At 50.7% G+C, this 57,671-nt stretch carries 55 protein-coding genes and 1 riboswitch (1 of these 56 running past the window's edge); of the genes, 22 read left to right on the top strand and 33 right to left on the bottom strand.

Translation table 11 applies throughout. The features are described 5' to 3' along the window. Positions 1-55: the beginning of a hypothetical protein gene (locus tag AC3WQT_RS28210; protein WP_492709238.1), read on the bottom strand. 782 nt of this gene lie to the left of the window's left edge; 55 of the gene's 837 nt are visible here — the first part of the coding sequence; it begins with the start codon at positions 53-55; its stop codon lies beyond the left edge, outside the window. A 281-nt stretch (positions 56-336) separates the two neighbouring features. Further along, positions 337-1,686, bottom strand: a complete 1,350-nt coding sequence (locus AC3WQT_RS28205) for a tetratricopeptide repeat protein (protein ID WP_492709236.1) — start codon at positions 1,684-1,686, stop codon at positions 337-339. A gap of 281 nt (positions 1,687-1,967) precedes the next feature. Further along, a riboswitch (glycine riboswitch) is annotated at positions 1,968-2,059 on the top strand. 539 nt (positions 2,060-2,598) lie between these two features. On the opposite strand from AC3WQT_RS28205, the gene AC3WQT_RS28200 reads away from it, so the two are divergent. The 6 genes from AC3WQT_RS28200 (at position 2,599) to AC3WQT_RS28175 (ending at position 7,751) form a co-directional block, all read left to right on the top strand. Next, the gene (locus AC3WQT_RS28200; RefSeq protein ID WP_492709235.1) at positions 2,599-3,348 is read left to right on the top strand and encodes a hypothetical protein; all 750 of its coding nucleotides are present in this window, start codon (positions 2,599-2,601) and stop codon (positions 3,346-3,348) included. 36 nt (positions 3,349-3,384) lie between these two features. After that, positions 3,385-3,972, top strand: a complete 588-nt coding sequence (locus AC3WQT_RS28195; RefSeq protein ID WP_492709233.1) for a C39 family peptidase — start codon at positions 3,385-3,387, stop codon at positions 3,970-3,972. Positions 3,973-4,190: 218 nt separating this feature from the next. Further along, positions 4,191-4,571, top strand: coding sequence for a hypothetical protein (locus AC3WQT_RS28190; RefSeq protein ID WP_492709231.1), 381 nt, complete (start codon positions 4,191-4,193; stop codon positions 4,569-4,571). A 33-nt stretch (positions 4,572-4,604) separates the two neighbouring features. Next, the gene (locus AC3WQT_RS28185; protein WP_492709229.1) at positions 4,605-4,892 is read left to right on the top strand and encodes a YkgJ family cysteine cluster protein; all 288 of its coding nucleotides are present in this window, start codon (positions 4,605-4,607) and stop codon (positions 4,890-4,892) included. An 11-nt stretch (positions 4,893-4,903) separates the two neighbouring features. After that, positions 4,904-5,701: an ornithine carbamoyltransferase gene (locus AC3WQT_RS28180; protein ID WP_492709227.1), complete on the top strand. Its 798-nt coding sequence runs from the start codon at positions 4,904-4,906 to the stop codon at positions 5,699-5,701. A gap of 325 nt (positions 5,702-6,026) precedes the next feature. Next, positions 6,027-7,751, top strand: a complete 1,725-nt coding sequence (locus tag AC3WQT_RS28175; protein WP_492709225.1) for a methyl-accepting chemotaxis protein — start codon at positions 6,027-6,029, stop codon at positions 7,749-7,751. A 105-nt stretch (positions 7,752-7,856) separates the two neighbouring features. Here AC3WQT_RS28175 and AC3WQT_RS28170 read toward each other — a convergent pair whose 3' ends face one another. Continuing rightward, the gene (locus AC3WQT_RS28170; RefSeq protein ID WP_492709224.1) at positions 7,857-8,426 is read right to left on the bottom strand and encodes a hypothetical protein; all 570 of its coding nucleotides are present in this window, start codon (positions 8,424-8,426) and stop codon (positions 7,857-7,859) included. Positions 8,427-8,500: 74 nt separating this feature from the next. Next, positions 8,501-9,220 (bottom strand): hypothetical protein, encoded by a 720-nt coding sequence (locus AC3WQT_RS28165; RefSeq protein WP_492709222.1) that lies wholly within the window; start codon positions 9,218-9,220, stop codon positions 8,501-8,503. A gap of 247 nt (positions 9,221-9,467) precedes the next feature. Between AC3WQT_RS28165 and AC3WQT_RS28160 the strand changes: the two genes are divergently transcribed. Further along, complete coding sequence (locus tag AC3WQT_RS28160) at positions 9,468-10,313, top strand: undecaprenyl-diphosphate phosphatase (protein ID WP_492709220.1); 846 nt, start codon at positions 9,468-9,470, stop codon at positions 10,311-10,313. Positions 10,314-10,341: 28 nt separating this feature from the next. Further along, positions 10,342-12,198 (top strand): DNA helicase RecQ, encoded by a 1,857-nt coding sequence (gene recQ, locus AC3WQT_RS28155; protein ID WP_492709254.1) that lies wholly within the window; start codon positions 10,342-10,344, stop codon positions 12,196-12,198. Between the two features lie 120 nt (positions 12,199-12,318). On the opposite strand, the gene AC3WQT_RS28150 is transcribed toward recQ, so the two are convergent. The 4 genes from AC3WQT_RS28150 to AC3WQT_RS28135 form a co-directional block, all read right to left on the bottom strand. Beyond that, positions 12,319-12,579, bottom strand: coding sequence for a hypothetical protein (locus AC3WQT_RS28150; protein WP_492709219.1), 261 nt, complete (start codon positions 12,577-12,579; stop codon positions 12,319-12,321). Between the two features lie 185 nt (positions 12,580-12,764). Further along, complete coding sequence (locus tag AC3WQT_RS28145) at positions 12,765-13,298, bottom strand: hypothetical protein (RefSeq protein ID WP_492709217.1); 534 nt, start codon at positions 13,296-13,298, stop codon at positions 12,765-12,767. A gap of 111 nt (positions 13,299-13,409) precedes the next feature. Further along, complete coding sequence (locus tag AC3WQT_RS28140; RefSeq protein ID WP_492709216.1) at positions 13,410-13,604, bottom strand: hypothetical protein; 195 nt, start codon at positions 13,602-13,604, stop codon at positions 13,410-13,412. 178 nt (positions 13,605-13,782) lie between these two features. Next, positions 13,783-14,124, bottom strand: coding sequence for a plasmid stabilization protein (locus tag AC3WQT_RS28135; RefSeq protein WP_492709215.1), 342 nt, complete (start codon positions 14,122-14,124; stop codon positions 13,783-13,785). Between the two features lie 250 nt (positions 14,125-14,374). Between AC3WQT_RS28135 and AC3WQT_RS28130 the strand changes: the two genes are divergently transcribed. The 6 genes from AC3WQT_RS28130 (at position 14,375) to AC3WQT_RS28105 (ending at position 23,977) form a co-directional block, all read left to right on the top strand. Further along, entirely contained in the window at positions 14,375-15,067 is a 693-nt protein-coding gene (locus tag AC3WQT_RS28130) for a helix-turn-helix transcriptional regulator (RefSeq protein WP_492709213.1), read from the top strand. Between the two features lie 138 nt (positions 15,068-15,205). Beyond that, on the top strand, positions 15,206-16,273 hold the full coding sequence (locus tag AC3WQT_RS28125; protein ID WP_492709211.1) for a LacI family DNA-binding transcriptional regulator: 1,068 nt from the start codon (positions 15,206-15,208) through the stop codon (positions 16,271-16,273). Positions 16,274-17,019: 746 nt separating this feature from the next. After that, positions 17,020-19,332: a TonB-dependent receptor gene (locus AC3WQT_RS28120; RefSeq protein ID WP_492709209.1), complete on the top strand. Its 2,313-nt coding sequence runs from the start codon at positions 17,020-17,022 to the stop codon at positions 19,330-19,332. 240 nt (positions 19,333-19,572) lie between these two features. Further along, positions 19,573-21,525 (top strand): alpha-amylase family glycosyl hydrolase, encoded by a 1,953-nt coding sequence (locus tag AC3WQT_RS28115; RefSeq protein WP_492709207.1) that lies wholly within the window; start codon positions 19,573-19,575, stop codon positions 21,523-21,525. Between the two features lie 98 nt (positions 21,526-21,623). Next, the gene (locus tag AC3WQT_RS28110) at positions 21,624-22,628 is read left to right on the top strand and encodes a PfkB family carbohydrate kinase (RefSeq protein ID WP_492709205.1); all 1,005 of its coding nucleotides are present in this window, start codon (positions 21,624-21,626) and stop codon (positions 22,626-22,628) included. Beyond that, complete coding sequence (locus tag AC3WQT_RS28105; protein ID WP_492709203.1) at positions 22,625-23,977, top strand: MFS transporter; 1,353 nt, start codon at positions 22,625-22,627, stop codon at positions 23,975-23,977. The genes AC3WQT_RS28110 and AC3WQT_RS28105 overlap by 4 nt, the downstream gene beginning before the upstream one ends. 114 nt (positions 23,978-24,091) lie before the next feature. On the opposite strand, the gene AC3WQT_RS28100 is transcribed toward AC3WQT_RS28105, so the two are convergent. The 8 genes from AC3WQT_RS28100 to soxC form a co-directional block, all read right to left on the bottom strand. After that, positions 24,092-24,499: a hypothetical protein gene (locus AC3WQT_RS28100; protein ID WP_492709201.1), complete on the bottom strand. Its 408-nt coding sequence runs from the start codon at positions 24,497-24,499 to the stop codon at positions 24,092-24,094. Positions 24,500-24,569: 70 nt separating this feature from the next. After that, positions 24,570-26,282: a thiosulfohydrolase SoxB gene (gene soxB / locus AC3WQT_RS28095; RefSeq protein WP_492709252.1), complete on the bottom strand. Its 1,713-nt coding sequence runs from the start codon at positions 26,280-26,282 to the stop codon at positions 24,570-24,572. 461 nt (positions 26,283-26,743) lie between these two features. Further along, the gene (gene soxX, locus AC3WQT_RS28090; RefSeq protein WP_492709199.1) at positions 26,744-27,367 is read right to left on the bottom strand and encodes a sulfur oxidation c-type cytochrome SoxX; all 624 of its coding nucleotides are present in this window, start codon (positions 27,365-27,367) and stop codon (positions 26,744-26,746) included. A gap of 10 nt (positions 27,368-27,377) precedes the next feature. Further along, positions 27,378-28,211: a sulfur oxidation c-type cytochrome SoxA gene (gene soxA, locus AC3WQT_RS28085; protein ID WP_492709197.1), complete on the bottom strand. Its 834-nt coding sequence runs from the start codon at positions 28,209-28,211 to the stop codon at positions 27,378-27,380. An 11-nt stretch (positions 28,212-28,222) separates the two neighbouring features. After that, complete coding sequence (gene soxZ / locus AC3WQT_RS28080; protein ID WP_492709195.1) at positions 28,223-28,534, bottom strand: thiosulfate oxidation carrier complex protein SoxZ; 312 nt, start codon at positions 28,532-28,534, stop codon at positions 28,223-28,225. Between the two features lie 309 nt (positions 28,535-28,843). Next, positions 28,844-29,332: a thiosulfate oxidation carrier protein SoxY gene (gene soxY, locus AC3WQT_RS28075; protein WP_492709194.1), complete on the bottom strand. Its 489-nt coding sequence runs from the start codon at positions 29,330-29,332 to the stop codon at positions 28,844-28,846. Between the two features lie 262 nt (positions 29,333-29,594). Beyond that, entirely contained in the window at positions 29,595-30,629 is a 1,035-nt protein-coding gene (locus AC3WQT_RS28070) for a c-type cytochrome (protein ID WP_492709192.1), read from the bottom strand. Then, complete coding sequence (soxC, locus tag AC3WQT_RS28065; RefSeq protein WP_492709190.1) at positions 30,613-31,977, bottom strand: sulfite dehydrogenase; 1,365 nt, start codon at positions 31,975-31,977, stop codon at positions 30,613-30,615. The genes AC3WQT_RS28070 and soxC overlap by 17 nt, the downstream gene beginning before the upstream one ends. A 244-nt stretch (positions 31,978-32,221) precedes the next feature. On the opposite strand from soxC, the gene AC3WQT_RS28060 reads away from it, so the two are divergent. Further along, positions 32,222-32,857, top strand: a complete 636-nt coding sequence (locus AC3WQT_RS28060) for a rhomboid family intramembrane serine protease (RefSeq protein WP_492709189.1) — start codon at positions 32,222-32,224, stop codon at positions 32,855-32,857. On the opposite strand, the gene AC3WQT_RS28055 is transcribed toward AC3WQT_RS28060, so the two are convergent. Then, the gene (locus AC3WQT_RS28055) at positions 32,858-33,763 is read right to left on the bottom strand and encodes a LysR family transcriptional regulator (RefSeq protein ID WP_492709187.1); all 906 of its coding nucleotides are present in this window, start codon (positions 33,761-33,763) and stop codon (positions 32,858-32,860) included. A 175-nt stretch (positions 33,764-33,938) separates the two neighbouring features. Here AC3WQT_RS28055 and AC3WQT_RS28050 point away from each other — a divergent pair, with 175 nt between their 5' ends. From AC3WQT_RS28050 to AC3WQT_RS28040, 3 genes are all read left to right on the top strand, one after another. After that, positions 33,939-34,538, top strand: coding sequence for a short chain dehydrogenase (locus AC3WQT_RS28050; protein ID WP_492709185.1), 600 nt, complete (start codon positions 33,939-33,941; stop codon positions 34,536-34,538). A 215-nt stretch (positions 34,539-34,753) separates the two neighbouring features. Beyond that, positions 34,754-35,605 (top strand): hypothetical protein, encoded by an 852-nt coding sequence (locus AC3WQT_RS28045; protein ID WP_492709183.1) that lies wholly within the window; start codon positions 34,754-34,756, stop codon positions 35,603-35,605. A gap of 294 nt (positions 35,606-35,899) precedes the next feature. Next, positions 35,900-36,715 carry a substrate-binding periplasmic protein gene (locus tag AC3WQT_RS28040; protein WP_492709181.1) on the top strand — a complete coding sequence of 272 codons (816 nt, stop codon included), beginning with the start codon at positions 35,900-35,902 and terminating at the stop codon, positions 36,713-36,715. Between the two features lie 21 nt (positions 36,716-36,736). Here AC3WQT_RS28040 and AC3WQT_RS28035 read toward each other — a convergent pair whose 3' ends face one another. The 4 genes from AC3WQT_RS28035 to AC3WQT_RS28020 all read right to left on the bottom strand — a co-directional run bounded on the left by AC3WQT_RS28035 (position 36,737) and on the right by AC3WQT_RS28020 (position 42,234). Next, positions 36,737-37,315, bottom strand: coding sequence for a YdeI/OmpD-associated family protein (locus AC3WQT_RS28035; RefSeq protein ID WP_492709180.1), 579 nt, complete (start codon positions 37,313-37,315; stop codon positions 36,737-36,739). Positions 37,316-37,409: 94 nt separating this feature from the next. After that, positions 37,410-40,469 (bottom strand): hypothetical protein, encoded by a 3,060-nt coding sequence (locus AC3WQT_RS28030; protein WP_492709179.1) that lies wholly within the window; start codon positions 40,467-40,469, stop codon positions 37,410-37,412. 227 nt (positions 40,470-40,696) lie between these two features. After that, positions 40,697-41,338, bottom strand: coding sequence for a glutathione S-transferase family protein (locus AC3WQT_RS28025; protein WP_492709177.1), 642 nt, complete (start codon positions 41,336-41,338; stop codon positions 40,697-40,699). Between the two features lie 71 nt (positions 41,339-41,409). Then, on the bottom strand, positions 41,410-42,234 hold the full coding sequence (locus AC3WQT_RS28020) for a helix-turn-helix domain-containing protein (RefSeq protein WP_492709175.1): 825 nt from the start codon (positions 42,232-42,234) through the stop codon (positions 41,410-41,412). Between the two features lie 143 nt (positions 42,235-42,377). Here AC3WQT_RS28020 and AC3WQT_RS28015 point away from each other — a divergent pair, with 143 nt between their 5' ends. Both AC3WQT_RS28015 and AC3WQT_RS28010 read left to right on the top strand, forming a co-directional pair. Beyond that, complete coding sequence (locus AC3WQT_RS28015) at positions 42,378-42,788, top strand: hypothetical protein (RefSeq protein WP_492709173.1); 411 nt, start codon at positions 42,378-42,380, stop codon at positions 42,786-42,788. 165 nt (positions 42,789-42,953) lie between these two features. Next, positions 42,954-43,322: an MmcQ/YjbR family DNA-binding protein gene (locus AC3WQT_RS28010; protein ID WP_492709172.1), complete on the top strand. Its 369-nt coding sequence runs from the start codon at positions 42,954-42,956 to the stop codon at positions 43,320-43,322. Between the two features lie 594 nt (positions 43,323-43,916). Here the strand turns inward: AC3WQT_RS28010 and AC3WQT_RS28005 are convergent. From AC3WQT_RS28005 to AC3WQT_RS27985, 5 genes are all read right to left on the bottom strand, one after another. Further along, positions 43,917-44,354 (bottom strand): PilZ domain-containing protein, encoded by a 438-nt coding sequence (locus AC3WQT_RS28005; protein ID WP_492709170.1) that lies wholly within the window; start codon positions 44,352-44,354, stop codon positions 43,917-43,919. A gap of 117 nt (positions 44,355-44,471) precedes the next feature. Then, positions 44,472-45,389: an NAD(P)/FAD-dependent oxidoreductase gene (locus AC3WQT_RS28000; protein WP_492709168.1), complete on the bottom strand. Its 918-nt coding sequence runs from the start codon at positions 45,387-45,389 to the stop codon at positions 44,472-44,474. Beyond that, positions 45,358-45,834, bottom strand: coding sequence for an Rrf2 family transcriptional regulator (locus AC3WQT_RS27995; protein WP_492709166.1), 477 nt, complete (start codon positions 45,832-45,834; stop codon positions 45,358-45,360). Before AC3WQT_RS27995 ends, AC3WQT_RS28000 begins: the two co-directional genes overlap by 32 nt. A 157-nt stretch (positions 45,835-45,991) precedes the next feature. Beyond that, positions 45,992-46,402 carry a hypothetical protein gene (locus tag AC3WQT_RS27990; protein ID WP_492709164.1) on the bottom strand — a complete coding sequence of 137 codons (411 nt, stop codon included), beginning with the start codon at positions 46,400-46,402 and terminating at the stop codon, positions 45,992-45,994. Between the two features lie 192 nt (positions 46,403-46,594). Beyond that, positions 46,595-47,098 (bottom strand): hypothetical protein, encoded by a 504-nt coding sequence (locus AC3WQT_RS27985; protein ID WP_492709163.1) that lies wholly within the window; start codon positions 47,096-47,098, stop codon positions 46,595-46,597. A gap of 222 nt (positions 47,099-47,320) precedes the next feature. Between AC3WQT_RS27985 and AC3WQT_RS27980 the strand changes: the two genes are divergently transcribed. Beyond that, a complete protein-coding gene (locus tag AC3WQT_RS27980; protein ID WP_492709161.1) occupies positions 47,321-47,611 on the top strand; it encodes a YciI family protein in 291 nt (96 codons plus the stop codon). Positions 47,612-47,668: 57 nt separating this feature from the next. On the opposite strand, the gene sugE is transcribed toward AC3WQT_RS27980, so the two are convergent. Further along, positions 47,669-47,989, bottom strand: a complete 321-nt coding sequence (gene sugE / locus AC3WQT_RS27975; protein WP_492709159.1) for a quaternary ammonium compound efflux SMR transporter SugE — start codon at positions 47,987-47,989, stop codon at positions 47,669-47,671. A gap of 161 nt (positions 47,990-48,150) precedes the next feature. Further along, complete coding sequence (locus AC3WQT_RS27970) at positions 48,151-48,603, bottom strand: DsrE family protein (protein ID WP_492709157.1); 453 nt, start codon at positions 48,601-48,603, stop codon at positions 48,151-48,153. Positions 48,604-48,965: 362 nt separating this feature from the next. Here AC3WQT_RS27970 and AC3WQT_RS27965 point away from each other — a divergent pair, with 362 nt between their 5' ends. Then, positions 48,966-49,781: a phosphate/phosphite/phosphonate ABC transporter substrate-binding protein gene (locus AC3WQT_RS27965; RefSeq protein WP_492709155.1), complete on the top strand. Its 816-nt coding sequence runs from the start codon at positions 48,966-48,968 to the stop codon at positions 49,779-49,781. A gap of 27 nt (positions 49,782-49,808) precedes the next feature. Here AC3WQT_RS27965 and AC3WQT_RS27960 read toward each other — a convergent pair whose 3' ends face one another. From AC3WQT_RS27960 to AC3WQT_RS27940, 5 genes are all read right to left on the bottom strand, one after another. Further along, positions 49,809-50,381, bottom strand: coding sequence for a helix-turn-helix domain-containing protein (locus AC3WQT_RS27960; protein WP_492709153.1), 573 nt, complete (start codon positions 50,379-50,381; stop codon positions 49,809-49,811). Positions 50,382-50,660: 279 nt separating this feature from the next. Further along, positions 50,661-52,097 carry a hypothetical protein gene (locus AC3WQT_RS27955; protein WP_492709151.1) on the bottom strand — a complete coding sequence of 479 codons (1,437 nt, stop codon included), beginning with the start codon at positions 52,095-52,097 and terminating at the stop codon, positions 50,661-50,663. A 59-nt stretch (positions 52,098-52,156) separates the two neighbouring features. Beyond that, complete coding sequence (locus AC3WQT_RS27950; protein ID WP_492709149.1) at positions 52,157-53,032, bottom strand: ABC transporter ATP-binding protein; 876 nt, start codon at positions 53,030-53,032, stop codon at positions 52,157-52,159. A gap of 2 nt (positions 53,033-53,034) precedes the next feature. Continuing rightward, positions 53,035-53,445 (bottom strand): GntR family transcriptional regulator, encoded by a 411-nt coding sequence (locus tag AC3WQT_RS27945; RefSeq protein ID WP_492709147.1) that lies wholly within the window; start codon positions 53,443-53,445, stop codon positions 53,035-53,037. A gap of 329 nt (positions 53,446-53,774) precedes the next feature. Continuing rightward, a partial coding sequence (locus AC3WQT_RS27940) for a beta strand repeat-containing protein (RefSeq protein ID WP_492709145.1) occupies positions 53,775-57,671 on the bottom strand: 3,897 nt, incomplete at its 5' end.

Raw genomic sequence — 57,671 nt, 5'->3', positions numbered from 1 at the left:
TATCCCAACCCTTGAACACCAGGCGCATGAGGTCACGCTGCTCCAGCGTTTGCACAGACTCATTGCGAACGCAGGCAAGCAGCATGCACAGGCATAGCATGAGGGCTGTGTAAGCTGGGATGTGAGTCAAACGCCGGGTTAATTGCACTGGAGAAATTCTTCTTGACGGGGCAATATAGATTTTAACTGATAGCCGCGCGATGGCGGTTGTTTGGTGAGCGGGAAAATGTTTTTGCTGGGAGATTTGTGAGAGTTCATAAAGCGCAGCTTTGTGCCACAAATCTTCCCTTGAGCAGGAAGAAGTCTCCGTCCTCAGGCTCTATTTACAAAAGCGCTCTATTCCCCATTCTGAAACCGCCTTACAGCCTCATCCCGTTTGGCAATCAGCTTATCGCCCTTGGCCTGCATGCCCAGGGCAAAGTAAGACTGCGCCAGGGCTTCGAGAGTGTAGATGTCCCATTCATTGCCATTGGCCATGCTTTTTTCCAACAAGGCGATGGCTTGTTTGTGGTTGTTCTTTTTGGCATATAGCAGAGCCAGCTCATTGACCAATAACTGATACGGCTGGCTGGTCAGGCCGCGCTCAAACCAGGTACGGGCACCTTCCTGGTCTTCGCGGTAGATGGCTATGCCCTGGTAATAGCAAAGACGTGATTTCAGCTCATCCACCAGCACTTCGTCGCCAGTGGTTTTTCTGATATGACCGATAAAGGTTTCCATCTCTGAGAAAGAACCGCCCCATTGAGGCAGCAATTTGCTCAGATAGGCATACACCGGTGAATACAATTTGGGGTCATATTGCAGGGCACTTTTCAACGAGGCATCATCACCTTCCTTGATGCCGAGTGCCCTGTTATTAACGATCAATTCACCAGCGCAGATGGCGCAAGACTTGATTTTTTCATTGGCTTTGGTTAAGTCTGCTTTGGCAAGGCTGGATAATTTATGAAAATCAGCAAACTGTTTTTTACTGGTTTCTGCAGCCAGTTTATCGCCACGGGCATCCCATGCCTGTTGTTGCAAGAACATGCCGCGTGCCAGATAAGCATAGCCCTGCATGCTGGATTTTACCCAGGCGTCAAACTGCTTTTTAAAATCTTTATCCAGCCGCGACAAAGTGCCAAAGCGCTTATACAGGGTATTTGATTTCAACCTGCCAGCCTTGTTGAGAGCAAAGCCGCTATCAAGCGCAATATCGAGTTTTTTGAATTCGCCGCGCCACAGCATGCCCACCAGGATGTTTTGCTCATGTTCTTCGTCAGCATAATTGCTGCCCAGCTTTTGCAGTTCAGGGTTTTCTGTTGATCGCTTCATCCACACGGCCTGATGCAATTCGGTATTACCAGCATCGCGGAAGGAGTGGTGCCAGATTTCCTGATAGCCTTCTTGCGTCATGCTGTTCTTGCGGGCGACATACCATTCTGGCGTCATGCCCCAGTATGAATAAAATCTCTCCATATCCTTGGGGAAGGGATGAAAATAGGCTTTATAGCTGAGTATGTCCTTGTCATTCTTTTGCCCCATGACCTTATAGGGCATGAAGCGGCTTTCCACCATTTTTTGCAGCAACTGTGTCAGTGCAGGGTCTGACAGCCAGGCGCTCTCCTTCACTTTTTCATTGGCGACATCTTGTGCAACTGGCCTGGTTTGCGCATGGATGTGTGCGCTGGAGAAGCCCAATGCCATGGCACAGGCCAAGCTGAGTTTGCACAAAATTGAACATTCATTTAATTGGGATTTGCCAGGCAATTGCTGAGTCATAGACGATGAGTTTGATTGAGATATGCAGCAATCATAGCCTGACAGGCAAGTAAAAGCCAAACCCATATGCTCATGCAGGATACAAATCACAGATTCAATGAAAACAAAAAAATAATCCATTTGACATCAAAAATGATTTGCAAATGGGTAATGTGTGCACTATGCTCATTTCTACAACTTGTACAACAGGTTGAGCACATTACGAAAAAATGATATCGGGAGAGACTGTCGAATAAGGACAGCGCCGAAGGAGCAACCGCCCCGGAAACTCTCAGGCAAAAGGGACCGTTATCATTCTCAAACTCTGAAGAGCTGCTTGACTACGTCGCCAGGCACACCGAAGGAGCAAGCATTGCGGCCTTACCAGCGGGCGCAGGCGAAATCTCTCAGGTCCAGGACAGAGGGGGTATCCGTTGCGTAACTGCGCACGGACATCCCTTTGACGTCTGGAGTCTGCATACCATGAAATTCATTCATTTGAACGGTGACACTGTCACCGCGATGGCGGCCGCCTGCGCGCTGACCAAGCATGAAACTGAGTATAAAACTGAATGCAAAGCTGCTCACGACAGTCTTAGCTACAAAGACGATCTCAGCATAAACACCTCTCTATTGCACGCACCTGACACACGACCGCAGTGCAGTCACGCCCATTGTTGACGCGGCTTGCGTCATACAGCTTTTTATAGAGTGATTTATGTAGCTCTATAGGCTGATCCCCTATTCCCGCTTGCGCGGGAATGTTGTCCGGCATGCCCAGCCATGCCATGTTTCAAGCCGCCCAGTCCGCTTGAATGGGTGAGCTATTGTCTAAATTTAACCAAGGAGTAAACCATCATGCATTTGCACTCCGTTTCAAGATTCAAAAAATCCACCCTGGCCGCTTTGATACTCAGTATCAGTTGTGCTGTCGCCAGTTCCTCGCTATTTGCGCAAAATGTGGCCAGCGATATTGGCGGCACGACAGAACAGGCACGCCTGGTCAGCGCGGCAGCACAACGCGATTTTGCCGAGTTTGTGCAATTCAATGTGCAGCGTCGCGGCGGTACTTTGCCATCTGAATTTCCGCTGGAGGTCAATGATGTGCAAGATCTCAAGGATGCAAAAATAGGCTATGGCTTTCCGGTCTACAGCGTGCCGCCACAAGATGTCATGACAGGCCGTGGTGATTTGCGCAGCATGGCAAAAGCAACCGGAGAATGGCGCTTTGTCATCACCCTAAACGATGCGCCTATAGGCCTGGCAACACTACGGCAAAACAACGGGCGCTGGGGCATCACATCCTACGGCGCCTCTGTATTGGCCAAGGACGTAGATGCAGCGATTGCGGTACATGGCAACAGCACACGCTCTAATCTGCGTTTCATCCGCATCTATCAGGCGATGTCGGATTTTCTGGAAGTAGTGTCACCCACCGATGCCCGTGCCCGCTTTGCGCCCCTGCATTCGGCACGCCAGACTTTGCTGCTGCAACAGCGCAGTGAAAAACTTGGCACACAATCTGCCAATCATGGCTTGCTGGAGCAAAGCGACATCCTCGATCCTTTGCGCGTCAGCGTCAAGCGCAATATCGACAGCTTCCGCTAAACAAGAAACCATACCTACAATAAATACGGAGATATCATGAAAAAAAATCTGTTAAAGCTCATATTCGTCTTGGGAGCAATGCTGGGCATACCCAGCGCTTATGCGCAATGGCGTGCACTGAACATACCGCTGGTGACGCAAGAACATAGCCAGTGGTGCTGGGCGGGTAGCAGCAAGGCATTGCTGAGCTTCTACAATCAAAATCCCAGCCAATGCCAGATCGTGAATTGGGCTTACGGCCTGAACTACGCCTGTGGCAATACCAACTTTAACTGGAACAGCAACGCCAACCAGCCCAACTCCATGTATGGCAGCGGTGGCAGTGTACAAAATATCCTGGCACATTGGGGCGTGCCAAATACTGCCTATAGCTACGCATCTTCATGGAATACCGTGGTCAGCGACATCAATGCCAACCGCCCCTTCGTGATCCGCTATGGCTGGACCAACGGCGGCGGGCACATCATGGTCGGCACCGGCTATGAAGTATATAACGGCACTAACTACATCTACATCATGAACCCATGGCCGGGCGAAGGCAAAACCTACAGAACCTATGGTTCTGCCGTCTATGATTATGATCATCAGTGGACGCATACACAGCGTATGAATGTCAGTGGTTGATATTTGAAATAGTGATGCAGTGAATTGGCTGGAGGTGCAGCGAACGTCGCCTCCAGTCTCGTGATAACTCAAAGCTGCGCATTGCAAACCGGGGGATTATATTTTGACGCGGCTTCAGGTGACAACATATACTGGAGGCATAATCAAACCCTCGATTACCAATCGTTCACATCGGCGATCGGTTCCATATCGGACAATTTTTAACTTCAAAAGTCAATATGAGTATCAAAGCTTTGGTCGAATCTTCGACTAAACAAGAAGATAAACTGACAGCAGCGGAGATACTTTCATACTGCGACGCAGCGCAAGTTAGCCATGAAGTGTTTTTTAATCAATTTTCCCTGGAAGTAGCACGAGGCTTTCATGAGCAACGCTATACATATGATGACTGCGACGCAGTGATGAATCACCTGTTTGGTGTCATGGCAACAGCACCTTTTTTCGGTCCAGAAATAAATACTCCAGAACCTGCATTCTCTATTTTTCTCGCTTTTGATTCAGGCGAATATCACCGTCCACATGACCTTCCCGACGAAAATCCCATAGAAAAATACACCAGGCCGCTCGTGGCAGAAATACTGAAAGTACATACTTATTAGCGAGTAATTGCCCATATCCTTTAAAATGCGCGCATGAGCACTTCTTTTTCCTGCCGCCCCCATTGCGCCTCCTGCTGCACAGCCCCTTCCATCAGCAGTGCCATACCCGGCATGCCCGATGGCAAACCCGCTGGTGTGCCTTGCATACAACTGGATGAACAACTGGGTTGCAGAATTTTTGGTCATCCAGACCGGCCTGCCGTTTGCGCAGGCTTGCAACCTTCGTTTGATATGTGCGGTGAGAGTCGTGAGCAAGCCATGTTTTTTCTGACGCAGCTTGAACTTGCAACAGCGCCTGCAATAGCGTCTACTAGTGCATGAGGCCATGACGTATGAACCTGATACAAATTTCTGATCTGTCCGCAGACGATATCACCAGCATCTGGAACATGGCCGGACAGGCAGATATGCAAATCCAGGGAAGGGTTGCCTGGTCTTTTGAAGGGAATGGCATACGGACCCGCACCAGCTTCATACAGGCATTCCAGCAACTGGGTTTGAGCTTTGTTGAGTTACCCAATTTGCTCAAAACAGCAGAAAGAACAAGCGATCTTGCCGCTTATCTGGATGACTTTTACGATATCTATGTCATACGCGAACGTAATCATGAGCGTCTGGCGCAGTTTGCCAGCGACACCCGCCACCCGGTCATCAATGCGCTATCCAGCCAGGGCCATCCATGTGAAGTGTTAACAGATGCTTACTACGTGAATCTGGAAATCGCACCCATCAGGCAAGCCCGCATATGTCTATGGGGGCCACCCAGCAATGTCATGCTGTCCTGGCATGAACTGGCGTCAGTGATGGGGTTTCAGATTACCCAGATATGTGAGGCAGCTTTTCATGAAGCGAAGCCAAATGTCAGTTATGCCTCGTCGATTTCTTCCAGCTTCGACATTGTCATTACCGACGGCTGGCCTGGTACTTATGATAATGCAGAATGGTCATTGATGACCACGCATCTTGAGCAGATGGGTAACCCCAAACTATTGCCAACACCACCATTTTCCATAGGCAAAGAAATTGCCTTTGACCCTGTCAGCTATGCAGGTTTTACTGGGTATCAGCAAAAGAACTTACTCTTGCCTGTACAAAAAGCCATACTGGTCTATCTGCTGAAAAAAAACTGAGCAAAAAAAAGTAAGAATGACTCATAACCAGGAATCGGCATAGTTTTTTGTAAATTTTAGTCTAGACTACACTTAACATATATCCCCTCATTTCCAGGTTTATCGACTTCTTGACATAATATTTAGCTATAGAAGATGCAACAATTGTTATAGAAATTTGCATTAAAAGCATACAAACTTCATACAATTAGCTTATTACTTCAAAGTATAATTGCCGCATGGAAATTATATTTCCCATCTTTATGATGCAGGCCATCCAGCGCACTATGCGTCAGTATAGAGGTCTGCATTTTCAATTTGTCTTACGACAACAAATAGAAAATCTATGATCTCTCTCGTCAAACACCTTTCGGTGGGTAAGCGCTTAGGCCTGGGCTTTGTACTCATTCTTGTTCTCTTTTTTGTGACTACTTTAGTCGCTATTCTTAAACTCAATGCCGTTGCTGCGGCGGCAGATAATTTATTGAAAGACCCGCTGGCGACCGAACGGATGATCAGTGACTGGTATCGAAACATCCATACCGGCGTACGCAGGACCACCGCTATTGCAAAAAGCACAGATCCCTCACTTGCCAGTTTTTTTGCGGCAGACCAGGAGGAATCGACAAGAACGTCTGGTATTTTGCAAAAAGAAATCGCCGAACATATGAAGAGCCCGGAAGAGGCCACCCTCTTCAAGGAAATTGGCGTACAGCGCCAAGCCTATATCAGCGCCCGCAATAAAGTGGTTGATCTGAAAAAAGAAGGCAAGGTCGATGAAGCCAATGCAGCACTGGACAAAGAATTTATCCCTGCATCAGTCATTTACGTCAAAAAAATAGAAGAAATGCTGGCCATGCAGCGCAAGCAAATCGATGACACATCCGCTGAAATCCAGCAGACCTACCAATCCAGCCGCATACTCCTGATCGTACTTTCTTTGATCGCTGCCCTGCTGTCGGTAGTCTGCGCCTGGCTGATGACCATCTCGATTACCAGGCCGCTGGCGAGGGCCACGGCTGTTGCCGAAAAAATGGCACAAGGTGATTTGAGTGACACCATAGAGATAAAACTGCATGACGAAATCGGCAAGATGATGCATGCCATCAACGGTATCAACACTGGGCTCAGCAACGTCATTGGTGACGTACGTCATGGCACTGAGACCATCAATGTGGCAGCGGCTGAAATTGCCTCGGGCAATGCTGACTTGTCATCGCGCACAGAATCGCAAGCCAGCTCGCTGGAAGAAACCGCGTCGTCAATGGAAGAGTTGACCTCAACAGTCAGGCAAAATGCGGACAATGCACGTCAGGCCAACCAGTTGGTGATCTCGGCATCTGGCGTTGCTGTCAAAGGTGGTGAAGTGGTGGGTCAGGTGGTTGAAACCATGGGTTCTATCAAGGAAAGCTCACGCAAGATTGTCGATATTATCTCTGTCATTGACGGTATTGCCTTCCAGACCAATATCCTGGCCTTGAATGCAGCGGTTGAAGCCGCCCGCGCCGGTGAACAGGGCCGTGGCTTTGCCGTGGTAGCGACTGAGGTGCGCAACCTGGCGCAACGTAGCGCATCTGCCGCCAAAGAAATCAAGCACCTCATAGACGACTCGGTAGGCAAGGTCGAGCATGGCAGCCGCCTGGTAGATACTGCTGGTCAGACCATGACAGACATCGTCACCAGCGTGCAGCACGTGGCTGACATCATGAGTGAAATCACTGCCGCCAGCCAGGAACAAAGCGCCGGTATTGAGCAAGTGAACCTGGCCGTCACACAAATGGATGAGATGACCCAGCAAAACGCTGCCTTGGTAGAAGAAGCTGCTGCGGCGGCAGAAAGCATGCGCGAGCAGTCAGGCAAATTATCCGAGCTGGTTTCTCAGTTCAACATCATGGCGCAGGCGCAAAAGCCGACGGTGCAAATCAGTAGTTCTGCGAATACCAGACGCCAGCCAGTTATTGCCAGGGCAGCAGGTAGATCAGGCAACACAACAAATGCTGCCAAAGCACAGATCCGCCAGATCCCGCAAAGAAAGTCAAAAGCGGTTGAGCAGGATTGGGAAGAGTTTTAAGAATTGAAGGCCCAGACCATCAACTTTGCTACATCAGCAAAATTGATGGTCTGCATTAAAAACCTTCTTTACACAATCAGCAATCAAACATCGCAAGGACTGGTCTCAAATCTTGATGCGCATGGAATCACCGCTCAAAAAGAACAAGGAAATACCATCATCGTTTTGATTGACGCGCACAACAGATTGCTCAAGGCTGGCGGCATACAGCTTGCTGCCATCGTGACGGAAAATGCCAAACCACATGCGCTGGGTACTGGTGCGGGAATTTGCAGCCAGCAAAAGGTAGTCGCGCCCGCCTATCTGCACTTCGCTGGCTTGCAATTCACCCATGTAGAAAGCCGAAGGTATGCGTTCCAGCATGATGCGCAAACCATCATGATAGACCTGGATCAACACCCCATTGTCGGTGCCTGAACGCACAAAATTGAATTCAAATGAACCCATCCTGGTGGGCGTATTGCGGCGTACGTGGACATGGTCGGCAAAGTCAGCAAAATAATTATTGCGGTCAGTGCGGGTCTTGTTTACTGCTTGTTGGGTGATTTCGGTTTGCACATGCTTCTCCTTAAATTCAGGGTAATTCCAGGCTTCGTCTCTGACTGCATCACTGTCCCGTCCTGCGCCGGCAATGCCACCGCCGATGATGGGCAAAGGCACCGGCATTGGCACCAAGCAGCCACTCAAATTCATACATAAGCAAGCAATCAGAGCGAAGCGAAATGGCGTTACTCCTGACTTGCTTTTCATTAGTGTTCCGGCCTGATCAACAGACGCCGGCCAGAACCCGAGGTATCCACCATGGAGATACCATCGGCATGTTCAGTCAACTGCCAGTGACCATGCGGCAGGCCGATGCGGTAGACCGGGCTGCCATCAGCCGCAAATATTGCCAGCCACATGGGTCTGTGCAAGAAACCATTTGCCACGGTCAGCACATATGTTTCATCACCGACCTTGAGCTTGGCGGCTTCCAGACGACGATAACTTTGCTCACCGGTAAACACGGGCGATATGCTTTCCCTCAGCAGGAACTGACCGTTTTTGCTGATTTGCAGCTCATCGACCAGGCTTGCCCCCAGCACACCACTTTCTACAGGCATGCTGCGCTGCTGGCCTTGCGATTTGCGGTAAGTAACCACAAACTCTTGCAAGCGCGCTGGTACGCTGCCATCTACCTGGATGTGGTGGGCAAACTGTGCCAGATGCTGATTTGCGTCAGGCAAGCGCCAGACGTATTGCTGCCGCACCACGGTAACTTCGACCTGATTACTGCGGTATTCAGTCAAGATGGCTTCGCCGCCATCTGTCAACCCTGCCTGTGATGGCGGGGCAGGCACGGTGGTGCTGCAGGCGGTCAGACCCAATACCAGTCCCAAAGCCACTCCCGCAGGCAAGCCAGCGCCAAGGCCATGCTTGCAAAATGCGATAAATCGTTTGGGTTGGCTGGGCATCAGATATTGGGCCATATGTATAAACAGCCTGAAGTATCACCATGGATAAGTTTGACGACAATGAAATAAGATAAAGTACTGAAATATAGTACTTGAGGTGCAGGCTACTGCCATCTGGCAAATCTGAAACAACAATAAAATAGTGGCAATACTGCAAGCAATTACGCTTGTAAACTCATCGTTTCCAGCAAATTTCCAAGCAGGTTTGGTGGGCGACATGCTAAGCTTCGTCCCGACCAAAACTTCATTATTTTCGTGTTTTATGGATTTACTACTCGCTGTCAAAATCATCATCATGGGCATCGTCGAAGGTCTGACGGAATTCTTGCCAATTTCTTCTACCGGCCATCTGATATTGACAGGCAGTTTGCTCAACTTCACCGGCGAAAAGATGAAAGTCTTTGAGATCGTGATACAGGCAGGTGCGATTTTTGCGGTCTGCTGGGAATACCGCGCCAAGATCGCCAGCGTCGTGGGCGGCCTTGGCAGCGATCCCAAGGCACGCAAGTTTGCCCTGAACCTCATCGTTGCCTTCTTGCCAGCAGCCGTACTGGGCCTGCTGTTTTCCAAAAAGATCAAGGCTGTGCTGTTTGCCCCGGTGCCGGTTGCCCTGGCCTTTATCATAGGCGGCATCATCATCCTGCTGGTTGAACGCAAGCACGCAGGAACCGACACCCACGATAGCAGCCATGCGCGCATACAGACTGTCGATGACATGAGCCTGCTGGATGCCCTGAAGATAGGCCTGGCCCAGGCTTTTGCCCTGATCCCTGGCACCAGCCGTTCTGGTGCCACCATCATAGGCGGCATGCTGTTTGGCCTGTCCCGCAAGGCCGCGACTGAATTCTCATTCTTTCTGGCGATACCTACGCTGCTGGGTGCCACTGTGTATTCGCTGTACAAGGCGCGTGAAGATTTGTCGATGGCTGACTTGCCCATGTTCAGCCTGGGTACGGTTGCGGCCTTTATCTCGGCTTTCTTTTGTGTGCGCTGGTTGCTGCGTTATATCAGCTCGCATAATTTCAATGTGTTTGCCTGGTACCGCATTGCCTTCGGCATCATGATCCTGATTACCGCCTACACTGGCGTGATTACCTGGGCAGATTAAAAAGGTGACGACAGAGGTGATAACAGCGGTGACAGCGGCGGGCTATACTAATACCGGGACCAGCAACAATACGGTAGACCAGGCTTTGCATTTATTGCAGACTATCTTCGGCTATCCGGCATTCCGCTCCCAGCAAGGGCAAATCGTTGAGCATGTCGTCAATGGCGGCGATGCCCTGGTGCTGATGCCAACTGGCGGCGGTAAATCCCTGTGTTATCAAATACCTGCCCTGTTGCGCAATGGCGTAGGCATCGTCGTGTCACCACTGATCGCCCTCATGCAAGACCAGGTTGATGCCCTGGCCGAGGTAGGCGTACGTGCCGCCTTCTTGAATTCTACCCAGAGCTTTGATGAAATCCTGGCGGTGGAAAAGAAAATGCGCGAAGGCGATATTGACCTGGTGTATATCGCCCCTGAACGTCTGCTGACCCAACGTTGCCTGGAACTACTGCAAGTCGTCAACATCGCCCTGTTTGCGATTGATGAAGCACATTGCGTTTCGCAATGGGGCCATGATTTCCGCCCTGAATACATCAAGCTGTCGGCCCTGCATGAGCGTTTTCCTAACGTGCCGCGCATTGCCCTGACAGCCACGGCTGACCAGCAAACCCGCGACGAAATCATCCATCGCCTGCAGCTGGAAAACGCGATGCAGTTCGTGTCGTCTTTCGACCGCCCGAATATCCGTTACCAGATCGTCGAAAAAGCCAATGGCCGCAAGCAATTGCTGGACTTCATCACCGCCCAGCACAGCGGTGATGCTGGCATCGTGTATTGCCTGTCACGCAAAAAAGTAGAAGAAACTGCTGAGTTTTTGAATGAAAACGGCATCACTTCCCTGCCCTACCATGCAGGCATGGATTTGCAAGACCGCAGCCGCAACCAGGCGCGCTTCCTGCGCGAAGATGGCATCGTCATGTGTGCCACCATCGCCTTTGGCATGGGCATAGACAAACCCGATGTGCGCTTTGTCGCCCATCTGGATTTACCAAAAAGCATAGAAGGCTATTACCAGGAAACTGGCCGTGCCGGTCGCGATGGTGCCAGCGCCAATGCCTGGATGGCTTATGGCCTGCAGGATGTAGTGCAACAGCGCCGCATGATCGATGAGTCAGAAGCCAATGAGACTTACAAGCGAGTGCAAAGCGTCAAGCTGGACGCCATGCTCACGCTGTGCGAAACCCTGAATTGCCGCCGCGTCCACATCCTCGATTATTTTGGCCAGAAGGCTGAACCCTGCGGCAATTGCGATACCTGCATGAGCCCGCCTGTATCCTTTGATGGTAGTGTGGCTGCTCAAAAAATATTGTCCACGGTCTACCGTGTCGACCAGCGCTTTGCGGCTGGCCATGTTATCGACATCTTGCGCGGCATAGATACTGAGCGTGTACAGCAATGGCGGCATGAAAAACTGTCCACCTATGGCATAGGTTCAGATAAGAGCGAAGCCGAATGGCGCGCTCTGTTACGTCAGCTGATTGCCCTGGGCCTGGTCGCCGTCGATTATGAAAACTATAGCTCGCTGAAACTGACTGAAGCCTCACGTGCCGTATTGCGTGGTGAAATCAAGGTGCAGCTGCGCCAATACAAAAAAGCCGAAAAAGCCGTCAAGCACAAACGCCAGTCAGCCAAAGACTTTGCCGAGTCCGATCTCGACAGCAAAGCGCAAAGCGTCTTCGACAAGCTGCGCTGGTGGCGCGTGGAAACTGCACGCACCCACAACGTGCCAGCCTATGTCATCTTCCCCGATGCCACCTTGCGCGAAATCGCTCGCCAACAGCCAGCCACGCTGTCTGCCTTGCGTGCCATCTCAGGTGTCGGTGACAAGAAGCTGGAAAGTTACGGTAAAGACATCATTAGTCTGATTGAGGAATTGCAGGCTTAGGATTTAAGACAAAAACAATGCCTGTCAATACTGAGCACTGAGAAGTGAACTTCACAAAGAAGAACAAAAGCATATTCAGTTCCTGAACTGCAATTGAACCTATGAATTATATGCAACAAGCTAGTTCGGTTCGGCCAGGATGGCATCGATCTTCATTTTGGCATCACGGATGACGGCGAGTTTGGCTTCGGTTTCGCTGTTCGCCTTGAAGGGACCGCTGAATTGCTGACCGATTTCCAGGCCTTCAGCACCATATTTTTGCACTTCACCACTGGCAGACCAATGGCCATCGGGTCTTGGGAATGCAATCACAAAAATATCATAATTCTTGTAATGCATGGTTGGCGTTCGTTCGATTGTTGCTTGAAATCTGCTGTTCATGCTAGCTCCTTATCAGGTGTGTCAGTATCCGTAAAAACGGCATAAAAACAATGCATTAAGCCTGACCATGCCAGACGCTCAGAACTGGCGATGCAGGTAGATAATGGGTTTCACCGGTCTGTAAAAATTGCCGGGGACTACATGCATTGATTTATTAGTTCATGTCTCTGCCTGAATATTGAGTTTCAATATTCAAAAACCGCAAGAACTCTCACACCCCGGTGAGCTGCGCCGCGCAAGCGTATCGCGCCTTTGTCGCTGAAGCGGTATTCCAGCCAAATATGATCATTGCCGCTTTGAGAATAGCGTAGGCCAAACCTGGACAGAGTACCCGGTTTTTCCTGTTTACCAGGCGCGGTTGCAGATTGACTGTAATACTCCTTCGTGACGCGGGTATATAAGTCCTGCCCATTTCCAGCCTGAGTGCCGCCAGCTCTTCCAGTGAGCTGCGCATCAGAAATAGCGGGCACTGGCGGGCCATTCAATTCAGTCCTGTCAGCTCCCCGTGCTGGCGCTGTTTTCTCATCCACCGTGCTGGCATCACCTGGTTTGCTGGCTTTATTGTCGTCTGCAGTCAGTTCTCTGGATATGTCTTTGGACAGACCAGCCTGCTGCGCTGTAATGTCATTACCTGGGGGAGACTTTACTTCCTGTGCACAGCTATATTGCGCATACATCAACAGGCTACATACGACCAAGGCGAAATAATGAGCGCTCATGATCATCTCTTCAAGAAAAATGAAGCCAGCAAGATCATGGCCATTACCCCATACAAAACAAGTTGTGGCGTATGCATGATCTTCCCCTCTGCCAATGTGTATCTGTTGCTATTAATTTTCCACCAGGTTCATATGCCCTGGCAGCTTGGAATACGAACGACCTTGTGGTAGCTCTATCCTGATATGGGCATATTCCCATTCGACTTCATTTGCTTCCGCCGCTGCCTTCGCGGTCCGTAATGCAACGAGCAGCCATTGTTGTGCCGGTGCTTTATTGATGCCTATGATGATCATGATTTTACCCATGCAGAAGATTTATATATTTTTTTACATTTCTTTTTTTACTTCTATTTCGCTTACTTTTATTATCTGCCTGAACTCTTTTTTTTTACTGCTTACTACTTATTACTCACTGCCTCTTTGCTGTTTTTTCTTGCTGTTTTTTCTTGCTGTTTTTTCTTGCTGTTATTTCTTGCTGTTATTACTATTTACTACGCCTGCCATAATCAACTGCCTGCTCCAGTTCCGCTTTGTTCATGCCCGAACGCCCCCTGATATTTTTTTTGCGCGCTTCCTGATATAACTGCGCATAAGTGCGTCCCATTGGTCCGCTATGTGAATGAAGTCCGCCGCGTCTCCCTGCAGGCATATCCTGCAGGGAGGTTTTGCTCGCTTCCTTGCTTTCGCCATGCTGAGCCCTCTCTTTGTTAACGGTGCGTGCAGCAATTTCTGTAGCCAAACCGGGCTCACGACCACTTTTAATTAAACCATCCTTGATGTGTTTGAACTGGCGCTCTCTTTTGGCGCTCCAGGTGGCTTGTGGCATTGTTAACTCCCGTGTTTATTTTTCAATTTACTTCGTTTGTTCGCCCTGCATCCATGATCTGCATAGTAGTCTCCAGCCCTGAAGAACAAAATCGGACTAAGACGATAGTTACGTAAGACTATGCTGACGAAGTTGCTGTATTGCAGTGCAAGCTCCGCAAGGCGCAATATAGGTATGCAACAGGGTAAAATTGTGCAAATTACTACTGATAAATGAATTGTCATGACCCAGACAACAACTGAGCATATATATGTCGCGTACTGAACGCCTGTTACAGCTGATGCAAATCCTGCGCAGGCACCGCTATCCCGTCAGTGGTGCAGCCTTGTCGCAAGAACTGGGCATCAGCCTGCGCAGCCTATACCGCGATATCGCCACTTTGCAAAGCCAGGGCGCAAAGATCGCCGGCGAAGCTGGCATAGGCTATGTCTTGCAACCCGGCTTCACGCTGCCACCGCTGATGTTCACGGAAGAAGAAATTGCCGCTATCGCCCTGGGATCGCGCTGGGTGGCGAAACAGGCTGACCATAAACTAGCCCTGGCTGCGCGTGATGCCCTGGCAAAAATTGCTTCGGTCTTGCCAGCAGAAGCGAGACTGGAACTGGAAAACAGCGGCTTGCTGATAGGCCCCAGCAGCAGGAATGGCGGCAATGATGAACAGTTACGCCAGATACGTCTGGCCATACGCAAGCAGCACAAACTCGTGCTCGAATATCAGGATGAAACCGGCAAAGCCAGCGAACGTATCGTCTGGCCCTGCGCCCTGTCCTTCTTTGATAATCTGCGCATCATTGTCGCCTGGTGTGAATTACGCAATGACTTCCGCCATTTTCGTACTGACCGCATACAGGGTTTACAAGTGGCAGATCAAACCTATCCGCGCGCGCGTCAGGCTTTGTTGAAAGAGTGGCGTGAGCAACAGGGAATCAAGCCTGAGCGTTAAAAACCGAGCCTCAGTGCACGTCAAACTTCCAGCAAGATTGCATAATTTCCGCTCTGGCTGATTTCGGTTTTATAATGGGGCTGAAAAAATCACATTGGTCCTACACTTAGTCCACACATTCAAACCAAGAACAATAAGATGAAAGCCAAGACGGACACTACAGCAGACACACACAAGTCCGCCAGCAAGGAGCAGCGCCGTCTGCAAATGGCTGATATCGCGCGGCTGGCTGGCGTCTCTACCTCGACGGTGTCGCGTGCACTGAGTGGCAGCAGCCTGGTCAATGATGAAACCCGTCAGCGCGTTGCCGAACTGGCGCGCTCGCTCAAATATTCCATCAATATCGATGCCCGCAATCTGCGCCTGAAGCAGACACGCACGATTGCCGTAGTCGTGCCCTTTGATTCTGAAACCCGCCAGCATTTATCTGACCCCTTCTTCCTGGGCATATTAGGTAGTCTCGCCGATGCATTGACTGACCGTGGTTTTGACATGCTGTTGTCACGCATCGATGCAGAACATCTCGATAATGCAGCGCAGATTTTTGATACCGGCCGGGTGTTGGGCGTGATTTTGATAGGCCAATGGCGGCATCATGATCAATTGAACCAACTGGCGGCACGCCATGTGCCCATCGTGGTCTGGGGTGCGCAACTGCCACAGCAATTGTATGTGACCGTGGGTAGTGACAATGTCACCGGCGGCCACAAAGCCACTGAGCACCTGCTGCAAAGCGGATGCAAACGAATCGCCTTTTTTGGGGACACGCAATTGCCCGAAGTAGCGCAACGCTATGAAGGTTATTGCAAGGCGCTGGCGCAGCATGGTATAGCCCTTGATGAAAAACTTGTGGTCCCTGCTTCATTCATAGAAGAAGGCGGCAAGCTGGCTGTGACAGAACTGTGCCGCCGCAAAATCAGCTTCGATGCCCTGTTTGCCTGTAGCGATTTGCTGGCCATGACCAGCATCAACAGTCTGCGCGAAAATAATTACCGGGTGCCGGATGATGTGGCCGTCGTTGGTTATGACGACATAGAACTAGCACGCTATTTCCACCCGCCATTGACTACGGTACGCCAGCCCATGGCGCAGGCAGGCCTGGCACTGGTCGATGCCCTGTTGACCTTGATAGAAGATGGCGATAGCAAAGCGCAGTTGTTGCCTACTGAATTGATGGTGAGGGCAAGCAGTGTTTGCCTTGGATAGTGCAACTCATACGAGACAGGTCCCTCGCTGGCCATGTTTCTTCCGCTTCAAATTCTCACGTAAAATTACGCCATTCGATTGACTGGTGCGTTGGAACGCACCCTACGGGATACGGCAAGCTTGGTCTATTCAGATTATCAACAATTATTGCAACCGATTGCAATAATTTAAAACATTCCTACAGAAACCTCAAAAATCTCCCTCGATTTTCATTGTGCATTGCAGCATAAATGACTCTATCCAGCCATCCTGTTGCTTACAAAACACATAGGTCGGCAGCTATGTTCGCCACACTTCAGCCAAAAGAAATGCTAAAGATGCGCGACTAGATTTCATAGGACGCAATCCTTTGCCCTGGCGCTCTCCCCTCGTCTCCACATGGACTTGGAAATTTACCATGAAGAAATGTTGCACCATTTTATTGCAATGCATCTTTGCAATCGATTGCAATAAAATGCGATTTACCAGATAATTCTCTTCACCTGCACTACAAAAGATCTTCAACAGCGTTTGCCTTGGCAAACCAGGGATCGCAAAAAAGCGCCATCGAGTACGGCAGCTGATTTTCAAATTCAATCAGACTGAACCGTCCAAAGAGCGCGGCGAAAATTGTTGGAGGTCTTTTGTGACTGACACAGCATCACTTCTATCAGCGTGATGCCTGTGCTCAGACAACAAGGTACTAGACATGCATGCGCAGACCTGTTCTGTGCAGCTTTATAAAAATGATGACAGCGGAGACAGCAATGAAATCATCACACATCAAAATGACGCGCATGGCCAGCGTCATTTCCCTGGCCTTACTGCACATGAACGGTGCATGGGCGCAAGACAATACAGCAGCACAGGATAAAGATAAAAATTCCCTGAACCTGAATTCAGTCATCGTGACGGGTACGCCTGTAGGTACTTCCAAGATGAAGGCCAGCGTATCCATCAGTACCATCGATGCTGATCAGATTTCTCAATCCGCCCCGACCAATGCGGCAGAAATCTTGCGCTCCATCCCTGGCGTGCGGGCAGAATCATCGGGCGGTGAAGGTAATGCCAACCTGACTGTGCGCGGTGTACCTATTTCTGCCGGTGGTGCGCGTTATGTACAGTTCCAGGAAGATGGCTTGCCACTGCTGCAATTTGGAGATATCGCCTTCGTCACACCAGACATGTATCTGCGCGCCGATGGCAGCCTGTCACATCTGGAAGTGGTGCGCGGTGGCACGGCATCGACCATGGCCACCAATTCACCAGGCGGCATCATCAACTTCATCAGCAAGACCGGCAATGAAAAAGGTGGCAGCATAGGCATCAGCAAGGGTGTGGATTTTAGCCAGACCCGCTTTGACTTTGATTATGGCGCAGCCCTGTCTGGCAAGACACGCGCCTTTATCGCTGGCTATTATCGTAGCGGCGACAGCTCACGCCCAGCTGGCCTGACAGCAGAAGAAGGCGGGCAACTACGCGCCAATATCACCCACGAACTGGACAATGGCTACTTGCGTCTGAGCTTCAAGCATCTGGATGACAAGACACCGATGAATATGCCAGTACCAGTCAGGACGGTAAATGGCAATATTTCTGAACTGCCCGGCATAGACCCGCGCACCGCCAGTTTTTATTCACCCTACTGGACACGCGATATTGTCCTCGATAAAAACAATAACAAGATAGCGACGAATGTGAACGATGGCCTGCACGTCGTTAACAATGCCTTTGGTGCAGAGGCATCCCTGAAACTGGGTGGTGGCTGGACCCTGGATGAAAAATTCCGCAAATCCAATAATACAGGTCGCTTTATTTCCATCTTCCCGGCTGATGCAGGTGTCAGCGGTGCCGCGGCAACAAATATGACTTACGCTACCGGCCCCTATGCTGGCAAGACATATACTGGTGCAGCATTCACGGCAACAGTCTTCAACACCTCAATTGATGACCTGGGTAGCACCGTCAATGACATGAAATTGTCCAAGGTATTTGAGACATCCGGTGGTAAATTCGCCACCACGGTGGGCTGGTATTCATCCCTGCAAAACCTGGGCGTGACCTGGAACTTCAATCAATACCTGATGCAAGCCAGCGGTGATAAACCTGCACTGCTGAATTCAAATGGTACGATTGCCGGTACACCCGGATTGCTGGCGCAAGGTACGGATGTGTTCGGCGGCTGCTGCAACCGCAATATCGACGCGCAATACAAGACCAATGCCATGTACGCCAACCTGGGTTGGGAAAGCGGCAACTGGAACCTGGATGGCAGCCTGCGCTATGACAAGCAAGATGCCAGTGGCACCTTCAACCAGGCAGTTAATCAAAGCTATCGTGCAGCCAATACCAGATTCATCAACTATGGCGTGAACCATACGTCTTACTCTTTCGGTGCCAATTATCGCCTCACCAAAGACATCGCCGTGTTTGCCCGCGTCAGCGAAGGCATCGCCTTCAATGCCGACCGCATCATGTTTGGCAATCCACTCGACGGCAGCACACCAATCAGTACCAATATCGTCAAGCAAACCGAGGCAGGTGTGAAATGGAAAGCCGGCAGCTTCAGCAGCTTTGTAACCCTGTTCCAGGCCAAGACAGAAGAATCGAATTTTGAAGCAACGACACAAAAATTCACTGCCAATAACTACGATGCCAAGGGTGTGGAAATTGAAGCCAGCTATCGCTACGATGCCTTCCGCGTTACTGGTGGCCTGACCTACACCAATGCCAGCATCACGGCAGCGAATGACAAGTCAGTAGTCGGCAAAACACCACGCCGCCAGGCCAGCTACACCTACCAGATTGCCCCCACCTACACCATGGGCGACGCCGTCTTCGGTGCCAGCCTGATAGGCACCAGCAAGTCCTATGGTGACGACGCCAACACCCTGATCCTGCCCGCCTTCCACGTCCTGAACGCCTTCGTCAACTACAACATCAACGACAAAGTTCAGGTCTCACTGAGCGTCAACAACCTGACGAACAACATAGGCTACACCGAAGTAGAAGGCGACGGACATGCAGCAAGATCCATCAATGGACGCAGTGTAAAAGCGTCATTGAAATATAGCTTCTAGAACTTCGCTATTTGTAAAGTGGCCTTGCATAAGCGTAGCGAGCGATGCTAATTTGGGTTAAGAAGCGCAATCGTACTTAAGTACGATGAGCATCGCAGGCCCAAAATCGCGCCGCGCAGTAGCTTAGGCAAGGCCACGAGTAGGAACCAGTCCCTGGTAGCACTTTAGGCTCCCCTACACCCCCAACATGTGGGGGAGCCATTTTTAATGACCCGTTTTTTCTAAGGCACTACCTGCATCATGTCTGCCGCATCGAACACAACACCATTCCTCACGGCCCTGCTCAGCAAGCTGGCACCGGGCATGCACGCGAGCATAGCGACCAGGCTGGCAAAACATCTCCCCGATTTATACCAAACGCTGCAGACACTGTATGGCAATCAATTCAGCAATGAACAAGCGTATGCCACATGGCTGACAGAACTCTTGCAAGTCGCAGGCGAGGTCATCGCAGCACGCCCTCTGTCCTTGCAGGTTCTGGATGATGCCAGAAGCGCAGACAAGAACTGGTTCACCAAAGAAAACATGCTCGGCTATTGCTGCTATGTAGACCGCTTTGCCGGTGACTTGCGCGGCGTGCAACAACGTATCCCGCACCTGCAGGAATTGGGTGTGACTTACCTGCACTTGCTACCTTTTTTAAAAGCCCGTGCTGGCGAAAATGATGGCGGTTTTGCATTAGCCGATTTTGATGCGATAGAACCACGTCTTGGCAATATGGCAGACCTGGAAGCACTCAGCGCTGCCCTGCGTGCAGCGGGTATCAGCCTGTGTTCTGATTTTATACTCAACCATGTGGCAGACGATCACCCATGGGCTATCGCGGCAAAACAAGGTGACCCGCACTACCGAGATTATTTTTATCACTACCCTGATCGCACAATTCCAGATAATTTTGAAAAGCATCTTGGTCAGGTCTTCCCGCAAGTTGCCCCTGGCAATTTCAGCTTTGTGCCTGAATTGCAGGAATGGGTATGGACCACCTTCTACCCTTATCAATGGGATCTGAATTACAGCAATCCAAAGGTCTTTGCCGACATGGCCGCAGCCCTGTTGCGCCTCGCCAACCGTGGAGTAGAAGCTTTCCGGCTGGATTCAACCGCCTTTTTATGGAAACGCCCAGGTACAAAATGCATGAACCAGCCAGAAGCCCACCAGATTTTGCAAGCCTTGCGCAGTCTGGTAGAAATTGCTACTCCTGGTGTTTTGCTGAAGGCTGAAGCCATCGTTGAAACGGCAGACCTGCCCGCCTACCTTGGCAGCAACGATGGGACAAATTCAAAACAGGAATGTCACCTCGCCTATCACAGCAGCCTGATGGCAGCCTCCTGGGTAGCCCTGGCAGAACAAAACACCAGCCTGTTGCACCATGTATTTGCTGGCACGCCAGCACTACCGCAACAAAGTAGCTGGCTGACCTATGTACGCTGCCATGATGATATAGGCTGGAATGTGCTGCGGCCAGAAGCCAGTATGGAAGCAGAAGATGTACAGCAAAGGCTGGCCAGAGTATCCCGCTTTTATAGTGGCGACGACAGTTATGCGCGCGGTGCCAGCTTCCAGGCCAATGACTCAACTGCAGTCCACGGCACGGTCGGCATGGCAGCGGCACTGACAGGTTTTTCCAGCGCACACACAGCAACAGAAAAGCATCTTGCCAGGCAACGTCTGCTACTCTTGTATGGGCTGATTTTTTGTTTTGGCGGCATGCCACTGATCTATATGGGTGATGAACTGGCACAGATGAATGATGAGACCTATCAGCAAGTGCCTGCACAGGCAGCAGATAGCCGCTGGTTGCACAGGCCCACCTGGAATGAAGAATTGTATGCCCAGCGTCATTCCAGCTCGCATGATGCAGGTGCTGTATTCAATGCACTTGCTCATATGTTGCAGCAACGCCGGCAATTGCCACAACTGGCAGCGCAGGCAGCACGGCATTTATTGAATGCAAAAGATCCTGCCGTGCTGGCTTTTTTGCGTGACAACCCGGATGAGGCACTGCTATTTTTGGGGAATTTTTCAGAAAATAGCATCAGCCTGAATATGGCAGAACTGCTGGCGGACTATGACATTCCCGGGCAAGGCTGGGTAGATCAGTTGAGCAAGCTTGATGTTGATAACGCCGTGACATTACAAGCATATTCTCAATTGTGGTTGGTAAGGAAACAGGGAAATATGAATCAAGACTAACACCCTCCCCTTGAGGGGAAGGAGAAAAACTGGATATTGCACAAATAGTCGCATTTCGCAATTTTCGCAATTCAAGCCAGCTAACAGAAAAGAAACCCATGTCATTGCAAAGCAAACCCATCATCATCTTTGGAGAAACCCTGATCGATGATTTCCCTGATCAGCCTGTAGTTGGCGGTGCGCCTTTCAATGTGGCACGCAGCCTGGGTTATTTTGATTGTGCGCCCCTGATGATTTCGCGTGTGGGTAATGATGCGACTGCAGAATTGATACGCGCTGACATGCAGCGTTTCAAATTGTCTGCAACTGGTTTGCAGACTGACTTGCACTACCCCACAGGCCGCGTCAAAGTCACGCAAGACGATAGTATGGACAAGGCCAAACACCATTTCGAGATTTTGCACGAGCAGGCATATGACTACATCGATAGTCAGATAGCCATCACTGTCATGCAACAAGCAAGCCCAGCACATGGCCAAGGTATTTTTTACTTTGGCACACTGGCACAAAGAAACCCTGTATCACGCGCAGCCTTGTATGGTTTGCTTAAGGAGACACAGGCACTCAAGTACCTGGACTTGAATTTGCGCGCCATGCAATACAGCCTGGCTACCATAGAGCAATCATTGCAGTTTGCCGACATACTCAAGGTCAATGAAGAAGAATTGCAGATACTGGCAGAAATTTATCTGGACAAGCCAAAGACAGAAAACGAAGCTGCACTGGACGATAGAGATATCCAGACCCATGCAACAGCATTGATAAGTCTATTCAAGCTGCAAGCCATCATCACCACCCTGGGTGAGCGCGGTTATGCCTATCTGGATGAGACTGGGCAGTACCTGTACAGTACAAGCGAAGCTGTCAAAGTTGAAGTCGTTGATACTGTAGGTGGTGGCGATGCCTTCTCCGCTATCTTTTTACTTGGCATGCAGCGCGAATGGCCTTTGCACATCAGCCTGCAGCGTGCCCATCAATTTGCGGCAGCCATTTGCAGTGTACGCGGTGCGGTTGCCAGCGATGCTGGCTTTTATGAGCAATGGCAAGGACGCTGGAATGCAGAAACCCTGCCAGTCATTGAAAGCAGTGGAGCAAATTCATGAATGCAGCCATAGCCAGCCCGCAGCAAATGACAGGCAAACCCCGCCTGTCATTCTGGCAAATCATCAACATGAACTTTGGTTTTTTTGGTATACAGTTCAGTTTTGGTCTGCAGCAAAGCAGCATGAGCCCCATCTATGCTTACCTGGGCGCTGACGAAGCCAGCCTGCCCTATTTGTGGCTGGCCGGGCCGGTGACAGGCTTGCTGGTGCAACCGCTGATCGGTGCCATGAGTGACCGCACCATCAGCCGCTGGGGTAGGCGCACGCCTTATTTCCTGATTGGTGCAGTATTGTGCAGCCTGGGTTTATTGATCATGCCCTTCAGCTCTACACTTTGGATGGCTGCTGGTTTGCTGTGGATACTTGATGCTGCCAATAATGTGACGATGGAGCCCTACCGTGCCTTTGTCAGTGACAAGCTCGATGCCAGCCAGCATTCTGTCGGCTTCCTCACGCAAAGCGCCTTTACCGGCCTGGGGCAAACCCTGGCCTACCTGACACCGTCAATCCTGGTGGTGGCAGGCATGAACAGCAATAGCGTCAATAGCCATCACATTCCCTACATCGTCATCGCGGCTTTTATCATCGGTGCTGTGTTTTCAATCGCCTCTATCTTGTGGACTTTGAAGACGACGCCAGAAATCCCTTTGACGGCTGAGCAACTGGCACAAATCAGGCAACAAGCCACAGGCTGGCGTGCCACCCTGGCCGAGATAGGTCTGGCAATAAAAGAAATGCCACCGACCATGCGCCAGTTGGCACTGGTCAAACTATTCCAGTGGTATGCCATGTTTTGCTACTGGCAATACATCATGCTGTCGCTGGGCCGCAGCATATTTGGCACCAGTGACCCCAGTTCTGCCGGTTTTCGCGAAGCGGGATTATTGAATGGGCAGATAGGCGCTTTCTATAATTTCATCGCCTTCATTGCCGCCTTTGCGCTGGTGCCTTTCACCCGTCGCTTTGGCCCAAAAATCAGCCATGCCACATGCCTGACACTGGCGGGCTTGTGCATGATCAGCATACCAGCCATACATACACCAGCGCTATTATTTATCCCCATGCTGGGCGTGGGCCTGGCCTGGGCCAGTATCATGGGCAACCCCTACATCATGCTGGCAGGCAGCATACCGGCAGAGCGCACGGGAGTGTATATGGGCATATTCAATATGTTCATCGTCATCCCCATGATCATACAAATCTTCACTCTGCCGCTGTATTACCAGGCCTGGCTGGGTGGCAATCCTGAAAACGTGATCAGGCTGGCGGGCGGCTTGCTGATCTGTGCGGCGCTGGCGGTGGGCATCGTCAAATTACCAAAAAGAACACTACCCACCATCAAGGCTTAAACCAGGCCAGGGTTACCAGTTACACCAATCAGGCGCGGTGTATTCAGTTTGCGTGGTGTGATTTTTATAGTCGGCCTTAAACTTAAACTGGACAACTATCTGTTCGGGGCTCTTTTATTCTTTCAGTTGAAATGCGGCAATTGCTGCCATTACCATGCTTGCTAACCATACGTAATAGCCAGTTGCAGCAAGGTATGGAAATTCGCCTGCACTACCGACCGCGATCAACTTTCCAAAAAGAAAAGAGCAGGCAAGGACCAAGGAAAGAACCGCGAACACCACAGACTGACCTCTTGTCTCGTCCGTATGCTTAAACCAGGAGAGCCACAAGAGTAGATTGGCCAGCCAAGAAAAATGGCCAGCAAACAAACCTACAGGGCCAAGCAAGAATGCTTCCAGCCCGTAGTGCACCGACGTCTTTCCATAGTAATCAGTCGTGTATGCGGGGAGGGCCAGACATGCGACAAACGCTGTCAAACTGGCCCTTATCGACCAATATGATAAAGATTTTCGTGTGATCATAAGTTAAGGCACCAGACTCGCGATACCTCACTGATTTTAAAGCGTTACATTATAACTTGGCAAACCCTCATCAACCCAACATGCCAGGATTACCAGCGACGCCAATCATACGCGGCGTATTCAGTTTGCGTGGTGTGATTTTTTTGTGTGTACGCAGCCACTGCGCCACTACATCCCACACTGGCTCCCCCTTCGCACCTTCGGCTACAGGGGCCCAGCCTGCGACCTTATACGTCTTGTTATCAGCCAGCGGCTGACCGTTCAGGCGCATGTCCTGTATGCGTTTGCCCATGGCTGCTACCGGTTCCATCGCATACGTCAGGCCACCAACGCGCACCATGTCTCCACCTTGCTGATAGTAAGGATCAGCATTGAAGAGATTGTCAGCCACGTCTTCCAGCACGGTCTTGATGGCTGCGCCTGTCATTTCTGTGACGGTGGTGTACGAATAAGTGGTGGCGGTCTGGTCCATCACATGTTCCATGGTGATGGCGCTATTCGGCAGCAACGAAGTACCCCAGCGGAAGCCGGGTGAGAAAGCGATTTCTGCCTCTTTGACTTCCATGAGGGCATCGACAATGAGCTGGTCAAAGCTGCCGTTGAAATTACCACGGCGGTAGAGCGTGCCCTCTGTCATCGCCAGTTTTTCACCCAGCTTGGCATTGTAAGGTGCACGGATTTTTTGTATCAGCGCCTGCATCTCAGTGTCCGCAGGCAGGAAGTTGGCAAACACGGGTAAGAGCTTGTACTGGAAGCCCTGTATGCGCCCTTCTTTCACATCAAAATCGAGCACGCCGAGGAACTTGCTATTGCTGCCCGCATTGGTTACCAGGGTCTTGCCACCACCATTTTCAACGATGACAGGTGCTGGCATGCCGTCGTGGGTATGTCCACCAAGAATCGCATCTATACCACGCACGCGCGAGGCCATCTTGAGGTCAACATCCATGCCATTATGCGACAGGACGACCACCACTTTCGCACCCTTGGCACGCGCGGCATCGACGGTCTTTTGCATATTCTCTTCCTGTATGCCAAAGCTCCATTCCGGCACCAGATAGCGCGGGTTGGCGATGGGTGTATACGGAAAAGCCTGGCCTATGATGGCGACTGGCACGCCATTCATTTCTTTCATGACAAAAGCTTCAAAGACCGGATCACCAAAATCGGTAGTCTGGATATTTTGCGCGACGAAATCGACCTTGCCCTTGAAGTCATTCTCGACGATATGCTTGACGCGTTTATCACCGAGTGTCATTTCCCAGTGCGCCGTCATGACATTCACCCCCATCTGCAAACAGGCATCAACCATGTCCTGCCCCTTGGTCCACAAGGCAGTCGCCGATCCCTGCCAGGTGTCACCACCATCCAGTAACAGCGCACCAGGGCGGTTGCCTTTGATGCGCTTGACCAACGTTGTCAGGTGCGCAAAACCACCGACCTTGCCATAGGTCGCTGCCGCCTGTTCAAAGTTCAGGCAGCTAAAGGCATGGGCTTCAGGTGTATTGGGCTTGATGCCAAATTGCTTGAGCAAATGCTCACCGACCAGATGCGGGCTTTTACCAAATGCCGCACCTATGCCCAGATTGACACTGGGCTCGCGAAAATACAGCGGCAACAACTGCGCATGGCAATCAGTGAAATGCATGAGATGGACATTGCCAAAACGCGGCAGGTCGTAGAGCTTATGTGCCGCAGGATTCGCCATGGCTGCTTGCGCATCTATCTGCATGCCACCAGCGGCGGCGATGGCCATTACTTGTAAAAAATCACGACGATTCAGACCCATGATGATTTGCTTTCTGTTTTTTGTGTTGCTTTGTCGTTGACGTTGCTATTGATGTTGATGTTGTTTTTGACTTTAATCCGCTTGGGACGTAGCAATTTGTGCTTCACAGAAAATGGATCAGAAAGCTTCGTTGTTTGAGCGTAGCGAGTTTCGAAGCTTTCCCATTTTTTGTGATGCACAAATTGTGCTGGAGCGCAGCGTAAGCACCCGAAGGGCAAGTCTGCGGTCGCCTTTCTTTGATTCCTTTCTTTGGCGAAGCAAAGAAAGGGATTCGGCCGCCGGGCCGAGACCCGGCTTGTGTCCACAAAGGGCAATCGCTTTAATCAAAGCACACGGCATGCAACAAACGCTACTAAGTTCCAGCCTTCGCTGGAGCGACGTAAATCAGGTCGCAGTAACAAGGAGAGGCACAGACTTCGGTGACAACAAGACGTATGCACCAAAATCGCAATGTCCTACTTATTTACCGGCGACTCAACATCCAGCAACAGCGCCATCACATCCTTCAACTGCGCCTCAGTCAACACCCCATTATGCCCAAACCGTGGCATCTTGGAACAGGCGTTATAGGCTTGCGCGTTATACAGCTTGCCCCAGGTGTATTTCAGTATCTCTGGACTGGTACCGCGCAGTTTGCCAAATTGATACAGCGAGGGCCCGATATTGCCGAAAGAAATTTCAGCCTTGCTCATCTGGTGGCAGGCATAGCAGTTGCCGCCATTGACTGAACCCATGGCATCGGACGATTGCATGCCGCGGCCATTTTGGGCGATTTTTTCGCCGTTTTTCCAGTCGCCCATGTACTGGCCATCCGCCGGATATTTGACCGTGGCGAGTTGCGCCTGTTCCAGTTTTTTTGCTGGCTTGGCTTTCAATCCTTGTGGGTTGGCACTGCACAGTGCCTGCGCTTCATCCTGCTGCACCATGCGTTCCATGGTGGCCGGGCCTTTGGATTTGAAGTCGGCCTTCATCATCTCTAGCGCAGCTTTGGCGTAATCTGGTTCTGCTGCTGACACCAGAGCACTACTGCAGATGGCTGCCAGCAAAACACTGATATGGCTTATACGTAAATTGTTCATGCGTATCCCCTTAGCGTTTCAATGCAGGTGCATTCATGACCGCGCCATCGGCAGATTTTGCCAGGAACATGGTCAGTGCAGTAATGGTGTCTGAAGCATAATCAGGCACGGGGAATCGTTGCTGGCGGAAGCAGTCATTGAGCCTGTGCTGCATGGTCCTGACTTCCCCCTGAGAGACGCGGTAAGCTGGCCAGGTCGAATAGGCGGCCTGGGCATTTTCTTTATTGTTCAGATTGGGCAAGTCTTGCAGGCGTATGCGCTGGCCTTCTGCAGAATGGCAGGAGGCGCAGGCAAAATCATGTGAACCGGCGCGGTAATAAAATATCTTTTTACCGATTTCATAAGCCTGTTTTTCTGCCGGATGTTTGGTACTGACCGTCAGTTTCATGCCACGGGATTCTGCCGTCAAAAATGATACCAGTGCTTCGATATCTGACGGGTTACCAGCAGAACCGAAAGGTGTTTTTGCCGCCTGTTCACGTGTCAACCCTTGCAAGCTCATGCGGCAATGCATGAGGCGCTGTTCCAGGTCCATGACCTTGTTGGTGTCTTTAAAATAGCGCGGCAATTCTGCATAAGCCCCCTTGGTCACACCCGGCCCTTTACCCAGATCACATTGCTCCAGCGATTGCTGATTAGGGCCCATCTTTTTTTGCCAGAGTTCCTGACCACGCATTTCCCATAATTCTGCCGGGTTGCCATCGGCCAGCATTTGCCGGTATTTGGCGATTTCATCAGTCGCAGATGGGCTTGCAGTTTGGGCTTGTGCAGAGGGCAACACAACGCATGCCAGCATGACACACAGCGGCATACAGGACAGTGATTTGAGAGCAAGACGTGACATGGTTTTCCTTATCAGGCTATGGCTGCTTCATCAGTACGCTGGTCACCTTTGCTGTCTGTCCAGGTCACCGACACTTTATCACCTTTGACACCACCCTTGAACTTGAAGGACAGGAAAGGGTCTTTGGAAACCGAAGGACCAAACTGCGCATCCAGCACCAGTTTTTCTTTCCATTTGGCCTGCAGGGTTTTGATGAAATGTGCGGGTACGACTTTGCCTTCCAGGTCTTTACGCTGACCTGTTTCCATATCGTGACGCATCAATACTTTTACTTCAACGACGTCGCCAGTAACCGCCGCCCGAATACGCATAGGATCGCCCATGATGTCTCCCTTTTTTGCTAATTTTAAATGAATATCTGATTAAGACCTAAAAGCTCACCACAGAGACACGGAGGCAAAGAGAAAAGCATGAGAAGGTCTATAAAATATTCAGCTTACTTATCTGGCTGAAACATATTATTGATACATCATTCAACTTCGCATTAACGATTACGTTGTTTATGTGCCGAGTGTTGGGCTGGTGAGTCGTAGCCCAACCTACACATCTGCAACTTAATTGCCGATTTTTGCTCTTGAACTTCTCTGTGTCCCTCTGTGTCTCTGAGCCTCTGTGTTGAGAGGTCTTAAAAATTAACCGCCGCAACCGCCCAGAGTAACTTTTATTTCTTTCGAAGCCACCAACCATTTACCATCAGCTTTCACCAAGGCATGCACGTTCGAGGTCTCACCAACCTTGACGCGGGTGCTGACCGAGGCTTCTGTGCCTTCTGGAATATTGAATGCCGCAGACATGGCGTTCGGGTTTTTTTCTATCAGGATGGCGATGTAATCTGTATTGGCAGCTTTGCTGCTGACACTGACGGGTACTACCGCACCATTTTCTGCAATGTCAGGCGCACCAATCACGATGTCGGCACTGACAGCCGGGCTGCCGGCACCCAGTGCAGCAAAAACGTCTTGCATGTTCTTGGCTTCAAAGGCCTTGGCTTGCCATTCTGCGGCAAACACATCGGATGGTTTTAACAAGCCAGCGGCAAAGGCCAGGCCAAATACCGTGGATATACGTAAAAAATCACGGCGTTGCTGACCGTCATCGTTGATCTTGATTGCCTGCTTCATTACTGTCTCCTGAGTGAGCATTTATCCGGCGCTGCTGATATGACTAATATTGCTGATATTGCGATTTACTGAATTTACTTCATTCGATAAGCTTAACGCGAAATCGTTCCATCGATATGACAAAACTGAAAAAATCCCTGCTACTTTACTAAATAGGACTTACGCAAAATTGTCCCAGCAAGGCGCAGCGACGAAGACAGTACTTTAGTACGGCTAGGAGCTGCAACGCCGCTGGGGCGGTTTTGCGTAAGTTCTGCTAAACTCATTGACGCATGATCCAATCCAGCATGGTCTTGATTTCTGCATCTTTGACATGGCCTTGCGGTGGCATGGGGATATCGCCCCAGGCACCACTGCCACCCTGCTTGATTTTCTTGCTCAGGCTGGCTTCAGCATTGGTGTCACCCTTATATTTCGCGGCGATCTGTGCAAAACCTGGGCCAACCACTTTATCTTTCACACCATGGCAGGCGATGCAGGCATATTGCTTGGCCAGCTTCAAACCCTCTTCGGCGGCGGGCGCGCTGACTTTGACAACCGCAGCCTTGTTCAAGTCCACCCCACGCACAGCACCAACAGTGCGGTTTTGCTCGACCGGATTACCGTTGGCACTGCGTGCAAAGGCAGGTAATTCAGAGGTGATCTTGACTTCTTTCAGACAGTCTTTCATGCAGGCAGTATTTTTCACGTCCGGCTTGCCATTGGTTTGCCACAGGCCATGCTTCTCTGTCATGCCGTCACGGTTGGGCATGCGTTTTTGCACATCAGCGATATTGGCATCTGACATGACAAAATCGTCAGCGACGATGCCACCCATGTTCAGCATATACGCTGTTACTGCATACACTTCTTCCGTGGTCAGGGTCTTGGGTGCATTCCAGGGCATGGCGCGATTGATATAATCCCATAGTGTCGAGACTGTTGCCACCTTCATCAGGGTGGTGCGTTGCGGCTGGCTATTACCAGTCAATGCTGCCACGCGGCCATTCTTGACATCGTCTTTTGTCGTGCCACCAATGAGAGGCGTAAATACCTGGTTAGACTCACCGAAAGTGCCATGGCAAGAAGCGCACTTGCCGTCCCATACCTGCTGGCCCTGGTCAACACTGCCACGGCCTTTTGGCAAGCCCTTGAAGTCGGGGCGTACATCGATGTCCCAGGCGGCTACTTCTTTAGGAGTCGCAGCACGGCCTATATTGCTATAGTCTGCGGCACTGGCGGCAAGACTGAAACCAGCCAGCACAAGAGTAAATAAAGACGTGCTTAGCGACTTGCGTATATCAAGCGACCTGTACATTGCTGACCTCACCATCTTCGTTAATTTTCCAGGACTGGATGGCATTATTGTGATAAATCGATTTGGTGCCGCGCACTTCGCGCAATTGATTGATCTTAGGTTGAACGTAGCCGGTTTCATCGATGGCGCGCGATTGCAAGATCGCTGGCCCACCATCCCAGTTCCAGTCCATGTTGAAACGGGTCAGGCATTTGCCAAGCACCGGGCCTTCCAGTTTGGCGGTGCGCCAGCTGCGGCCACCATCGGCAGAGACATCGACGCGCTTGACCTTGCCACGGCCTGACCATGCCAGGCCGGTGATATTGTGAAAACCTTTTTCCAGCAACATCTGACCGCCCGAAGGTGTGGTGATGACGGACTTGCATTCCTGCACCGAGGTGTATTGTCTGTGCAAGCCGCTGGGTTGCAGATCGATGTAATGGATAGCCTCATCCTTGGTGGCCCATGGCTGGTCACCGACTTCTATGCGGCGCAGCCATTTGACCCATGACACGCCTTGCACGCCGGGCACGACCAAGCGCAGTGGGTAACCATTTTCTGGGCGCAGCATTTCGCCATTCATGCCATAAGCGACGATGACATCATCCATGGCGCGGGCGATATCGATGGTGCGCGTCATGGCAGAACCATCGCCACCTTCAGCCAGGACAAATTTGGCTTTCTTGCGATCGATGCCGCAATCATCCAGCAGGACAGACAAGGGCACGCCTGTGAATTCACAGCAGCTCAACATGCCATGTGTATATTGGACGGTAGGCACGGCGACATTGCCCCATTCAGTCGCACTATTGGCACCGCATTCGATAAAGTGCATGCGTGAGACCGAGGGCAGGCGCATCAGGTCATCCATGGTGTAGACCTTGGCTTCGCGCACCAGGCCATTGATCATGAAGCGGTGCTGTGCCGGATCTATATCTATCCAGCCCTGGTGATGACGTTCAAAATGCAGGCCACTGGGAGTGATGATGCCAAAAAATCCCTGCAAGGGAGCAAACGAGACAGAGGCCTGCGGCACCCGCGTCAAGCCGGGTGACTGGCGGCGCTGCAAATTGGCTTCAAACTTGGAAGGCTGTCCATAGCCCTGCATGACGACGGGGTTACCCAGGGTCTTGGCATGATCCTGCAAATTCAATATCAGCGGGTCACCATCACCCTCAGGCACAGTACCCGGCCTTGCCATTGCTACGCCAGATGCCAGCGCAGCCGTGGCGGCCGCAAAGCTCTTGCGCAAGAAACCACGGCGCTCATCATTCAGGCCTTGTTCAGTGATGGACAGACGCAAAGGAGCATCCAAAAAATTTTCGGGCGCACGACGCAAAAGACCGGACTTTTTAATCTGCATAGACATGAGACTGAAACTTTCCAATGAGATACTGCGATCATCCTGTGCCCGCATGCTGTTACCACTGCAAACAGCATAGCCTATTCTTTAAGCACAGTTTTACTGATCTGAATTTGATCTAGCTCAAATACAACTATTTGCGCATATAATCAAATAAGGAAGGAAAAAAAGCAAATACTTTCTTTTGTGCAAGGCACAAAAAGTTTATGTAGCGACTAAAGTATCTGGTTCATGATAGATTCTGGCACCCATGTCAACATGCCATTTCATCAAGATGCATCAGAAAAATACATTCTTCAGATCACCAACTGCAATTCTTATCTTCGTATTGATTTTGACAGGCTGGACTATCTCTGCCCTGTATTTTGGGCAATCGCTTTTTACCTCACAAAAATCCTTGCGCCTGCCACAGTTGGGGGCTGCAACAGGGGAACTGTTCGTCACCCATGAATGGTGGCGTTTGCTGGTCTCGCAATTCTTGCATGTGCATTTCCTGCATATGCTGTTCAATGCCATGTGCATACTCATCCTCGCCAGCAGCCTGGAGAGAGCGCGAGGCTGGCTGGTGCTGCTCAGCATTTACCTGGCCGGCGGCACGGCAGGCCAGTTGGCGAGCGTCTGGTCTTACCCTGCCCTGGTCACGGATGGTGCATCACAGGCTTTGATGGCTTTATGCGCGGGCATGTTTGTCTTGCAGCCACGCAGCAGAGTGACCTGGTTTGCTGGCCTGATCGTCGCCATACAGGCTGCGCTGGACGTGCATGCGATAGCGGGTATCAAGGCCGGGCATTTGTATGGCTTTGTTGCGGGATTATTTGTCAGTGCGGGGTTTTGGTCAGGGTTACGCAGCAAAGGTCACTTTAACAAGCAAACTGAATTGAGATGATCAGGTTACCGGCCCCTTTATCTTCAAACCAAACCTGTCCAGCATAAATTCGATGAAGGTAGACAGCTTGGGTGTAGGCTGCCTGTCACGCGGATACAGCAAATGCATGGGACGCGGTGCTGGCACATAATCTTCCATCAGCGGCACCAGCCTGCCAGCAGCGACTTCGCTGGCGAGCAGCAATTCAGATTGCATGACAATACCAAAACCAGCCACGGCAGCACTCTTCAAAGCCTGGCCGTTATTTGAACGCAAACGGCTGACCGGAATTTCACTGATTTCTTGCGCTTCTTCAGCCAGGCGCCAGCGTACGTGCTTGTTCCAGTGTAAAAAATCCAGGCATTCATGGTCTAACAAATCTGCTGGAGTATGGGGTATTCCCTTGCGTTTCAGATAGGCAGGCGCAGCGCAGATCATCATGCTGTATGGCTGCAGCGCACGTGCTATCAAAGTGGAATCTTCCAGCTTGCCTATGCGTATGGCAGCATCAAAACCGTCTTCCACCACATCAACCAGCCTGTCGTTCATATGCAGGTCGGCGCGCATTTCAGGATATTGCGCCAGATAATCAACCATGGCCGGGGCCAGCATTTCACTGCCAAAGGTGACGGGTGAGGTGATCTTCAGTACGCCACGCGCGCCACCACGCATTCTGGCCGCACCGGATTCTGCCTCGCCGATCTGCGCCAGTATGGCCTTGCATTGCTCTGCGTATTGCAAACCCAGCTCAGTCAGGCTTTGCCGTCGCGTGGTGCGCGTCAGCAGGCGTGCACCCAGCAGGCTTTCGAGAAATTGTATGTGCTTGCCCACCATGACGGGCGAGATCTCGCACTCTGCCGCGGCAGCGGTAAAACTGCCTGCATCAACCACGGCGACAAACACTTCCATGCTGCGTAACTTATCCATGAATGCATCCTTTATTACCAACCATCAATTACTAACCATGAGTTAGCAATATATGTATTTTTCGGATATTTATCTACATTAAAAAATGAAAGATACTTAATTTCATGGCATATGCCTGTAGAAATTAACCCATACAGCCCGACGCGACGGGCTGAAAAAACTAAAAGGAAATATCATGAAACTCATCATCATCGGTGCCAACGGCACAGTAGGCAGCGCCATCAGCAATGAACTGGGTGCCCGTCACGAACTCATCCGCGCAGGCAAAGCCAGTGGCGATATCCAGCTTGATATCAGTGACAGCGAACAGATACGTGCATTATTTGCCCGCACCGGCAAGGTCGATGGCGTAGTCGTCGCCGCAGGCAGTGTGCACTTTGCCCCACTCAATGAAATAGAAGAGCAGCATTTCCACATCGGCCTTAATAGCAAGCTCATGGGCCAGGTGAATGTCGCCCAGATTGCCCAGGCTTATCTGCATGATGGCGGCTCCATCACCCTGACCAGCGGCGTGGTTGGTGAAACACCGATACGCGCAGGTGCCAGCGCCGCCATGGTCAATGGCGCACTGGAAGGCTTTGTGCGTGGTGCAGCTATAGAATTATCACGCGGCTTGCGCATCAATGTCGTCAGCCCCGGCTTGCTGGAAGCATCGGTTGCTGCGCTGGGTAGTTTCTTCCCCGGCTTTGAAGCAGTATCGGCCAAACGTGTGGGACTGGCTTATGCGAGAAGTGTGGAAGGTGCGCAAACCGGACAGGTGTATACCGTGCGCTAATGCACTTGCAAGCGTGGGAAATGATCCCCGTTTTTCACGCTTGATATTCCACACTTGAGATTCCACATTTGATAAAACTTATCAAAAAAATAGCGCAAGAAATCAATAACAAGTTAGCATGACATCATGACGCTGCCCGCAGCAAAACCTGTCAACTCAGCTTGAGCCAGGGCGTCATCCCAACCATCCCTGCCACCCCATACTGGAGCGCTATTGTGAGCAATGAAGCCTTTGACGCCCCCATCTTCATCGAAGATGGCCCCTACATAGATTTACTCCCCAGGGAATATCCCTTTTTATACAATGACCGGGGACACTGCAGACAATTGCGGCAGCCTTTTGGCGAGGAAATCACGATCGCCAAGGATAATCCCGATCTGGAGTTGGGCGTCAAATACAAGGGCATCAGCCACCAGCCCAAGACCATACCCAATAACGGCTATCCTTACCAGATTACTGAATTCAATTTCAATGCGCCTGAAGTCCATTACGAAGCTATCACCGCGACCAGAGACAGCGTGCAAGCCTTTGGCATGACGTTGTTGAAAAGTGGTGAATGCCTGCGCTTTGAATATGAGGGCATGATCATGGCCCAATATACCTATGGAAAATGGGCTGGCTATCAGTCTCCCTACATCGGCAAGCGGCGGCGGCGTGAATTACTGACCCACAATCCTACCGATCTTGAATTCCATGATTTTCCGCATGTGTTTTTCTCGCAAGATGACCGTCCCCTCGTCATCAGCGTGGCACGCTGGCGGCCCTATGTGCAGGAAATATCGCTGGCGGATCTGTGGATAGAACCAGGTGATGCCATCGTCGTACCACCCAAGACCCGGCCTGCACCACCGTCGGGAGAATTGCCTGACGAGATAGCCAGACGCATCATTATCGACTTGCACGGCAACCGCAACTCCGCGCTGGCTTGCTGGGGCAGCGACAAAGCCGCATTGACTACCACCACCGTGCTGGGCAACGAACACACCATGCAAACCCGTGCGCCGAATTATCATGAAGAATTACAGCCAACTAGGCACCCCTATTCAAGTGCCGGGCTGGCAGGGTAATGAGACATGCTTTGTGCAAAGCTGACACTGCCACATTCTCCTGCTAATTTACAATTGTTAGCAATGGCAGCTTTACTTGCCTGAGCATGGGAAGTCCTGAACTATCCGCATTTGCAAACCTGTAGCGCAGAGGGAAGTTACGGGATATCCCTCAAAAAACCAAAGGCTGCGCATGCATATCTGCCGTCCAGACGCGTAAGGCAAAGCACGCGCCAGCCAGTCTTATCGTTTCGACTATTGCGCAACATGGTTTCTCACACTAGGCTGAAGTAACTATGGTCCGGAGGTCAGCAAATGAAGAATATTGCGCTCGTATTCTTAATGCTGGGATTATGCTGCATACCTGCCAGCGCAAGCGAGTTCAACTCTGGCTGCGGCAGCATACAATTGGCTTATTATGAATTGGGTGCGCTGTATTACCACAATGCCGATGGCAGCTATGCAGGCATAGACAAGGACGTGGTTGAAGAAGTATCCCGCCGCAGCGGCTGCAAATTTGATACCGTACTGGAATCCCGCGTACGTATCTGGACGCAATTGAAAAACAACATCCTGGACATGTCAGTTTCTGGCATCCCCACACCAGAAAGGGAAAAATTCGCTGAATTCATCCCCTACTTTTCCACCAGAAACTACATCTTGCTGCACCGGGACATGCCTGCACACAATCAGACCATGGCTGGATTTCTGGCCGATGCCAATTCGAAAGTAGGTGTCGTCAAAAGCTTCAAGCACGGCCCACAGCTTGACGAATGGCTGGACAAATTATGGACACAAAAGCGCGTCTATGAAGCGGCAGACTTTGATACCCTGCTGCGCCTGTTCTTTGCACGGCGCGTTGATGCCGTACTGGCGCTGCCCACCGTGTGGGAACCGCTGCTGAAAAAAGAAGATATCAGCAAGCAAATCCTGGTACTCGACTGGGCACCGCAAGACAGTATAGTCCACGGCCTTATCGTCTCCAAAGAACGTGTCAGCAAAACCCGGCGCGACTTACTGAAAAAAGCCATCTACAGCATGGCCGACGATGGCAGCCTGGAAAAAATTTTCAGCAAACACGTGGGCAGCAAACTGGCACGTGAGCTGCGTTATGATGGGCCCAGATATTAAAACCCATAGAGACAATGCGTTCTAATCATCCAGACCCTTGCCATCGAGGATTTGCGGGATAGCTTTTTCTACCCTTGATTCCCGGGTCTTGGATTGTTTGGCGGCGGAAAAATGCAGCAGATAAGCTTTTTGCCGTCCTGGAGTCAGCGCAGCAAAAGCTTTTTTCAAGGCCGGCATGCCATCGAGTCTGATTTGAAATTCTTCAGGCATATTGAATTCTGCCGTCTTCTTGAATTCCACTTTCAAACCGGCTTTTTCCACTGCAATGGCGTCTTTTATATAAGCCTTGATGGTGGCTTTCAGTTTGGTGATTTCACTGACACTGGTGAAGCGCAACTGCCTCGCTGCCTGCGTGTTTTCTGTTTGTTGTATCAGCAAACCCTTGGCATCCTTCATCAAGGCACCTTTGAAAAACAGGAGGGCAGCATATTCCTTGAATACATGGATCAGGACGATATTGGTATCTTCATGCGTATAACAAGGATTGCCCCACTTCAATTCTTCTTTCAGAGGACATTCAAGAACAATGCTGCGCAATTGCTCAATTTCTTCTTTCCAGTTTTTTGCCTTGCTGACATATGCATCGACTTTAGGATTCATTTTTTTGCTCTCCAAAATAAAGTGTGCTTCATTGCATGGTGCTTTAGTGCTGATGGATTATCTGATTTGCTTGTATTCATCATCACTGCATACATCACCGGTTTTCAAAGAAAACTTCATAGCGCAGTTCTATCGCTTCGAGTTTTGATAAATCCAGTTCCTGATTGTAGGCGATGGAATTGGTATTCAGGCGATAGTCTTTTTGGAAGATCAATTGCCAGGTGGTATACGGGCTATAGCGTATCCGGTTCATTTTCTCACTACTGTCAAACTTGTTGATGATGGCATTTTTGTAGTCATAAGTAGGTTCTTGCCTGTCACCATTCGTGATGAGCTTATAGGAAAACGTCGTGCCCGCAGGTTCCTGATAACACACTTTGATGCGCTGTTGTTTTGTGTTTGCCGCTGTCCGCTTACTCAAGAATTGAGAGATACCGCTGTGTTTCAGCACGCAATGGAATTCTGAACCTTCCTTGACTTTGGCACCACGCAAATAGATTTTGGCGTCGATCAGGCGTTCAAAATAAATGTCTGAATCCAGGTCGGGTGGCACGGTCAGGCTGATACGTCCGGTGCTGGCGAACTCTTCAAACAGTTGCGGATAATCGGCCCGCTTCCAGACTATCGGGGTATCTGAGAAATCGCGCTTGGCGGGTGTCTTGGCGCTGCTCAGACGATTGGAAATTTTTTCCCACAATGGCTGATGCAATTCATCGGACAAATACTTTTCACTCAGATTCTTGGGCAAGTTTGGCAGCTCATAGTTTTCAAGTGTCCAGATTTCATAAGCACGCGCTTCATTCTGTATCAATTGCAGGCTGAAGTTAATCGCTAGCTGCAGATTGTTGTCCAGGCTGTTTTGTATATCCTGCGTACTCTCCAGCGCGGGGTCGTAGCTGAGCTCATCCAGACTGGCGCTCAGCACTTTAATGCTTTCTTCGCACTGACGCTTCTTGAATTCCAACTCACGCCTGTCGGCCTTCACCGTGGTCAGGTGCATCAGCAAATCAAGATGCGTAGAAGACATGTCAAAATAATCGTTGAAGGCATGTTTCCATTCCTGCGCTTCTTTATACTCTTGCAGGAACTGAACGATGTAGGCCTTGAATTCATTGCGCTGTTTTTTCAGTTCCAGCCTGGCACCGTCAAACACCAGATTATCTGTCAGCAAGTCAGTTTCATCGAGCGTGAACTCAACTTGCTGATAGTCTTTATAAAGCTTTTCAGCCGCCTTGAGCTTGACCTGCATGTCGATGACGGTATCGATGAATTCTGCACTGAGCTTCTTGGCTTCTTTCCACTCATCGGTTTTCATCAGTTTGGCGATATCGTCCTTGAGCTCCAGCACATCCTTGCTGAATATGCCTTTCTGCAAAATGTCCTTGAGCGTGGTCAGTTCTTGTGATTGCTTATAAAAGTCTTTTACCTTGCCAAAGAATCCTGCCAGGCTGCTGCCGGCACTGGCAAAACTCATGGCAACACCGGCGACCATGGACATGACCTCGACCAGGCTCCAGAAATCCATCCTGGTCTTGGCACGGAATTGCGCATCAATGGCTTGCTGCAATTTGCCCGGCATGTCTTGCAGTTTTTTACCCTGCAAATGGATTTGCCCTCTTAACTCACCTATGGTGGACTTGAGTTGCAACTCTTTTTCCCGCAGATATTTCAAGCTGCCGGGTTTGTCAGTGTCGCCAGTCAAGTGCTCGTTGAATTTTCTGGCATCGGCAAGCGCTTCAGTCAGTGCCTTTTTGCGTTGCTCCAGCGTCTTCTTTTCTGCAGCGAATTCCTTGGCGTAGTTTTCCTTGTCTTTATAGTGCGCCAAAGCATCTTTGACATAGGATGAATAGGCCTTGATATCGGTGTAGGGGCAAGGTGTCGTTTGCCGTGCAGCCTTGTTGCCCAGTGTAGCAAGTGCCAGCTCAGCCTCCATTAATATCTGCCGCCTGTTGCGCTGGTCTTCAGTCAGGTTTTTTGCATAGGCAGCAAATTTGCCAGTCAGTGTCACCAACCAGCGCAAGATACGACGCGCTCTTTCCGTATCATCACTAAGAACCGCCGCCTTGGCGCAACGAACCAGCATCAATAGATAAATGTAAGGAATTTCCGCATCCAGACTGGCCGTGCTGATGGTGTCAAAGCTGCCTTTGCTGCCTTCCTTTGCCGTGGCGATGGCGGGTGGACTGGTGCTAGCTGCTGCACCATAGCCCCCTCTGTTGCCAGCATTGCCGGGATCTGCCCGCAGCTTGAGTTTTTTTTCGCTGCCATTGGTGACGATGTAGGCGGACTTTACACTCAGGTTGCTGAAGTGGTCGGGCTCCATGAAGCGATCTTTGTATGTCCATAAATCTTGCAAAGCCTGGTTCTCATCGAAAGCTGCCCAGTCTATCGTGTTCCAACCTATGCTGGTCGCATAGAGGTACTTGGCCCCCTGTTGCGCAGAACCACCATGGCCAGGGTCGCCATGTCTGGCGACATCACCTGCGGCGCCACCAGAAAAATTTTTGTTTATTTTGTTCCTGGACAGATTATCCAGCAGGCAGATCACACCACCATCGCCACCCTTGCCCGGTGTACCTGCCAGACCGGCATTGCCACCATTGCCGCCGTTGTCCCCATGGGCAGAGCTAACGCTCACCCTGAGATAATTACCCAGCTTGCCTTCGCCAATAGTGCTGACATCACTGCCCCAGGCATAGTCATTGACGACCTTGATGATGGGCGCACCCTTGGGATTATCAACAACGACAGTATGCGAACCCACGACTTGCATGGTCGGCACTGAGGGTTTGCTCTTCTGGTCCTTGTCTGCACCTAAATCCAGGCCCTTCATGCCATGGCCACCAGATTCCGGCTTGCCACCCTTGCCGCCTTTGGCCAGCAGGTTTAGTTCGCCCCCTTCGATAGTGTCGGCATAAATGATGATCTTGCCGCTGTGCTGCCCTGCGATGCCATCTGCGCCATTGCGGCCATCGGCACCATCCCTTGCATTATTCTTGTACCCGGTGCCGCTGTTTTGCGCGACATTGTCAGGGCGATTCACGGCATCCGTGCCACTGACATCAATCGTCGCCCCCTCTGCAGCCACCAGCACTTGCGCCGCCATGAGTGTGAGGTCACAACCGGGGTTCACAAACCCCTTTTCTATATGCACGGTTTCAGCCTGGATAAGATGGTGACAGCCGTGCCTGAATGTTCCTGCCTTTAAGTAATATTCAGCTTGCCGTATAACAACCGTTTCGATTTTTTTCTCGTCCGCGCCTGCCATAGCTCATCCTTGAATATAAATTGAAAATTGCTGCTAATTTAGCATGTGAATTGTTAATAATTCAAGCCAAATTGCAGCAACATTTTTTAAACAAGGGAAAATGAAACTTCCTCTCACCACTTGGGTGTAATCCTCTCCCCCGGCAAAATATCATAAGGAAAAGCCCAGCCTGGTATGGCGCGCAGGCGTTCCAGCCAGGCGACGATATGCGGGTAGCGGCCTTCAAGCTTGTAATCGCTTTCATTTTCCGGATAAAACAGATAGCCACTCAAGGAAAAATCAGCTATCGTCGGCGCGTCGCCGACCATGTACTCGCGGTTGGCCAGATGCTTGTTGACGATATTAAAGGCATTGTCGATACGCCCCAGCAACCAGGCCTGGACGGCTGGATCAGGTGCAGCAGGGCCAAAGGATTTATTGAAGCGGTAGCTGGCAAAATAACTGGTGAACTTGTGGTTATCAAACAAGAGCCAGCGCAAGACTTCCAGTTTTTCATCTTCATTCGTGCCACCAAAAGCACCATGCTTGTTGGCCAGATAGCTGAGGATGACACCAGACTGTGTCAGCACGCGCTCACCATCTTCCAGCACCGGCACCTCGCCCATTTCATTGGCTTGTTCGCGCCATTCATTGCTGCGTGTCACTCCCTGGAACATATCAACATAGCCGTTCTCGAACGGCTGGTTCAGTGCGCGCAATAAAAAAGCGACTTTGAAGGAATTGCCTGACTGACAGAGGCTATGCAGTTTGTACATGATGCGCGTCCTTGGGTGTAAAGAGAACAGGCATCTTACCAAGATTTACAGATTGTGCATAATCAGTGCAATCACCCTGCCATTGCCTTCAAAAAGACTTCAGTTTGTGTATCTGCCGGATAAAATAATTCTACGCACAGCTCATGCAGGGTGATGTCGCGTGGGCTGCCAAAGGTGGTCAGTGTGGTGAACAGCGAAAGCTCTTGTCCATGTAGCTCCATGATGCATGGTATCAACAAGGAAGGCTCAGTCGATTGTGTAACTGGTGTTTGCTGTTTCAGGGCAATCACATTGGGATAGGCATTTACCTCTTCTACCAGAGCAATGATATCTTCATCACGGGCGCTGAGCATCAGCCGCTGCAAAACCTGTAAAAGATAACTGCCCCATTCAGAAAAATTCTTGGTATAGGCAGCAAAACCTTGCGGGTGCAGGCTGGCCCTGAAAATATTGATTTCAGGTGTCAGCAATTCTGCTGGCAGCAAGCCCATGAGTTTTTCTGCTGCACGGTTATGCAAGACCACATTCCAGTGCCTGTCGAGCGCAACGCCGGGATATGGGTCATGGGTATCCAGCAGCCGTTGTACAGCCGCCCTGACCTGGGCCATGCGTGCCGTATCCAGACCCTGTTCGCTATAGCGTGGTGCATAACCTGCCGCCAGCAGCCAGGTATTGCGGGCGCGCAAAGGTACGTCGAGCTGGCTGGCGATGCTCATCAAGAGTTCGGCACTGGGGCGTGAGCGGCCGGTTTCTACAAAGCTCAGATGGCGCGGCGAGATATCAATGTCCAGCGCCAGCTCCATCTGGCTCAATTTGCGTTGCGTGCGCCATTCACGTATCAGGGTACCGACTGGTGCCTCTGCCTTGTCTGCTGTAGTAGAGATGAAATGACTCAATTGCTGCTCCCGAAGTAATTTCTGAAATCTGAACCTGAATTATCAGCCTATTGTCGCACCACCACCATTACCTGCGAGGTAATCGACTTGCTGCAAATGTAGAGCGAAACTGCAATCCCCTCAACTGTTTTTGGAGATACATCATGTCTACAGCATCTACTGCCGTCAAACTGCATGCCCCTGCCCTGTCCTTGAGAACCATACTGGCGCTCGACGCCATCACCGGTCTTGCCATGGGCTTGTTGCTGGTCGCTACTTCTGGCTTGCTGTCTGGCTTACTGGCCTTGCCGAAGGATTTTTTATTCATGGCGGGCGTCAGCCTGTTCCCCGTTGCTGCGCTGGTGGGCTTTACCAGCCGCACTGGCAGCGATAAAAAACCGCCAGCCTTGCTGGTTTGGGTCGTCATACTCGGTAACATTGGCTGGGTGATCGCCAGCATATTGACGATGGAAGTCTGGTTTGAACCCAGCGTATTGGGATTTGTTTTTGTCAGCGTGCAGGCATTGGTGGTGCTGGCATTTTCTGTGCTGGAATATCGTGGCTTGCGTAGCTAATGTCAATGAGTAATGTCAGTGAATAATGTCATTAAGGCAGAAAGAGGCAAGCCAGTCTTGCCTCTTTTCCCACAGCAAGCAAAATTATCGCAATTGCAATACACTTGAGCGCTTATGAATTCCATCTACCTTTAATTCCATCTGTATTTTGACTTTAAGCCTACGATGAAACTAGCTGCTCTCAAAAAACTCTGTGCCAGTTATGCCGGTGCCCGCGAAAGATTGCACGATGCGCCTAGCAATATACTGGTGTATAGCGTGGGCGATAAATCCTTTGCCTATTTCAAGACCAGCGAGCCTGAACGCTGGCGTTTCAGCATGAGGGTGACACCTGCGCGTTTTCTTGAGCTGACTGATATGCCGGGTGTCAAACCGGCGCGGTATATGGGGCGCTTTCATTGGGTGACCATCGTCGCTGTCGAGCAATTTCCTGAGGAGTATTTGCGGGAATTGCTGGAATATTCTTATCAGAAGGCTTTGTCTGGATTGACGAAAAAAAAGCGGGACGAGGTTCTGATGGGTGGGGATGATTGAGTTTTCAGTTTTTTTGTTATCAGCAAGGCTGAGATTGTTAGCAGCTATTTGCTATCGATACCCCTTATCCTTGTTAACATCATTCCTGCGTGCTTTTGGCAGGAATCCACCGGGCTGGCGCTCCAGTGGCATTCTCTGCATCCTGTTAGCTACATTAATTTCAGAATCGTTGTATTTAAATACCCTGATTTTAAACATCTACAAACGTCAAATACGATTGCAGGTCGGGGGTAGCCCGACAGCTACATTCTTTTCTTGACTCGCCAAGAAAAGAACGCCAAGGAAGGCGACCGAGGCGTCGCGGCCCCCTAAAGAGGGTTCCCTTTGCTGCAAGTCAAAAAATGGGAAATCCCCCAAACTCGCTCCCCTTGCAGGGCGCACAATCGCTTGCAGGCGATTGCCGTTACGCAGGCGTGCAGCATGCTGCACGAAACCCCTGCTACACCTCAAACACGGGTATTTCTTAATCCATTTTCTGCCTCGCATCAAAGGCATCGACACATCGGAACGGCAAAAATCAAAAACAACTGCCACGTCAACACGACCGGCAATCATATTGCGAACCACAGTCTTCAGTAGCCGTTGAGAAAAACTTCAAATCGTCTCCAAATCCCTCGGCAGTACTTCACTCACCGGCAAAATCACACACCGCAAAAACAATTTCGCCGCATCCTCATGCACCAGCAAGTCCTGCAAATCTGCCGGTATCTGTCCAACAAAGGCAAACCCAGACCTGGTATGCATGCCAGCTTCGCGCTCTGTCCACAGCAGTTGTATATGGCAGTCGCCCAGTATCATGCCGGGTTGTGCTTCATCTGGCAGGAAGCTGAGTTGATACTGGCCTGCTGGGATATCAGACTCCAGTTCGGTCAGTACCTGCATGCCGCCTGTGCTGAGGTTGACCAGCAGGGCAGGCAAAGCGTCTGCATGTTCGGGGGAATTGAATACCCAGACCGGGCGAATTTCATGGGTACCCAGAGGGACCAGGAAAAATTGCACGCGCTGGTGGCGACGGTTTTCAGATGGGTTCATGGCATCAGTGATCAGGTCAGGTGGAAGAAATTTCTTTCAAAGCAGCAGACAGAAATTTATTCCAGATTTATGTCATGAACATGACCAGAGCATTCGCCACGTCATGCAGTCAAGCCATCAGGCAGCCTTGGCCTCGAATATCATCGACTGGTGCGCTGCCACCCCCGCCATTGCGCCATCAGCAACCGCCATGGCGACATTGCCTGCCATGCGAGCGGCGTCACCGCAGGCAAATACGCCGGGTACGCTGGTAGCCTTGATTTCGTTGGTGCGGATGACCGTGCCCATGGGACCTTCCATCATTTCGCAAGCCAGTTGTGCTGCAAAGGGGCTGTTGATGCGGATGGTGCTCATAGTGAACAAACCATCCATTTCATATTGCCTGCCGTCCTGGAGTTCTACCGTGGCAATGCCACTGATCCTGCGCACTGGCGCTGTTTCCATGATGACGCCACGTTTTTGCAAGGCCGCCAACTGCTCAGCATCTGGCTCATAGCATTGATTGGTGAACAAAGTGACTTGCCCCCAATCTGGCAACATCATGGCGTGGTGATGTGATAGTGGCCCGGTAGCCAGTACACCGATGCGGCCATTGTCGATTTCATAGCCATGGCAATATGGACAGTGGAAAATGCTGCGGCCCCAGCGTTCTGCCAGACCATCGATCGCAGGTAATTCATCAGTAACACCCGTTGCAAGTATCAGCCGACGTGCCTGATAGGTCTGCTGTCCCTCAACTGCGACAGCAAAACCCTCGTCCTGACGCGAGACAGATGTTGCCTGCCCCTCTACCCAACTGACGGTTTTATAGGCCATCACTTGCGCCTTGCCTTCGCTGGCGATGGCGCTGGCATTTTTTCCATCCTGCCCGAGAAAACCGTGTGAATATTCAACAAAACGGTTACGGCGCTGGCCGCCATCTATCACCAGCACCTGCCTCCTGGCGCGTGCCAGTTGCATGGCTGCAGAGAGTCCTGCATAACTGCCGCCGATGATGATGGCATCAAAAATCATGTCCCTGGTAATTGTGGTCATCCTTCTTCCCCTTCTTGCTATGTGCATTAAATTTACGGCTGAATTCTGTCGCAAGATCGCCCAGCGTCACATCACCGAGGCGGGCAATGAGCAAGGCTTCTGCCTCGTCAAAGGCAGTTGCCAGTGCTTCGTTGACGACCTGCTCGACCAGGCATTCAGGCTTGTCGTTACGGTTGCCCATGGCAAATACAGTGGGTGCGCCGAGGGCGTCATAGATGTCACGCAGGGTCACCGTTTGCAAATCGCAAGAGATCACCCAGCCGCCGCCGTGGCCTTTGTCTGAACTCACATAGCCACGACTACGCAAGCCAGCCAATACCCGTCTGACCAGCACAGGATTGGTGGTCAGGTAATGCGCCAGTTCTTCAGAAGTCATAGCCCGTTGTCCATGCGCCATGTGCAATAGCACGTGGAGGATGGAGGAAAGTTTGCTGTCTCGTCTCATGTAACTAATGATAGTACATAATCAGAAAATTTGCAGGAGATTTAAAAATTCTGCAAAAAGCCAGTCCCAAAAAAAACAGGGATAGCCTGATGGACTATCCCTGTTCTTGGTTATTTGTTTTTTTTGGTCAGTGCATTGCACTTACCAAGTACGGCTCTTACTTGTCAACTTCCCTCGTCAGCATTTCCCATGAAGGCTGGGAAGTACCGTCCGTCGTAGCAGTTACCTTACCGGCAGCAAACTTCAGGTAGGTTGAGGCAGCCTTGCTGAATTCTATGGACTTCATTTTGCAGATGGCTTTTTTGGAGGCGGCATCAGCACAATAAGCACCGGCATTATCCTTGATGGTGGATGCAAAATGCTTGATCTTGAACATGTCGTCTGTGGTTTGAAAACTGTCAGCCTTGATGTCAAATTTGACGTCACAACCGCAAGATGTTTTCAAGCCTGCAGTAGCGGCCTTGACTGCCGGTTCTACTTCATTGCTCATGAAATCACGTTCAGCCTTGCCTGCGAAAGCTGTCAAAGGAAAAAGTAATATGATGGCAGCGAGTTTGGAAATTTTCATGCGTATATCCCTGTCTGGTGAATGTCTGTAAAGAGTGTTGCATTCTAAGTTTCAAGGAGGGTGTGCGCTGAAATGTTTGTAAGTAATTCCCAGAATAAAAATACGCCTCACAGTAGCTGCGGCCTGGCTTTGTCACCTGTGCTTACACTTTTGATAAAAGTGATTTCTTTCCAAACTGCTGTTCATCACCTATCATTGCTTTCTCAATTTTCGCTGCCGCCACCATTGCACGCTCCAGCGCACTGAATATATCAGGCTGACCAGTAATAAACTGCTCCAGCACATAATCGCCAGCATGCCGCCGATTTGTGGCGTCCGGCCAAAAAACACCCAAAAGAACAATGTAAAACCTGCACCGACAGCGGCCAGTATCGTGACAATGGCTTGCGGCTTTTCTTTCAAGGCCAATAGGCCGCAAGGCAAAAAGAACACCACAAAAACTGCAAGCATAGTCAGGCTGCCGTCCGTTAGTTCGCCTTTGCGCAGATCATCAAAAGCAGTCTTTACAATTTCATAGGCATATAAGGATTGATCTTTTTTCGCTTGTTGAGCATTTTCTTCGGTGCTGCTGGCTGCAGCCTCGTTGCTGCTACTGTTGGTGGCTTTATCCGGCGTAAAAGAACATGTAGACAGAGGCAAGACAAAGCACAGCAATAAAAGGACGGAAGCAATTTTCCGGATCAGGCTCAACATCATGATGGGACTTTCAGTTTAAAGAGAACCTCTGGCAAAGGTACGCAGACGCCAGCTTGATTCAACACTTGTGCTTGGCAATGTACAAAGCTGTTGCGACTTTATCAAAGTATTGCCGCTAAATATACTGGTATCACCTGTTCAGCACGTTCAGGACAGGAAAAGAATCACCAGTATTTCATCTGCTCAGATTTTTGACATTCACTTTATAACCAGGAAAACACCATGTTCATACTCAACGTCAGCTATAGCAAAAATCCATCAGAAGTAGAACCACACATCAAATCCCATGGTGTATGGGTAGGCCGTTATTTGAAGGAAGGCGTGTTCTTATTCGCAGGCCCAAAAAAGAGTGGGCTCGGTGGCGTCATCGCGGTGCAAAGCATCCCCAAAGAAAAGCTACTGCAAATACTGGCGGAAGATTCTTATGTACAAGCTGATGTTGCTGACTACCAGATCATTGATTTTGATTGCAAGGCGACGCAAGTTGCGCTGGAAGTTTTGAAGCTCGCTTAGGCTTTGAGTCCAGGACTGCCTTGATATGCGATGGCATATCAAGGGCTCTGCAAATCCCTAGTGCGACGATGATATTTTCATGAAGACCAGCCCGCAGACGATGAGTAAAACAGCGCAAACGCGCATGAAGTTCAGTTGCTCACCAAAAAATACGATGCCCAGGATGAATGCGCCAATAGCACCTATGCCAGTCCACATGGTGTAGGCTGTACCTAATGGCAGGGTGCGCATGGACAGCGCCAGCAAAGCGAAGCTGACGATCATGCCGGCGATGGTGATTACAGAGGGAATAAATTTCGTGAAACCTTCAGATTGCTTCATGGAGAAAGCCCAGACCACTTCAAACAATCCGGCCAATACCAGTAATATCCAAGCCATAGCAGCTCTCCTTTCAAAGAGCCGGGCCGTCCCGGACATTCATTCCCAAAGCGGGGAAGGTCGTTCCTCCTGGTGAAGTCCGTATGGATTCACTGAACCGGGCTATGCCGCCCGGGGACTAAATTATAGCTTAACTGCCACGGCTAGTGGATTACTGCAAATCACGGCCTGATATAAGCATAGCCTTGCTGCTGCCGCCTGATCAGTTGGGTGACGCCCGCTTCTACATAATCAAGGTTGTCAAGCATGTCTGACTTGGTGATTTTCTGGGCGCGCATGGTATTTTCGCAGATCACCACATGGGCACCCATCTTGATGACTTCATCAATACGGCTGGCTACGGGTGACTCGAATTTGAACATGTCTATACCGGGGCCATAGGCGACGATTTCTACTTCGATATTGTCCTTGCCCAGGTCTTTGATGACATTCCTGACGTTGTTCAAGGCCAGTTCCCATTTGCGGCTTTCGCCATCACTGACCTGGAAAACCACTTTGGATTTTTGTGCGGCCTGCACTTTGGCTGGTGCCTGCGCCAAGGCAGTGGCTTGCCCCAGGCAACTGAAGGCCAGCGCCAAGGCAAATGTACGGGTGTAGTGGGAAAGCTGTCTCATGTTCGCTCCTGTATTCAGATAAGTGCCAATTTATGCGGCAACAATAGCAGATTTATAGGCAAACTGATCATGAAATTTTCTGACTTATTTTTAACTTATTTCTGACTTCATACTCTCTTTACAGGTTGTAAAAAAACATTTTATAAAAGCAAGAATGTTAAAAATGGTTGCTTGAATATGCTTAACTGGATTAAAGTTGGTGTTTCCGCAAGGTAGGATGCTGCAGTACAGCAAACCGCGAATCAGACCACAAATTGCCAGTATTCGTGTCTTGTTTAAATATGTCCTGGCAGGTTTGGACATATCAGCCAGACGTGGGCATGCGCGACAAGGATGATCAACAGATTTTCAGGGTGACGTAGATGAAAAAAGTTCTCTCAATTGCTGCTTGCTGCCTGGCCGGCTTTACTGTCCAGGTTCAGGCGCAAAACAACTATAGTCTGTACGTCAGCGAAGGCACCTCAGGTGGGCTGGATGCCGCACAGGTCATAGAAAAATATACCGGGCTGGCCGAGGTCATGGGCAGGGCGCTAGGTAAAAAGGTGACTATCGTTGTGGCGCGTGAGTTTGCCCAGCTGGAAGAAGGCATGAAGGCTGGCAAGATGGACTTTGTAATTGCCCGCCCCAGCGATTATCCTGCGCGCGGTATACGTGATTACAAATATCAACTGGTATCGACATCCAAGCCTGATGGCCAGTGCCTGCTGATCGTACCGAAGGCATCGCCCTTGAAAAGCATTGCCGATGTCAAGGGCAAGCGCATTGCCTTGCCTGAGAAGATTTCTTATATGTCGAAATTCTGTACAGCAGAATTGACACACAATGGCTTCAACCTGGCGAATGAAAAAGTCCAGTATGCCAAAGAACAAGGGGCAGTCCTGTTTTACCTGGATAATCTGCTGGCCGACGTAGGTGGCATTGCTTCTTATTCAGGCGTTGCCAAGAATCTGGAAAAAACTGGCCACCGTGTCATCCATAGCAGCCAGCCCCAGCCTTATCAGCCTTTGATCGCACATCCCAAAATCACGGCTGCACAAATCCAGGCTTTGAAGAAAGAACTGGGGCAACTCGATGAAACCGAGCCAGGCAAGGTCACGCTCAAACAAGTCGGCATCAAGGAATTTGATACCGGCAATAATGAGCAACGCCTGCGTGATCTGCTGAAATGGCTGGGCTGATCAGAACGCAGGCTCTCAATCAATGCATCAATTGAGATGTGATGCAGCCTGGGTCAGCGGATCATAAATTGAGGGAACTGGCGCTTTTACCTGTTCCCCTGCATCCAGCATCATCAACTTTTGCGCACGCAAGTAAGGGCTGGGTACGGCTCTTTCGACCACGATATTCCAGCGTTTCAAATAATTGGTGACTGAGCGTATGTGCATCTTTACGCCCAGTTGCTTGTTAATGAGCTCAGCAACGGCAGGACGTGTCCATTCGGCAAAGTCCATTTGTAACTGACATGGTTTGTTGTCGCGTATCATTTGCTGTACCTGTTGCTCTTGCTCGCTGCTCATGGCGCGTCCTTCGCCTGAACGGCGGCCACGGCGGTGTGGCAATATGGCATCTGCCCCCTGCTCTTGATAACGGGCAATAATAAGGCAGACCGCAGTATAGCTCAGGCCCAGTTCACGTGCGATCTGCACCTTTCGGGCACCACGCTGGTGGGCACGCACGACTTGGCGGCGGCGTTCATACTGTTCCAGCGCACTGAGGCTTCTGGCATCTTCTTTTTTGACAGCAGGTGCAAATACTTGCATGGGCAGTGGCATATTCATACTGAGATCCTTAATGTCGAAATACTCAACGAAGAGATGCAGTGAATATAGGCGATTTACAGCTTTATGTGCCCTATACTAAAGTATGAATACAGTACTTCCAGGGTGGTTTTACTGAGATTAAAATTCAGACAATCCCAAATCCCAAGCTAACGTCCGGCATACTGGCAAGACAGGATTGCCGCCCGTCCGGCTGACGCCACCAGGTCTGGCGGGGTCAGCAACATGGCCATGAATAAAAACCCGGCACAAAGTATCAGCACGCGCATGACGCCTCCCTCACACAGCCCGGCCAGCCGGAAAAACCGCCCTGACCTGTGCCAGCCCCTGCCAACGCCAGCGCAATACCGCTGCAGTCGCAACAGCAACCAGGCTACAGAGCAACCACACCGGCAGGGCAGGAACCAGTTTATGCATGCCAAGCATGGCCGCGCCAATTAAAACCGGTATTGCCAATGCCACCAGCAGCGCGGTTTGATAGCTGGACTTTATCTGCGCATAGTTAGTCAGGCTCAACACGCAGACCGGCAAGAGGCTGAAGGAAATGATCCAGGCCACGTCACGCATATACTCTGAAGCGGGTGACAAATACGCGATTCCCACGATAATCGATAGTGACACCAGCCACAAGCTTAAATACTGGCGCAACACGAATCGCAGCATCAACTTGCTGTGCTCATGTATGGATGGCAGCTTGGGTGCCAGTAGCAGCAAGCCCTGCTCTTCCTTGCGCTGATAGACACAGGTGCGCACCAGGGCGGCATAGATAGGCGGCAGCATGATGAAAGATACCATAGCAGCAAAATATGCCAGAGAATTACTGACATCTCCATTCTTTTGCGAGCCATGCACAAAGAATACAAAGTACATGCCCAGACCTGCACTCATGACGACAACCGGGATAAAGTTGCTCAACCAAAAAACCTGAGAGCCTATGGAAAATGGCATCAGTTGACTGACTTTGTCCGGTACTGCATGAACCCTGCGCATGCAAAGTCGCAGCAAAAGATGATATGGGTTGAGGAATTTCAACGTGTACTGGCTCATGCCGGCTTCTTCGCCCTGCATATGTTTTTTTAACATGGCAAAACTCTCGTCACGCTTGAAGTGCTGATCACCACGCAAGGCGAACACCCAGTGCAATACCAATGCAGTCAAGGCAAAACCGGCGGCGACAAACGGAACTGGCAGGTTCCAGTCTGCCTGTACTGAGATACTGACTTTATTACTGAGCAACATCGGCGCCTGCGCCATCAATACGACCAGAATGATGATCCATGTACTGCGCATGGAGGCAATATAGATCAAGAGGCAAAGCACGCCAAAAAACCAGCCCTGAAAAAACTTTCCCTGCATGTGCATACCCAAAGACAGGGAGAAGGCTATGGGCATCAGCAATATGGGAATTGCCAGCGCAAGTTGCATATGACGTTTCATTTGCGGCACCAGCGCGGCATAGGCCGGCGTGTATTGCAAGGCGACGCTAGGTACCAGCAAGATAAACCAGGACAGCAGCAACAGGCCCAGTGCGCCGCCAACGCCTAGCACCAATGCCAGCATGACTGATTGCCAGTCTGGCTTTTGGGCTTGTGCAAACAATACTGCTACCACCGGCGCCAACGCAAACAAGCCCAGCATGATGTACAAGGTTTTTAAACTGGCAGTGTTGATGCGTGCATATACTGGCTGCATCCACACTGAAATAATGGCTTTCATATTGGTCTTTCTTAAGCTGTTGAGAGGACGAACTGTGGCTTCGTTCAACACGACATGTCTCAGTTCGTCATTTCTATGAACATATCTTCCAGACTTAGCTTATCCATACGGACGTCCTGACGGTTCTGCAATGCGAGCAATTGTGTCTGGCTGAATTGCGCCAGCAACTTGCCCTCACCGTTCGCAGTACCAGACTGACGCAGGATTTTTGCAGGCTGCAACTGCCGCAATACCGTTGATGTTGCACAGATGCGCACCGTGTTATCCATCATGTCATCGAGAGATTGCTGATGCACGATTTGCCCATTGCTGAGGAAGGCGACATCCATAGCCACCCGCTCAAGGTCAGACAGGATGTGGGTAGAGAAAACGATCGTGGTCTGCTTTTCGATGACGCGGTCTATCAATTCCCGTAAAAACTCACGACGACCGGCAGGATCAAGACTGGATACCGGCTCATCAAGTATCAACAATTCAGGATCATGCGCTAGTGCGCGGATGATGGACAGACGCTGCTTTTGCCCGACTGAGAGTTTGCTGATGACCTTGTCGTAGGGCAGCTCCCAGGCTTGCATGAGCGACTGTACCTTGGTTTCATTCCAGCGTGGATAAAGTAGCTGGAAGTAGGCCAGCAACTGCCTTGCTGTCAGCCATTCAAACAGATCACTGCGTTGTGGTACGTAGGCGATCCTGGTCTTGGTATCGCTACTCAGTTGCGCTGCGGATTCGCCATATAACTGCATGGTACCGGCATCGACATCACGCAAACCCAGCAGGCATTCAATCAGAGTGGATTTGCCTGCACCATTGCGCCCCAACAGACCGACGATACTGCCAGGCATAATTTGCCAGTCCAGATTTTTCAAGACAGCTTGCCCGCTGAAGGATTTACTCAATCCCTGGATTTGCACGGGTGCGTTTAACTGAGCTTGCATGCTTATTTTCCTTTAAGAATACTGGTCAAGAGTGTGATGACTGCCTTGGAATCCAATTCCAGCTGGCTGGCCTCAAGGGCGATGCGCTCAAGACTGGGGCGTAACAATTCCAGTCTGGATGCCAGATCAGAATTGCCACTGGCCCGGGTCCCCACTTCCATACCCAGGCCACGGCGGCGCACCAGCAAGCCCTCGGCTTCAAGCATGCTGTAAGCCTTGGATACGGTCATGGGGTTGACACCAAGCTCGCTGGCGACATCGCGCACAGACGGCATGGCATCGCCTGCAGTAATTTGCCCACCCGCTTGCAAACGCCGCAATTGTTCTATCAACTGGCGGTAAATAGGTTCACTACTTCCAGTCGCCACCTGGAATATTTCTGCGCCTAACTGGCGCGGCTTAATGTTTGTCATGCCTGGCGTCATGTTTCATGCTCCATGTTCCGGCCTCTCATCGTGTTTAAACGAATACCTGAACGCCTCCATCGTCAGGATGAATGCGTTGTGGCAGCTTCGCATGGGGTGAATGATTAATACAGCAACCTCATGTGTATTAATATAGTAATACACTGGTTTTGCAAATTCAAGCAATTTTCAAAAAGATGCTGGCAGATTTGTCGCATGCTGCAATCCGGCGTAGAAAACTATGGAGAGCGAGAGACAAAAAAAACGCCAGCAAAGCTGGCGTTTTAAATACTGCAGGCAGGGATCAGGATTGCTGTCCGCCCCGGTGATGCTTTTCTTTATGCAATCAGATTACCAGTGCCAATAGTACCGACAGTGCCCGTCAATTGCACAAAGAAGTCAGTATTATCAAACTGGCTGGTATCTGAACCGGTGTTCTGGAACAGGTAAGTACCAGTTGCTGTCCCTGTCTGTATCGTGATCAGGTAAGACTGGCCAGTGTTATTGAGTACGACCGATAAACCAGCAGTGATGGTAGCGAGGTAGTTAGATGTATCGGCATTACCGATGATGTAGGAACCCACACTCGCTGCATTGACACCAGTCTTGAAATAATCCGTACCGGTCGCATTGAAATTACCCACCACATCGATCTGCGTCTTGTTCGACATATTGGCACCGGTTTCTATCAGGGTTTCCGAGCCGGAACCAGCAGCCTGCAAGTTAATGGTATCGACAGCAGCACCACCTGTGATGGTGGTCGCCGCTGAACTGGAGCCCAGCAGGTTCAGCGTCTGGCCACCACTACCCAGGGTAATGGTGTTGTCGCCAGTACTCTTGGTATAGTTCAGCGTCACGCCTGCACCATTAAGATTAGTGAGGCTGGCTGTGCCCGTGCTGCCTGCCACATTGACGATTTCGATAGCGGCCACCTTGGTGCTCAAATCGATATTCTGGGTTGTGGTAGCACCGATATTGAGTGTATCTGTACTATTGCCACCATCTACCGTGGTCAGGAAGTTGACGATCTGGTTGGCCGTGAAATTGAAGGTATCGGCACCTGTACCACCTATGACGCTGACCGCCACATTGGCCGAGGTGAAATTGTTGGTGCCATTGGCCAGGTTGTACTTTTCTATCGTGCTGATGGCATTGAAAGTACCAGCCGTCGTCAGGTTCAATGTCTCGGTACCTGATGCGTTGACGGTGCCGGTAAATTGCGACATCTGGGCTATGGTTGCCGTGATGTTGGCATTATTGGTCACCGTCAGATTTTCAAAGCCTGTGATTGTGGCATTGCTGATATCCGGTGTTGACGAGAAGAACGCCAGGCTATCTGTGCCAGTACCGCCAGTATAAGTGCCAAGGATGGTAACGCCATTGAGGGCCATACTATTATTACCGTTGCCTAAAGACGCCGTACTGGAAACAGTAGCATTGATAGTGACGTTGTCGTTACCAGCACCGCCAGTGTAATTAACACCCGCCGTGGCAGAGTTCATGTTGACGGTATTGGTACCGGTGGTACTGCCTTTGACAGTAGCCGTGCCTGTCAGGGCGCTGGCAGTCCAGGTAAAGCCACCCAGGGTAATGCCACTGGCATCAACTGTCGTCAACGAGGTGCTGGAGGAAGACAGGGTCAGGCCTGCATTGCCACTCACATTAAAGGTTTTGACCGAGTTACCCAGCCAGGTCATGTTGTCATTGAAAAGACCTGTGGGCGTGGCCTGGGTATCGTTGACACTGATATTGACAGTTTCGACACCAGATGCAGTAATACCTGCGGTGGCAAAGGCGACAGCGGAAGTACTGCCGTCAGTCAGCGACAGGTTGACGATATCATTGACACCACCCACAAACGCGGCATTGGAGATGGTAAAGGACGTGCCCGCACCATTCAGTGTGACATTGCCATTGCTGGGCAAGTTGCTCAATGTCAGTCCATTCGCGCCAGAGAAAGTAACGTCACTATAGTTACCCAGAGTCTGCAAGTCTATGGTCTGGCTGGTAGCGCTGGTGAGGCGCAATTTCTCAAAACCGGTGACATTGGCCGCAAAAGTACCCGAGCCGGAAGCTGTTGCAGCATAGGCTGCTGTCAGCACGATGGTGTCGGTGCCCAGGCCACCGCTGACAACGATAGGCAGCAAGGCAGTATTGGGGATGAAGGTATCATCGCCAGAGCCGCCATTGATGGTAGTGAAGCCCGCTGACGTGTTGTAGGTGATGGTATTGGTGCCATTTGCCAGGTTCAGGACCTTGATGTTGCTTATGGTGCCACCTGTGCTGCCGTTATTGATGGTGACAGTACCAGCAGTGGTCAGGGTCAGTACATCAGTGTCTGCAGCATTACCGGCGATGGTTGTACCATTGAGGTTGGGAATGGTGGACATGAAGATGTCATTCGCACCAGAGGTGCCATTGAAGGTGCCCCCCGTAGTCACTGCAACCGCATTGGCAATGCCAAAATCGCTGGCAACGATACTACCTACCGTGCCACCCAATTTGACGATAAAGTCGCTGGCATCAACTGCCCCTACACTGCCGCCAGAATTCTGGAAGACATAAGTTCCTGCTGCTGTACCACTGTTGACGACGATGGTATAAGCCTGGCCTGTATTTGCCAGACTCGCACCCGCCGCAGTTGCTGCTGTAGCAATCGCTGCTGCCAGACTGCTGCTGTCGGCATTGGCAATGCTCAGGTTATACAGCGAAGTAGGCAAGACACCAGTAGCAAAAATGTCTGCACCTGCTGCCTTGAAGTTATTGACGGTATCCATGGCATTGATGGTCGAGCCAGCCGCGATGGCATCCGCACCAGTTGCTGTCGTGGACAAATTAATGACATCCGCACCAGAACCGCCAGTGATGGTAGTGCGCCCTGTGCCTGTACCCAGGATATTGAGAGTCTGACCGCCTGAACCCAGGGTGATGTTGTTGATGTCATTAGCAGCAGACCTGGTGAAGTTCAGGGTGACGCCTGCGCCATTCTCATTCGTTACTGTCCAGGTCGCAGTTGTGCCGCCTGTGACATTTACGGTTTCTACATTACTGACTTTGGTAGACATGTCCAAAGCTGCTGTGACAGCACCAACGTTAAGAGTATCGCTACCCAGGCCGCCGTTAATGGCTGTGGAAGCAGCGATAATGGCCGAACTGGCATTGATAGTGTCATTGCCCGTACCACCGGTCACAGAAACCAGGCCTGTTGCCGCGGTAAAGGTATTGCTGCCATTGGCAAGTACATAGTTTTCCACATTCGCATTTGCTGTGATCGTGCCTGCTGTCGTGAGATTGACTGTTTCTGTCCCTGCGGCAGTGAAGGTGGTAAAGCCAGCAAACTGTGCTGCTGTCATGGTGACAGACGCGTTATTGTTGATATTGGCGGTTTCAAAACCACTGACATTGGCCGCGCTGATATTGCTGCCATTGAACAGGTACAAGGTATCAGATGTGCCCGAGCCAGCCACAAAGGTGCCGGTATAGGTTTTGCCTTCCATGACCAGGGTATTGGTGCCTGCCCCCAGATTGACATTGCCGGCCAGCATGGAGTTGCCACTATTCGCCAGATCAACATAATCATTACCTGAGCCACCATTGACGGTGGTAATGCCAGAATTCGCTACCGAGAAGAAAACAACACTGCCAGCGCTACCGTCCATCGTCAGTGTCTTGATATTGGTGATGGTATTACCACTGCCAATATTGACCGTACCACCACCAGAGATGGTGATAGTGTCAGAGTCACCATTGTTACCATTGACGGTAGTACCGACCAGGGCAGCCACATTGCCGGTGAAATTTTCATTCAGACCGGCAGTGCCATTGAATATCCCGCCTGCAGTCAAGGCAGTACCATTGGCAGCCTGACCATTGCCATTCGATGGGCTGGTGCCTATCGTACCGGAGATCACGCTAGCCCCACCCGACACCACAATCGCATTGGAAGTAGTGGAGTTATTAACATTCCCGCCTGTCGCATTGGAAGACGAAGTCACGTCATACACCAACGTACCACCCGTGATGGCGATAAACGACAGGTCAATATTGTTCACACCCGCCACGTCATCGACGATCGTCAACTGATGCGGACCTGCACCACTGAAGGTCAATACCGGACCAGACAGGTTCAATGCCGCACGAGCAGCAATTAATGCGGCGTACTGGGAAGCAGTAATCACAACCGCAGAGTTCGCAGTGATGTTTTCGATGTTGGACAGTTGTGCACCGGCCAGGTT

The organism is Undibacterium sp. FW305-107 (assembly GCF_058788535.1).
The sequence above is the reverse complement of the archived record's forward strand: the minus strand, read 5'-3'. Positions and strand labels throughout refer to the sequence as shown.

Coding starts and splice junctions, on each gene's coding strand:
- soxA (WP_492709197.1), bottom strand. CDS start 28,211: ATGTCACGTCTTGCTCTCAAATCACTGTCCTGTATGCCGCTGTGTGTC.
- AC3WQT_RS28160 (WP_492709220.1), top strand. CDS start 9,468: ATGGATTTACTACTCGCTGTCAAAATCATCATCATGGGCATCGTCGAA.
- AC3WQT_RS28060 (WP_492709189.1), top strand. CDS start 32,222: ATGTCAACATGCCATTTCATCAAGATGCATCAGAAAAATACATTCTTC.
- AC3WQT_RS28010 (WP_492709172.1), top strand. CDS start 42,954: ATGAAACTAGCTGCTCTCAAAAAACTCTGTGCCAGTTATGCCGGTGCC.
- AC3WQT_RS28115 (WP_492709207.1), top strand. CDS start 19,573: ATGTCTGCCGCATCGAACACAACACCATTCCTCACGGCCCTGCTCAGC.
- AC3WQT_RS28110 (WP_492709205.1), top strand. CDS start 21,624: ATGTCATTGCAAAGCAAACCCATCATCATCTTTGGAGAAACCCTGATC.
- AC3WQT_RS28105 (WP_492709203.1), top strand. CDS start 22,625: ATGAATGCAGCCATAGCCAGCCCGCAGCAAATGACAGGCAAACCCCGC.
- AC3WQT_RS27995 (WP_492709166.1), bottom strand. CDS start 45,834: ATGAGACGAGACAGCAAACTTTCCTCCATCCTCCACGTGCTATTGCAC.
- AC3WQT_RS27965 (WP_492709155.1), top strand. CDS start 48,966: ATGAAAAAAGTTCTCTCAATTGCTGCTTGCTGCCTGGCCGGCTTTACT.
- soxC (WP_492709190.1), bottom strand. CDS start 31,977: ATGTCTATGCAGATTAAAAAGTCCGGTCTTTTGCGTCGTGCGCCCGAA.
- sugE (WP_492709159.1), bottom strand. CDS start 47,989: ATGGCTTGGATATTACTGGTATTGGCCGGATTGTTTGAAGTGGTCTGG.
- AC3WQT_RS28000 (WP_492709168.1), bottom strand. CDS start 45,389: ATGACCACAATTACCAGGGACATGATTTTTGATGCCATCATCATCGGC.
- soxY (WP_492709194.1), bottom strand. CDS start 29,332: ATGAAGCAGGCAATCAAGATCAACGATGACGGTCAGCAACGCCGTGAT.
- AC3WQT_RS28005 (WP_492709170.1), bottom strand. CDS start 44,354: ATGAACCCATCTGAAAACCGTCGCCACCAGCGCGTGCAATTTTTCCTG.
- AC3WQT_RS28175 (WP_492709225.1), top strand. CDS start 6,027: ATGATCTCTCTCGTCAAACACCTTTCGGTGGGTAAGCGCTTAGGCCTG.
- AC3WQT_RS28040 (WP_492709181.1), top strand. CDS start 35,900: ATGAAGAATATTGCGCTCGTATTCTTAATGCTGGGATTATGCTGCATA.
- AC3WQT_RS28200 (WP_492709235.1), top strand. CDS start 2,599: ATGCATTTGCACTCCGTTTCAAGATTCAAAAAATCCACCCTGGCCGCT.
- soxZ (WP_492709195.1), bottom strand. CDS start 28,534: ATGGGCGATCCTATGCGTATTCGGGCGGCGGTTACTGGCGACGTCGTT.
- AC3WQT_RS28205 (WP_492709236.1), bottom strand. CDS start 1,686: ATGGCATTGGGCTTCTCCAGCGCACACATCCATGCGCAAACCAGGCCA.
- AC3WQT_RS27955 (WP_492709151.1), bottom strand. CDS start 52,097: ATGAAAGCCATTATTTCAGTGTGGATGCAGCCAGTATATGCACGCATC.
- AC3WQT_RS28195 (WP_492709233.1), top strand. CDS start 3,385: ATGAAAAAAAATCTGTTAAAGCTCATATTCGTCTTGGGAGCAATGCTG.
- AC3WQT_RS28055 (WP_492709187.1), bottom strand. CDS start 33,763: ATGGATAAGTTACGCAGCATGGAAGTGTTTGTCGCCGTGGTTGATGCA.
- AC3WQT_RS28070 (WP_492709192.1), bottom strand. CDS start 30,629: ATGTACAGGTCGCTTGATATACGCAAGTCGCTAAGCACGTCTTTATTT.
- AC3WQT_RS27945 (WP_492709147.1), bottom strand. CDS start 53,445: ATGACAAACATTAAGCCGCGCCAGTTAGGCGCAGAAATATTCCAGGTG.
- AC3WQT_RS27950 (WP_492709149.1), bottom strand. CDS start 53,032: ATGCAAGCTCAGTTAAACGCACCCGTGCAAATCCAGGGATTGAGTAAA.
- AC3WQT_RS28050 (WP_492709185.1), top strand. CDS start 33,939: ATGAAACTCATCATCATCGGTGCCAACGGCACAGTAGGCAGCGCCATC.
- AC3WQT_RS27960 (WP_492709153.1), bottom strand. CDS start 50,381: ATGAATATGCCACTGCCCATGCAAGTATTTGCACCTGCTGTCAAAAAA.
- AC3WQT_RS27990 (WP_492709164.1), bottom strand. CDS start 46,402: ATGAAAATTTCCAAACTCGCTGCCATCATATTACTTTTTCCTTTGACA.
- AC3WQT_RS28140 (WP_492709216.1), bottom strand. CDS start 13,604: ATGGGTAAAATCATGATCATCATAGGCATCAATAAAGCACCGGCACAA.
- AC3WQT_RS27970 (WP_492709157.1), bottom strand. CDS start 48,603: ATGAGACAGCTTTCCCACTACACCCGTACATTTGCCTTGGCGCTGGCC.
- AC3WQT_RS27985 (WP_492709163.1), bottom strand. CDS start 47,098: ATGATGTTGAGCCTGATCCGGAAAATTGCTTCCGTCCTTTTATTGCTG.
- AC3WQT_RS28145 (WP_492709217.1), bottom strand. CDS start 13,298: ATGAGCGCTCATTATTTCGCCTTGGTCGTATGTAGCCTGTTGATGTAT.
- AC3WQT_RS28180 (WP_492709227.1), top strand. CDS start 4,904: ATGAACCTGATACAAATTTCTGATCTGTCCGCAGACGATATCACCAGC.
- AC3WQT_RS27980 (WP_492709161.1), top strand. CDS start 47,321: ATGTTCATACTCAACGTCAGCTATAGCAAAAATCCATCAGAAGTAGAA.
- AC3WQT_RS28015 (WP_492709173.1), top strand. CDS start 42,378: ATGTCTACAGCATCTACTGCCGTCAAACTGCATGCCCCTGCCCTGTCC.
- AC3WQT_RS28035 (WP_492709180.1), bottom strand. CDS start 37,315: ATGAATCCTAAAGTCGATGCATATGTCAGCAAGGCAAAAAACTGGAAA.
- AC3WQT_RS28150 (WP_492709219.1), bottom strand. CDS start 12,579: ATGAACAGCAGATTTCAAGCAACAATCGAACGAACGCCAACCATGCAT.
- AC3WQT_RS28165 (WP_492709222.1), bottom strand. CDS start 9,220: ATGGCCCAATATCTGATGCCCAGCCAACCCAAACGATTTATCGCATTT.
- AC3WQT_RS28025 (WP_492709177.1), bottom strand. CDS start 41,338: ATGTACAAACTGCATAGCCTCTGTCAGTCAGGCAATTCCTTCAAAGTC.
- AC3WQT_RS28130 (WP_492709213.1), top strand. CDS start 14,375: ATGTCGCGTACTGAACGCCTGTTACAGCTGATGCAAATCCTGCGCAGG.
- AC3WQT_RS28120 (WP_492709209.1), top strand. CDS start 17,020: ATGAAATCATCACACATCAAAATGACGCGCATGGCCAGCGTCATTTCC.
- soxX (WP_492709199.1), bottom strand. CDS start 27,367: ATGAACAATTTACGTATAAGCCATATCAGTGTTTTGCTGGCAGCCATC.
- AC3WQT_RS28185 (WP_492709229.1), top strand. CDS start 4,605: ATGAGCACTTCTTTTTCCTGCCGCCCCCATTGCGCCTCCTGCTGCACA.
- AC3WQT_RS28135 (WP_492709215.1), bottom strand. CDS start 14,124: ATGCCACAAGCCACCTGGAGCGCCAAAAGAGAGCGCCAGTTCAAACAC.
- AC3WQT_RS28190 (WP_492709231.1), top strand. CDS start 4,191: ATGAGTATCAAAGCTTTGGTCGAATCTTCGACTAAACAAGAAGATAAA.
- AC3WQT_RS28125 (WP_492709211.1), top strand. CDS start 15,206: ATGAAAGCCAAGACGGACACTACAGCAGACACACACAAGTCCGCCAGC.
- AC3WQT_RS28100 (WP_492709201.1), bottom strand. CDS start 24,499: ATGATCACACGAAAATCTTTATCATATTGGTCGATAAGGGCCAGTTTG.